The organism is Nocardia terrae, from assembly GCF_009760405.1.
GTDB classification, from domain to species: Bacteria; Actinomycetota; Actinomycetes; order Mycobacteriales; family Mycobacteriaceae; genus Nocardia; species Nocardia terrae.
In genome coordinates this window covers 56,647-114,317 of the sequence record NZ_WRPP01000017.1, presented here as the reverse complement: position 1 = coordinate 114,317, position 57,671 = coordinate 56,647, and the positions used below count along the sequence as shown (strand labels likewise).

Sequence of the window (57,671 nt, the reverse complement as noted above, 5' to 3'; positions counted from 1 at the left end):
AACACCACCGCCGTCGCCGACAACAAGACCGTCATCACCGCGTTCATCGACGCGCTGAACCACGGCCTCGAAGGCGGTACGGAGTGGGTGCGGTACCTGTCCCCGCAGGTGATCGACCACAACAAGGTGATCTTCGGCGAGGAGGACACCCCCGGCGCGGCCATCGAGGGCTTCCGGCAGCAGCTCGCGGCCTTCAGCGCCACCGAGGACGCGCAGAGCGGAATCCTGGTGCAGGAACTGATCGGCGAGGACGATCGCATCGTCGCCCGCCTCCGGGTGATCGGCCGGCACACCGGCGCGCACGCCCGCATGCCGGAGCCGACCGGCCGGACCTGCGACGTCGAGCAGATCTGGATCTTCACCCTGACCGACTCGCGCATCACCGAGATCCGCGCCGTCAGCGACCGCCTGGGCATGTTCCTCCAGCTGGGCTGGGACTGGCCGACGGTCGACTGAAACCGGCACGGGCAGTGCGTCGCTCGGGCCGCCAGGACCGGAACGCCCTGGCGGCCTTCACTTCCTGACCTCAGTTACCGAGAGGCGGGAAGGTGAAACTCGAGCCGGTGCCCAGCGTCGAAGCCAGGAATTCGAAGAAGTTGTTCACAGCACTGCCGCTGAACATCGCGTCTCCTAGGGGGTAGTGGTGGTCGTCCCGCCCGGCTGGATGACCGAGGTCGACGAACCAGCGGTCACCACATGAGCGATCGCGAGCAGCAGGTCGGTGAAGCCGCTTCCGGTGTACAGGGGCATTGCGAATCCTTTCGGGGAAGATCTGGTCTTTGCGCGCGAATTACTTCGCGGAGTCGTTCTTCAGCTTCGGGCCCTTGGGGGTGTAGCTGGTCGTGGAGCCACTGCCCAGGAACTTCAGCACCTGGGAGACGATCGCGCCGATGTCGACGGTGGTGCCGGTTCCGGCGGGAGGAGTGGTGGTCATGGTGTTTCCCTTTCTTTCACGACGCGGACAAACCCCTCGATTTCTGGTTTTCTCGGGACCGCCGCACGAGGCCGGTATGGCCTCGGGTCTTGGATTGCGGAACAGCTTGTGCCGCAGGACTAGTCGGGCTCGACGGACATGGCCTGAACCAGGGAGGCGGGCCGCATATCGGTCCAGTGCGCCTCGACATAGTCGAGGCAGCTCTGCCGGACCGATGGGCCGAACGCGGCGGTCCAGCCGCCGGGAATGGCGGCGAACACCGGCCACAGCGAATGCTGGGCCTCCTCATTGACGAGTACGTAGAACTGCGCGTTTTCGTCGTCGAAGGGATTACTCATCTGGATCTACCCTTTCAGAATTCGCGCGATCTGCGCGAGCGCCTCAGGCGAGGTCATGTGCCAGTGGAGGGCCTGCACCGGGTGATCGCGGATGTCGCCGTCGATCACCGCCGACCAGCCGGTCGCGCCGGTGGCCTGCCGTTGTTCCAGTGCCGCGGTGAAATACGTGAGATCGCCGTGGAATACGCGCGGCCGGTACTCCTGCGCCAACGCCATCGACCGCGTGCCGGACTCCAGCACCCGGGTGATCGCCTCCACGCCGAACGACGCGAGGCTGAATCCGCCCGCCTCACCCAGCGCGACCAGCCGTGCCGCCAGTTCGGAGGGTTCGGTGACATCGCCGAGGTCGAGCTCCGCGGCCCGGTCGCCGAGCAGCCCGCCCAGCATTTCGGCCACCGCGGCACGGGAGTCGTCCGCGGCTTCGACGTCGGGCACGGCCAGATGGCTGTCCATCATGGCCAGCAACGCGACCTGCTCGCCGTCCCGCTGCAGCCGCACCGCCACCGCGTGGGCCAGTACACCGCCGAGCGACCAGCCCAGCAGGTGGTACGGCCCGGCCGGCTGCACCGACCGGATCGCGGCCACGTACACGTCCGCCCATTCCTCGATCGAATCCGGCAGCGCACCACCGGCTTTCAGAGCCGGTGACTGCAGGCCGTAGATCGGCCGGTCCTGGTCCAGATGGGCGCTCAGCCCCGCGAACGACCATGAGATGCCGCCCACCGGGTGGATGCAGAACAGCGGTTCGAGGCTGCCTTCCCGCCGCAGCGGCAGCAGTACGTCCAGGGCCGCGTCCGCACCGGCGAACCGGGTGCCGTCCGCCCGCAGTTCCCGCGCCAGCTCGCCGGGCGTGAACGCGGTGAACAGCAACAGCAGCGGAACCGGTTCGCCCAGCAGCTCACCGAGCCGCGCCACCAACCGGGTGGCCAGTAGCGAGGTGCCGCCGAGCTCGAAGAAGCCGTCGTCCAGGCCGACCCGCTCGACCCCGAGCACCTCGGCGTAGGCGGCGCATACGGTGGCCTCCAATTCCGTGGTGGGAGCGCGGAATTCGCGCACCGCGAAGGACGGTGCGGGCAGTGCGCGGCGGTCCAGCTTGCCCGACGGGTTGAGCGGCAGTTCCGCCAGCGCGACGTAGGCCGAGGGCACCATGTACGCGGGCAGCCGCCGCGCCAGGGCCCGGCGGACCGCGTCGATGTCCGGCTCGCCGAATCCCTTGGCGGGCAACAGGTACGCGACCAGGTGCTCGCTCGCGCTGTCGGAGCCCGGCCACACCGTAACCACGGCCTGGGCGATCTCCTCCAGCGCGGTCAGCGCGGTCTCGATCTCTCCCAGTTCGATCCGCAGGCCGCGCAGCTTGACCTGGAAGTCGGTGCGGCCCAGGTATTCCAGTTCGCCCTCGCGGTTCCACCGCACCAGGTCGCCGGTGCGGTACATGCGTTCCGCGACGCCGAACGGGTTGGCGACGAAGCGATCCGAGGTCAGGTCGGGCCGGGCGACGTAGCCCTGCGCCAGCTGGTCGCCGGCCAGGTACAGCTCGCCCGCGACGCCCGCGGGCACCGGCCGCAGCCGCGAATCCAGCACGTACACCCGGGTGTTGAACACCGGCCGCCCGATCGGCACCGTCTCGAGGTCGGCGTCGATGACCTCGTGATAGGTCACGTCGACCGCGGCCTCGGTGGGTCCGTACAGGTTGTGCAGTCGTGCACCGGTCAGTTCGCGGAGTCGCTGCGCGGTGCCGCCGGGCAGCGCCTCGCCGGAGGCGAAGACCTGACGCAGCGAAACACACTCGCGGGCCGCGGGTTCGGCCACGAAGGCCGCCAGCATGGACGGTACGAAATGAAGCGTAGTCACATTTTGGGCAAAAATAATCCGCGCGATATAGGCCGGATCGCGGTGGCTCTCGGGAGCCGCCACGACCAGGCGCGCGCCGACCTGCAAGGGCCAGAAGAACTCCCACACCGACACGTCGAACGTGGCGGGTGTCTTCTGCAGCACGACATCGTCGCCCCGGAGCCGGTACTCGGACTGCATCCACACCAGGCGGTTGACGATGGCCCGGTGCGAGACCGCCACACCCTTGGGACGGCCGGTCGATCCGGAGGTGAAGATGACATACGCGGTATTGCCCGCGACCAGCTTGTCCCGGCGTTCCCGCGCGGTGATCGGGTCCGCCGCGTAGCCCTCGAGCGCGAGCCCGTCGAACCGAATCGCCGGAATCCACGCGGGCACAGCGAGATCCGACGCGGTCAGCACCAGAGCCGGGCGGGCAGTGTCCAGGATGTAGGCGACGCGCTCCTCCGGCTGCGCGGGATCGATCGGCACATAGGCCGCACCGGCCTTGAGCACCGCGTAGATCGCCACCACCAGCTCGACCGAACGCGGCAGGGCCAGCGCCACGGTGTTCTGCGCACCGATGCCGCGCTCGATCAGCATGCGCGCCAGGCGATTCACGCGGGCATCGAGCTCGGCGTAGGTGAGCGTCTGCGGCTCGGCGCCGTCCATCACCAGCGCCACGCTGTGCGCGTGCCTGCCGACCGCCGCGTCGAACAGCGAGACCAGTGTCGGTTCCGGTTCGACACCGAAAACGGCGGTGGTGTCGTTCCATTCGTCGAGCACCAGGGTGCGCTCGTCGGCGTCGAGGATGTCGATCTCGCCGGTCCGGACCGAGGCATCGGCCACCACCGCGTCGACGACCCGCCGGAAGCGGCGGACGAAGCCCGCCACCGTGTCGGCGTCGAACAGGGCGGTCGCGTAGGTCATGGTGGCGGTCAGCCCGGCGGGCGCACCGTCGGCGTCGTAGCTGTCGGCGACCACCAGGTGCAGGTCGAACTGGGTGACGTCGGTGTCGAATTCGATGGCGGACACGGCCAGCCCGTCCAGCTCGAAGGCGGCCTGCTGCTGATTGTTGAACGAGAAGCCGACCTGGACCAGCGGATTGCGATCGGTGGACCGCTCGGGGTCCAGGGCCCCGACCAGTCGCTCGAACGGCATATCCGCGTTCTCGAAGGCCGCCAGGTCCGCGGTCCGGACCCGCCGCAGCAGATCACCGAAGCCCTCGGCGGGGTCGATGCCGGTGCGCAGGACCAGCGTATTGACGAACACGCCGACCAAGTCGTCCAGCGCCGCGTCGTCACGCCCGGCGACCGGGGTGCCGACGGCGATGTCGGCCGAGCCGGTGAGCCGGGACAGCAGCGTCGCGAAGGCCGCGTGCACGGTCATGAACAGGGTCGCGCCGTGCGCGCGCCCCAATTCGGCGAGCGCCGTGTGGGTTCCGGCGTCGAGGGTGAAGTCGACGCGCCGGCCCGCGGCCTCGAACACCGCCGGACGCGGCCGATCGGCGGGCAGTTCCAGCAGCGGGGGCAGTCCGGCCAGGTTCTCGGTCCAGAAGCCCAGCTGACGGGTGATCAGCGAATCCGGATCGTCCTCCGCGCCCAGCAGTTCACGCTGCCAGAGCGCGTAGTCGGCGTACTGCACCGGCAGCGGCGTCCACGCCGGGGCCGTGCCGCCGGTGCGCGCCGAGTAGGCCAGCATCATGTCGCGGGCCAGCGGGGCCAGCGACGCGCCGTCACCGGCGATGTGGTGCATGACCACGACGAACACATAGTCCTGCGGGGCCAGTTCGAACAGCGCGGCCCGCAGCGGCACCGAGGCGGTGACGTCGAAGCCCTTGCCGATCACCTCGGCGACGGCCGTGGCGAGAGTCGACTCCTCCACCGGGATCGCCTTGAGCACCGGCAGATCCGCGACCGTGGCGGCGGGCAGCACCTGCTGGACCGGGCCCGCGACGGTCTGCGGGTAGACGGTGCGCAGCACCTCGTGGCGCACCACCACGTCGGCGATCGCGGCCTGCAGCGCCGGGACGTCCAGCGGTCCGGTCAGGCGGATGGGGAGCGGGATGTGGTAGGCGGTGGACTCCGGATCCAGGCGGTTCAGGAACCACATGCGCTGCTGCGCGGGCGAGAGCGGCAGATCCTCGCCGAGGGTCCGCGTGCGGGCCACGAGCTTGACGCGAGTTCCGTTGTGCGCCTGTGACTCGAGGCGGGCGGCGAGGGCCTCGACGGTGGTGGCCTCGAACAGGGCCCGCATGGCGACGGTGGTGTCCAGGACGGCGCCGAGTCGGGTGACCACGCGAGTGGCGATGAGCGAGTTGCCGCCCAGATCGAAGAAGTCGTCGTCCAGGCCGACCCGGTCCAGACCGAGCACCTCGGCGAAGACCGCCGCGACCGTCTCCTGGGTGGAGGTTTCGGGCGCACGGAAGGCACGTGCTTGTACGGCCGGGGCCGGGAGCGCGCGACGGTCCAGCTTGCCGTTGACGGTCAACGGGATTCGATCCACCACCACGATCGCGGACGGGACCATGTAGGACGGCACCAGCTCGGCCGCGCCGTCGCGGACGGCGTCGACGGCCGGGGCGAGTCCGTCCTGCGGCACGACGTACGCGACGATGCGGCGGTCGCCGGGCCGGTCCTCGCGCACGATGACCGCGGCCTGCGCGATACCCGGCTGGGCCAGCACCGCGGATTCGATCTCGCCGAGCTCGATGCGGAAGCCGCGCACCTTGACCTGATCGTCGGCGCGACCCATGTGCTCGAGCTCGCCGAAGCGGTTCCAGCGCCCGACGTCACCGGAGCGATAGAGCCGCTCGCCGGGGACTCCGAACGGGCTGGCCACGAACCGGGCCGAGGACAGGTCCGGGCGGCCGAGGTAGCCGCGTGCCAATTGCGTTCCGGCAATATAGATCTCGCCCGGGACGCCGACCGGCACCGGGTGCAGGCGGTCGTCGAGGACGTACACGCGCAGACCCGCGATGGCCCGGCCCACCAGCGAACCGGTGGCGGCGGCGATGGTCCCGGCATCCAGGAACCGCACCGAGACGTGCACGGTGGTCTCGGTGATGCCGTACATGTTCACCAGGCGCGGCGAGCTGTCACCGTGGCGGGCAACCCAATCCGAGAGGCGACGCAGTTCGAGGGCCTCACCGCCGAAGATGACGTAGCGCAGCGCGAGGTCACCGGGCTGCGCCAGGCGCTCGGTCTCGGCGAGCTGGTAGAACGCCGACGGTGTCTGGTTGAGGACCGTGACTTGTTCGCGGCGCAGCAGTTCCAGGAACTGCTCGGGCGAGCGCGAGACGTAGTAGTCGACCACGACGAGCTTGCCGCCGTAGAGCAGCGGACCCCACAGCTCCCAGACGGTGAAGTCGAAGGCGTAGGAGTGGAACAGGGTCCACACATCGTCGGGGCCGAAGCCGAACTCGCGATCGGTATTGGCCATGAGCCGCACGACGTTTCGGTGCGCCACGGCCACGCCCTTGGGGCGGCCGGTCGAGCCGGAGGTGTAGATGACGTAGGCGACGTGATCGGGCCGCAGCGGGGCGCGGCGGTCCGCATCTGTCACCGGAGCGTCGGCAGCATCTTCGTCATACGAGATACCGTCCAGCAGAACGGTGTTCAGACCGTCCGGAAGCTCGACAGTCACCGTCGAGTCGAGCACGACGCTGGTCGGCTTCGCGTCGCCGAGCACGTAGGCGATGCGATCGGCCGGGTAGGTCGGGTCGACCGGCACGTAGCCCGCGCCCGTTTTGATGACCGCCAGCAGCGCCACCACCAGCTCCGCGGATCGCGGCAGCATGACCGCCACCAGCGACTCGGGACCGGCACCTTCGGCGATCAGCGTGCGCGCCAGCACATTCGCGCGCCGGTCCAGCTCGGCGTAGGTCAGCTCCCGCTCGCCGAAGCGCACCGCGACGCGGTCGGCATTACCCGCCACGGCCAGGTCGAACAGGCTCGACAGCGTGGCATCGGGATCGCCGATGCTGTCGTCGCCCGCGGACACCCATTCCTCGGCCACCGCACGGTGCTCGTCCGCGTCCATCAGTTCTATATCGCCGATGATCGCTGCCGGATCGGCCACGACCGCCCGCAGGACGCGTTCCAGTCGCGCGGCGATGCGGGCGGCGGTGTCCGCGTCGAAAAGGTCGGTGGCGTAGTTGAGTTCGAGGGCCAGGCGGCCGTCGGCGTCCGGTTCGTCGGAGACCGCGAACTGCAGGTCGAACCGCGCCACGGGCTGCTCGAAGTCGACCGGCTCCAGCATCAGGCCGGGTGCCGCGTAGGACTGCGGGCCGAGGTTGTCGTAGGTCAGGACCACGGTGCACAGCGGGTTGCGGGCCTGGTTGCGGGGGACGCCGAGGGCGTCGACGACCTGGTCGAACGGGACCGTGGCGTGGTCGAAGGCGGCCAGGTCCGCGGACCGGGTCCGCGAGAGCAGTTCGTCGAAGCCGAGATCCGGTGTGGGCCGGGTACGCAGCACCAGGGTGTTGACGAACATGCCGACCAAATCGTCGAGGGCGGCATTGCCGCGCCCCTCGATCGGGGTGCCGATGGCGATATCGGTCGTGCCCGACATGCGGGCCAGCAGCACCGACAGCGCGGCGTGCCAGACCATGAACGGAGTGACATTGTGCGCCTCCGCGATTCGCCGGATTCCGGCGGCCAGACCCGCGTCGAGCCGGGTGTGCACGTAAGCGCCGCGGCCCGAGGCGATCTCCGGCCGGGGCCGGTCGGTGGGCAGCGGGAGTTCCTCGGGCAGGTCGCGCAGGGTCTCGGTCCAGAACTCCAGTTCACGAGCACCGTCGAGTTCCAGCGTCGCCCGCTGCCAGAGCGCGAAGTCGGCGTACTGCACCGAAAGGTCCGACCACACCGGGGCATTGCCCGCGGCCCGGGACAGGTAGGCGGTGATGGTGTCGCGCAGCAGCGGCGTCATCGACTGGCCGTCGCCGGCGATGTGGTGCATGACCACCACCAGCACGTGGCTGTGCTCGGATTCGCGCAGCAGGGCGGCGCGCAGCGGGACGGTGGTGGTGACGTCGAATCCGGCTCCGGCGAAGGCCGCGATCCAGGAGGGATCGGCGGCGTTCGCGCCGGTTCGGATCTCCAACGGCAGCGGCGCGGTCTCGGCGGGCAGGACCAGCTGGTAGCCGACGCCGTCCGGGTCGAGCGGGTAGATGGTGCGCAGCACCTCGTGGCGGGCGACCACATCGGCGAAGGCCGCGCGCAGCACCCCGGTATCGATCTCGCCGACGACCCGGACCGCCGAGGGCAGGTTGTAGGCCGCGGATTCGGGGTCGAGGCGGTTGAGCAGCCACATCCGGGTCTGCACCGGCGACAGCGGGATTCGCTCCGGGCGCGGCATGCGGCGCAGCGGCACGCCCTGCCCGCCCCCGGTGATCCGGGTCGCCAGCTCCGCGACGGTCGGGGCCTCGAACAGCTGGCGCACGCTCAGGTCCGCGCCCAGGGCGGCATTGGCGCGCGCCACCAGACGCATGGCCAGCAGTGAATTGCCGCCGCGCGCGAAGAAGTCGTCGTCGGCGCCGATGGTGAGGCCGCCGAGCAGGTCGCCGACGAGGGCGGCCAGCGTGGACTCCGCGCCCGGGGCGGGTTCGCGGTAGGCGACGGTGGCGGCGGTGAATTCGACCGCGGGCAGGGCACTCCGGTCGAGCTTGCCGACGCTGGTGAGCGGCATCTCGTCGAGCACCGCCAGGTGGGCGGGCAGCATGTAGGAGGGCAGCTGGGTGCGGGCGTGCTCGAGCACGGTATCCGCGGCCAGTCCCGCGCCGGAGACGTAGCCGATCAGGCAGTCGGTGCCGGCGGTGTCGCGGGCGAGGAGCACGACCGCATGGGCCACGCCCGGCGCGGACAGCAGCGCGGCCTCGATCTCGCCCAGCTCGATGCGCTGGCCGCGCAGCTTCACCTGGAAGTCGTTGCGGCCCACGTACACCAGGTCGCCGGTGCGGTTCCAGCGCGCCAGGTCGCCGGTGCGGTACATGCGCGCGCCGGGCACGCCGAACGGGTCGGCCACGAACCGGTCGGCGGTGAGCGCACCGCGGCCCTGGTAGCCGCGGGCCAGCTGCGCACCGGCCAGGTACAGCTCACCGATCACCCCGGTGGGAACCGGTCGCATGCGCGCGTCGAGGACGTAGGCGCGGGTGTTCCAGTTCGGGCGGCCGATGGCGACCTCGAAATCCGGGTCGGCGTCGGAGAATTCGTGGTAGATCGTGCTGATGGCGGCCTCGGTCGGGCCGTAGGCGTTGTGCACCGAGCCGCTCACCAGTTCGCGCAGCTTGCCGAGCAGTTCGACCGGCAGCGCCTCGCCGCCGGTGTGCAGGTGGCGGAACGAGCGCAGTGCGTCGCCGTGGCCCTCGGCCACCAGGGCGGCCAGCACGGACGGCACGTGCTCGGCGATGGTGATGCCGAATTCGCGCATGAGTCCGGCCAGGTAGTCCAGGTCCTGGTGGCCGCCGGGACGCGGAATCACCAGGGGCGCACCGACCATGGCGGGCAGGAAGCATTCCCAGACCGAGACGTCGAAGGCCAGCGGGGCGCGCTGCATGACGCGATCGGCGCGGGTGACGCCGTAGCGGTCCTCGAGCCAGCGCAGCTGGTTCATGATGGCGCGGTGGCTGGTGGCCACGCCCTTGGGCAGGCCGGTGGAGCCGGAGGTGTAGAGGACGTAGGCCAGGTTGTCGGGGCGCAGGGGGGCGAGGCGGTCGGCATCCGTCAACGGACCCGCCGAAAGAGGCTCCAGCGCACCAGATTCCGTCAGCTCCGCGACGTCGAGTACGCGGACTCCGTCGAGTTCCGGCAAGGTCGCGCCGCCGACGGTGAGCACCAGGGTGGCGTCGGAGGTGCCGAGCACGTGCGCGATGCGGTCGGCCGGGTGGGCCGGATCGATCGGAACGTAGGCGGCGCCCGCGACCACGACGGCATGGAGCGCGACCACCATGTCGATGCAGCGCTCCGCGGTGACCCCGACGATGGCGTCGGGTCCGGCGCCCTCCGAGATCAGCAGGCGGGCCAGGCGATTCACGCGGCTCGCCAGCTCGGCGTAGGTGACGCGCTCGCCCTCGAAGAAGAGCGCCTCGACCTCCGGATCCAGGGCCGCGCGGGCGTCCAGCAGCTGCGCGAGCGTCTCCACCGGCAGCGGCACGGTCGTGGCGTTGCGGTCGACCAGTAGCTGTCCGCGCTCGGCGCGGGACATGATCTCCAGATCCCCGGCCGCCGTGCGCGGGTCGGCGAGCAGGGCGCGCAGCACGCGCTCGTAGGCGTCCTGGAAGCCGCCGATGGTGGCGGCGTCGAAAAGGTCGGTGGCGTAGGTGATGTAGACCTCGATGCCGCCGGGGTCGCCGTCGGCGTCGGTGGTCTCGGCCAGCGTCCAGTCCAGGTCGAACTGGGCGACGGTGGCGTCGACGGTGAGCGCCTCGATGGCCAGCCGGTTGAGCCGGACGCTGGGCCGGGAGTGGTTCTGCAGGGTCAGGGTGACCTGGCACAGCGGTGAATGCGCCTGCGAGCGCACCGGATTCACCGCCTCGACCAGCATCTCGAAGGGCACGACGGCGTGCTCGAAGGCGGTCAGGTCGGTGTCGCGGACCTGGGTGAGCAGCTCGGACAGGGACGCGTCGGAACGGACCTCGGTGCGCAGCACCAAGGTGTTGACGAACATGCCGACCAGATCGTCGAGCGCCTGGTCACCGCGCCCGGCCACCGGGGTGCCGATGACGATGTCGCCGGTGCCGGAGAGCCGGGCCAGCGTCACCGCCAGCGCGGTGTGCAGCACCATGAACGGGGTCAGGCGGCGAGCGGCGGCGAACTCCAGCACCGCCGAATGCAATTCGGCGTCGAAGCGGCCGGCGAAGCCCGCGCCGCGACCGCTGGCGACGGCGGGCCGGGGGCGGTCGGAGGGCAGGGCCAGGACATCCGGCACCCCGCGCAGGCGGCGGGTCCAGTGCGCCAGCTGGCGGGCCAGCACCGACTCCGCCTCGTCGGGACCGCCGAGGGCGGCACGCTGCCAGAGCGCGAAATCGGCGTACTGCACCGGCAGCGGCTCGAGATTGGGGGCCTCCCCCGCGCAGCGCGCCACATAGGCGGCGGCGATATCGCGGGTGAGCGGGCCGAAGGACCAGCCGTCCGCCGCGATGTGGTGGATGACCATGACCAGCAAGTGGGTGCCGGGCTCGTCGGTGAGCTGCAGCAGCCGGATGCGGAACGGGACCTCGACGGTGACGTCGAAGGCGGTGCGCGCCACCGCTTCCACCACGCCGGGCAATTCGGCCGACGAGACGGGCTCGGCCACCAGATCGATGAGCCGGGTACCGGCGGGCAGGATGAGCTGGCTCGCCTCGCCGTCGTGCTCGGGGTAGATGGTGCGCAGGGTCTCGTGGCGGTTCACCACGTCGGCGACGGCGGCCTGCAGCGCCTCGATGTTCAGCTGGCCGGTGAGCTTCAGCGCGAACGGGATGGTGTAGCCGTCGCGGATGTCGAAGCGGTTGAGGAACCAGATGCGCTGCTGCGCAATGGACAGCGGGATGCGGTCGCCGCGCTGTTGCGGCGTGACCGGCGGCAGTTCGATGACGGATTCGGCGTCGGAGGCGCGGATCCGGGCGGCGAGCCCCGCGACCGTGGCGTCCTCGAAGACGGCGCGCAGCGGAATCCGCACGCCGGTGGTCTGGGCCAGGCGCGCCACCAGTTGGGTGGCGATGAGGGAGTTGCCGCCCAGAGTGAAGAAGTCGTCGTCGGCGCCAGCGCGGGGGGCGCCGAGCAGCCCGGCGAACACCTCCGCGACCATCCGCTCCTCGGGGCCGGTCGGTGCGCGGAACGCGGTGGCGGCGGCCGCCGGGAGGGGCAGCGCGCCGCGATCGAGCTTGCCGGAGGAGTTGACCGGGAAGGTGTCCAGCAGCACGAAGACGGCGGGCACCATGTAGACCGGGAGCCGCTGGGCGAGCTCGGTTTTCATCTCGAGCGGCGACGGTGCGGCACCCGCGACGGGCACCAGGTAGGCGACCAGCTGGGCGTCTCTGACCACGACCACGGCCTGCGCGACCGAATCCATGGCGGTGAGCGCGGCCTCGATCTCGCCGAGCTCGATGCGCAGGCCGCGCAGCTTCACCTGGAAGTCGGTGCGGCCCAGGTATTCCAGCTCCCCGGCGCGGTTCCACTTGACCAGGTCGCCGGTGCGGTACATGCGCTCGCCGGCGGCGAAGGGGTTGGCCACGAAGCGATCCGCCGACAGGTCCGGTCGCGCGACGTAGCCGCGGGCCAGCTGGCGACCGGCCAGGTAGAGCTCGCCCGCGACACCGACCGGGACCGGGCGCAGGCGCGAATCCAGCACGTAGAGCTGGGTGTTGAAGACCGGGCGGCCGATCGGCACGTCGTGGACGTCGGCGTCGACCACGCGGTGGTAGGCCACCTCGACGGCGGCTTCGGTCGGACCGTACAGGTTGTGCAGCTCCGCACCGGTGAGCTCGCGCAGTTTGTGCGCCGACTTCGGGGCGAGCGCCTCGCCCGAGGCGAAGACCATGCGCAGGCCGGTGCAGTGCGCGGCGGCCTCTTCGGCCACGAACACCGCGAGCATGGAAGGCACGAAGTGGGCGACCGTAATGCCCTCGCGGGCGATCAGTTCCGCGATGTACACCGGGTCGCTGTGGCCCTCCGGCTTCGCGATCACCAGGCGTGCGCCGATCTGCAGCGGCAGGAAGAACTCCGGCACCGAGACGTCGAAGGTCATCGGCGTCTTCTGCAGCATGACGTCGGCGGCGGTCAGGTCGTAGACGGCCCGCATCCAGGTCAGGCGGTTCACGATCGAGGCGTGCGAGACGGCCACGCCCTTCGGGCGGCCGGTCGAGCCGGAGGTGAAGATGACGTAGGCGGTGTTCGAATCCCGGAGCGGGGCAATGCGGTCCGCGTCGGTCAGCGGCTCGTCGGAGTAGCCGACCAGATCGAGCAGGTCGATGCGCACCTGCGCGGTGTCGATGGGCAGGTCGGTGCCGGAGGTCAGCACGGTCACCGGGTCGGCGGTCTCGAGGATGTAGTCCATGCGATCGGCCGGGTGGTCGGGGTCCAGCGGCAGGTAGCCGGCTCCGGCCACGCTCACCGCGTACATGCCGACGACCAGGTCGATGGATCGGCGCATGCCCAGCGCCACCAGCGATTCCGGGCCGACGCCCTCGGCGATCAGCCAGCGCGCCAGTCGGCGGACGCGGGCCGCGAAGTCGGCGTAGGACAGACTCGTCCCCTCGAAGGTGAGGGCGGTCGCGTCGGGGGTGCGAGCGACACGGGCTTCGAACAAGGCGGGCAGCGTCATGACGCCGTCCTCCGTCATTCCGGCGTGCTCTCGGCCTGAATCCACGCCGGATCCGCCAGAGCGCAGTGGATCCCGGCCAAGGGTCTGCCGGGATGACGAGGGGCGGCTCGCGCTCAACGCGGCGGCTACGTCGAAGGCGGTGTCGTTCCAGGCCCGGACGACCATTTCTCGCTCGACCGCACCGAGCACGTCGAGGTCGCCGACCAGGACGTCGGCGTCTGCGGCCACCGCCGCCAGAATCCGGCCCAAACGCTCGGCGAGAGCGGCGGCGGTCTCGGCGTCGAAGAGTTCGCTCGCGTAGCGCAGGTTGCCGGTCAGCCCGGCCTGCTCCCCCAGCTCGCCGACCACCAGGTGCAGGTCGAACTTCACTGTCGGGTCATCGATTTCGACCGGAGAGACGGTCAGCTCCGGCAGCGCGAAGGTGCTCGCCCCGTCCATGCGGGCCGCGTCGGTGAACGACAGCATGACCTGGGCCAGCGGCGACGCACCGGTGGTGCGGTCCACGGCCAGGGCGTCCACGATGCGCTCGAAGGGCAGCTCGGCGTGGGCGAAGGCGGCTAGGTCGGCGGCGCGGACCCGGCCCAGCAGGTCGGCGAAGGACAGGTCGCTGTCGACCTGGGTGCGCAGCACCAGGGTGTTGACGAACATGCCGATGAGGGCGTCGAGTTCGCGCTCGCCGCGGCCGCCGATCGGCGAGGCCACGGCCACGTCGGCGGTGCCGCAGCTGCGGGCCAGCAGGGTCGCGAAGGCGGCGTGCACGACCATGAACATGGTGACGCCGTGCGCCCGGGCCAGTTCGCGGAGTTTCGTGGCGACGGCTTCGTCGATCGAGAACTGCACGGAGGCACCGGCATTGGTGGGCACGGCGGGGCGCGGACGGTCGACCGGCAGCGCCAGCTGCGGAGGCAGGCCCGCGAGCGTGCTGCGCCAGAAGTCGAGCTGCTGATGGGCCAGCGAGCCGGATTCCCGCTCGTCGCCGAGCAATTCGTGCTGCCAGAGGCTGTAGTCGGCGTATTGCACCGGCAGCGGTTCCCAGGCGGGGTCGGCGGCCAGCAGCCGGGCGGTGTAGGCGCGCATGAGGTCCGCGATCAGCGGCTGCAGTGACAGGGCGTCGGCCGCGATGTGGTGCACGACCACGGCCAGGACGTATTCGGCCGTCTCCGGGGTGCGGTCGGCGTCTTCGTCGTCGAGAACGAAAAGTCCGATGCGCGAGGGCAGTTCGGCGGTCACATCGAAGCCAGCGGTGGCGAAGGCGGCGATCACGCCGCTGAGCTCCGAGGCGGTGACCGGTACGGGGTTCAGGCTCAGCCCGATGTCGGCCACGTCCAGAATCTGCTGGTACGGGCCGGATTCCGAGTCCGGGTAGAGGGTGCGCAGGGATTCGTGGCGGGCCAGCACATCCAGCGTGGCCAGTTCCAGCGCCGCGATGTCCAGCCCGCCGCGTAGTCGCAGCACGATCGGCAGGTTGTAGACGCTGCTTTCGCCGTCTTCGGCCTCGACGCGGTTGAGGAACCACAGGCGCTGCTGGGCGGGCGAGAGCGGGATGCGCTCGGGACGCGGGCGGGCGGTCAGGACCGGGCGAGCCGCATCGGGATTCGCGGCGACCAGGGCGGCGGCCAGGCTCTCGACGCCGGAAGCCTCGAACAGCAGACGCACCGGGACGCGGGCGCCGAGCTCGGCGCCCAGCCGGGCGGTCACCCGGGCGGCGTCGAGGGAGCTGCCGCCGAGGGCGAAGAAGTCATCGTCCAGGCCGACGCGGTCGGCGTGCAGCACCTCGGCGAACACGGCCGCGACCAAACGCTGGGCGGCGTCCACGGGGGCGCGGAAGTCCTTGGCGCGCAGTTCCGGAACCGGCAGGGCCTTGCGGTCGAGCTTGCCGCTGGAGTTGAGCGGGAGTTCTGGGAGCGCCATGAGCGCGGTGGGCACCATGTAGGACGGGAGGACGCGGGTCAGCCCATCGCGCAGGGTTTCCGGGTCCAGGTCGACGCCGGGCGCCGCGACCACGTATCCGGCCAGATAGTCACCGGTTTCGGCGGTGACGAGCCGGACCGCGGCCTGCGAGACCCCGGCCGCCAGCAGCAGTGCGCTCTCGATCTCGGCCAGCTCGATGCGCTGGCCGCGGAACTTGATCTGGAAGTCCAAGCGCTCCAGGTAGACCAGCTCGCCGTCCTCGGTCCACTTCACCAGGTCGCCGGTGCGGTACATGCGTTCGCCGGGGCGGCCGAACGGGTTGGCCACGAACCGGTCCGAGGTCAGATCGACCCGGCCGTGGTAGCCGCGGGCCAGCTGCGAACCCGCCAGATACAACTCGCCCGGCACCCCGATGGCCACCGGGTGCAGGCGCGAATCCAGCACGAACACCTGGGAATTCCACTCCGGCTCACCGATCGGCACGGTGAGGGAATCCGAGCGGTGGGCTTCGCGGAAGGTGATGGACACCGCGGCCTCGGTCGGGCCGTACAGGTTGTGGACCCCGGCGTCGCTGACCGCCCAGAAGGCGGCGACGGTCTCCGGCGGCAGGGCCTCGCCGATGACGAAGACATCGCGCAGCGAATCGAGTTCGCCCGGTTCGGCGTGCGCGGCGAACACCGAGAGCATGGAGGGCACGAAGTCGGTCAGCGTGACCCGGTGCCGGGCAATGGTTTCGGCGATGTAGCGGGGGTCGCGGTGGCCGTCGGGGGTGGCGACCACCAGGGTCGCGCCCGTGCGCAGCGGCAGGAAGTAGCCCCACAGCGAGACGTCGAAGGTGGTGGCGGTCTTCTGCAGGTAGACGTCCTGGCCGCGCACCCCGTATTCGGCCTGCATCCAGGCCAATTGGTTGGCGATGGCGCGGTGGGTGACCGCGACGCCCTTGGGCTTGCCGGTGGAGCCGGAGGTGAAGAGCACATAGGCGGGGTGCTCGGGGTGCAGCGCGGCCGCGCGTTCACGGTCGGAGATCTTGCCGCCGGAGTATGCGGTCAGATCCAGGTCGTCGACGTAACGCAGTGGGATATCGACGGTTTCGGGCAGGGTAAAGCCGTCGAGCCGGGTGGTGAGCACGGAGTGCGGCCCGGCGGTGGTGAGGATGTGGCCGACACGTTCGGCCGGGTGGGACGGATCGATCGGGACGTACGCGCCGCCGGCGCGCAGCACCGCGTACATGGCGATCACGAGCTCGACCGAGCGCGCCATGGCCAGCACCACGAGGGATTCCGGGCCGACACCGGTCTCGATCAGGTAGCGCGCCAGGCGATTCGCGCGCTCGGAGAACTCGGCGTAGGTCAGCTCGGTGTCGCCGAAGACCAGGGCGCGGGCGTTCGGGGTGCGCGCCGCCTGGGCGTCGAAACCCTGGTGCAGGAACTGATCGGGGACGCGGGAGCCGGTCGCGTTCCAGCTCGAGGTGACGTAGTCGTACTCGCCCGCGTCCAGCAGTTCGATATCGCCGACCGGGACCGCGGCGTCGGCGGTGGCGGCGGTCAGCAGGCGGGTGAACTTGGCGGCGAACTCGCGCACCGTGTGGTCGTCGAAAAGGTCGGTGGCGTAGTTGTATTGGACGCGGTAGCGGTCACCGTCGGAGATCACGGTGAGCTGCAGATCGAACTTGGCGATGCCCGGATCGAAGTCCAGGCCCTCGGCGCTGAGCCCCGGCAGCGCGGCGCTGATCTCACCGAGGTTCTGCATGAACAGCGCCACTTGGAACAGCGGGTGGCGGTTGCGGGCGCGCGGCGGGTTGAGCACCTCCACCAGGCGCTCGAAGGGCACGTCGCGGTGGGCGAAGGCACGCAGATCCCGGTCGCGCACATGGCCGATCAGCGCGGCGAAGGAATCCGCGCCGCGCACGTCGGTGCGCAGCACCAGGGTGTTGACGAACATGCCGACCAGGTCGTCGAGGGCCTGGTCGCCGCGCCCCGCGACCGGGGTGCCGATGGCGATGTCGGTGGTGCCCGAGAGCCGGGCCAGCACGGCGGCCAGCGCGGCGTGCAGCACCATGAACGGGGTGGCGCGGTGCTCGGCGGCCACCCGGTCGACCGCGGCGCGCAGCTCGGCGTCGAGGACGGTGTCGAAGGACGCGCCCCGGAAGGTCGAGTCCGCCGGGCGCGGGCGATCCGCGGGCAGGTCGAGCTGGGCGGGCAGCTCGGCGAGTTCGTCGGCCCAGAAGGCGATCTGGCGGGCGGACACCGAGTCCGGGTCGGCCTCATCGCCCATCCAGGCGCGCTGCCACAGCGCGTAGTCGGCGTACTGCACGGCCAGCGGCTCGTACTGCGGGCGCTGGCCCTGCTGCCGGGCCATGTAGGCCATGACCAGGTCGCGCACCAGCGGTCCGATGGACGCGCCGTCGGCGGCGATGTGGTGGGCGACCACCACCAGGGTGTGGTCGGCGGGGCCCGAACGCAGCAGCCGGGCGCGCAGCGGCACCTCGGCGGTGACGTCGAAACCCTGTGCGGCCAAGGACAGTACGGTCGCGGCCAGCTGGTCCTCGGGGACCTCGCGCGGGGTCAGGTCCACCGCGGCGGCGGGCAGCACCACTTGGGCCGGGCCCGCCTCGGCGGCCGGGTAGTAGGTGCGCAGCGACTCGTGACGCTCGATGACATCGGCGAAAGCCGCGGCCAGCGCCGCGGTGTCGAGGTCGCCGCGCAGGCGCAGCGCGAACGGCACGTTGTCGACCGCGGAGGGATCGAATTCGTCGGCGGCCGGGTCGTATTCGCTGCGCGCGAAGTGGTTGAGGAACCACATGCGCTGCTGGGCGGGCGAGAGCGGAATGTGGTCGGGACGCGGCCCGGCGGTCAGCGGCGGGCGGGCCGCCGCGCTCGCCGCCTCGCCCAGGGCCGCCAGCGCGGCCACGGTCGGGCGCTCGAAGAAGTCGCGCACGTCCACGGTGGCGCCCAGCGCCTCGCGGATGCGGGCGATCGCGCGGGTCGCGATGAGCGAATTGCCGCCCAGAGTGAAGAAGTCGTCGTCCGCGCCGACCGTCGCCGGGTCGAGTTCGAGCAGGTCGGCGAAGATGGCGGCGACGGCCTCCTCGGCCGGGGTGGCCGGGGCCCGGTAGACGGTGGCGTTCTCGGCGAAGTCCGGTTCGGGCAGGGCCCGCCGGTCGACCTTGCCGTTGACATTGAGCGGCAGCTCGGCCATCGGCACCAGCAGGGTCGGCACCATGTACTCGGGCACGAGCGTGCGCACGGTGGAAAGCACGGCGGCGCTGTCGATCTCGGTGCCCTCGGTGGCGACCACATAGCCGACCAGGGCCTGCTCGCCGCTGGGGCGGGTGTGCATCAGCACGACCGCCTGCGCGACCGCGGCGGCCTGGCGCAGCGCCGATTCCACCTCGCCGAGTTCGATGCGCAGGCCGCGCATCTTCACCTGGAAGTCGCTGCGGCCCACGTATTCCAGCTCGTCGGGGCCGCCGTCGCCGTTCACCCAGCGCACCAGGTCGCCGGTGCGGTACATGCGGTCGCCCTCGGGGCCCTCGGGGTTGGCCACGAAGCGTTCGGCGGTGAGGCCGGCGCGGCCGAGGTAGCCGCGCGCCAATTGCGGTCCTGCCACGTACAGTTCGCCCACCACGCCGACCGGCACGGGGCGCAGATCCTCGTCGAGCACCAGCAGTTCGACATCGTCGCCGGGGATGCCGATCGGGATGCTGTCGACATCGGCGCCGGTGACCTCGTGGGCGGTGGCGAGCACGGTGGATTCGGTGGGGCCGTACACGTCGAACAGGGTCGCGCCGCTGACGCTGCGGAAGTCAGCGGCGATGCTCACGGGTACGGTCTCGCCACCGGTCAGCAGGTAGCGCAGGGAATCGGGCATGTCCTCGCCGCTGCGCTGCACCTCGGCCAGCAATGCCGCCAGCATCTGGGTCACGAAAAAGGTGGTGGTGACCTCCGATTCGCGGATCAGGCGCAGCAGGTAGGCGGGATCCAGGTGGCCCTGCGGCGCGGCGACCACGGCCCGGGCCCCGGTCTGCAGGGGCCAGAAGATCTCCCACACCGAGGCGTCGAAGGTGGTGGAGGTCTTGAACAGCACCGCGTCCTGCTCGGTGAGCCGGAACTGCCGCTGCTGCCAGCGCAGGAACGCGATGACCGCGCGGTGCGGGATGGCGACGCCCTTGGGGCGGCCGGTGGAGCCGGAGGTGAAGATGACGTAGGCGAGATTGTCGGGTCCGGGCTGCGGCAGCTCCGGATCGTCGGCCGGGGAGGGAACATCGTCACCGTCGATGCCGTATTCCCGTGCGTTGCGCTCGAATTCGTCGATGCGCAGCACGGGGACGTCGACTTCGAAGTCCGGCTGGTCGGCGGTGGTGAGCACGACCGCCGGGCGCGCCACCTCGAGCACGTAGGAGGTGCGCTCGGCCGGGTGGTCCGGGTCGATCGGCACGTACGCGCCGCCCGCCTCGAGGATGGCGTACATGCCGACCAGCAGCTCGAACGAGCGTCGCACCGCGAGGCCCACCAGCACGTCCGGGCCCACGCCCAGACCGCGCAGGTGGCGGGCGAGAACCGTGACCCGGGTGGCGAATTCGGCGTAGGTGAGGGTCTCGCCCTCGAATTCCAGGGCCACCGCGTCGGGGGTGCGCCGGACCTGTTCGCGGAACTGGGTGCTCAGCGTCTCGACCGGGGCCAGCTTCGGGTCGAGGATGTCGGCGGCGGCCAGCACGGCGTCGTCCACCAGCGACTCCAGCGCCGCGGTCAGCCCGCCCTCCTCGCCGGCCATCAGGCCGGGCAGCTGGCCCGACACCACGACCTGCATGAGCGCCTCGGGCTCGAGCGCGCCGCCCATGGCCTCGCTGAGCATGGCGATCTCGGTGGCCAGGGCCCCGTAGGCGACGCTGTCTCCCCCGTACCGCAGGGCGACGCGGTCGGCGTCCAGCTCGGCCACGATGGCTATCAGACCTGGTAGGTCGCCCACGCCGTAGGCCCGGCGCAAGACCGTGACCCGTCCGCTGCGGCTGGTGGCGATCGACTCTGCGTAATGCATCAGAGGCTTCCTTCCGACGTGCTTTCCGAGCGAAGGACCAGAGCCTGCGCGTCCGCGGTGAGCGTGCTCAGGGCCTGGAGGAGTCCGGCCGCGCCGAGGGCGGCCAGAATGCCGGGGACCAATCCGGCCAGTGCCACGTTCACCAGCGCCTCCGGCTTCGCGGCGGCGCCCATGGCGCGGGCGGTGACGGCGATCTTCTCGGCGAGATCCCGATAGGTGACGGTGTGCGCGCCGTGGATGAGGGCCACGGCGGCGGGGTCGATCGCCGCGGCGGCGGCGATCAGGGCGGGCAGGTCCGTTTCCGGCTTGCTCTGTGCGGCAGGGCGTTTGCGCTCGGCCTCGGTGCGGATGTCGATGGCGCGCACCGGGGATTCCGGGTCGGCGGCCACGGCGTCGAGCACCAGCAGCAGGCGCTGCGCCAGCAGGCGGGCGCTGTCGGCGCCGTAGATGTCGGTGGCGTACACCAGCCGCATGTCCAGGCCCACCACCTGTCCGGCCGCGTCGTGGCGTTCCATGCCGGTGAGCTGGAGGTCGAACTTGGCCTCGGTGAGCTCGGGCTCGAGCGCCTCGACCGTCAGGCCCGGCAGGGCCGCCGAGACCGGCGCCATGTTCTGGAAGGCGAAGGCCACCTGGAACAGCGGGTTCACCGCGGCCGAACGGGACCGGCCGGTGGCGGCCAGCACCGCGTCCGCCACGCGCTCGAACGGCACGTCGCCGTGGTCGAAGGCGGCCAGATCGCGGTCGCGCACCTGCCGCAGCAGATCGGTGAAGGCCAGCTTGCCGTCGATCTCGGCGCGCAGCACCACGGTGTTGACGAACATGCCGATCAGGTCGTCCAGCGCCCGCTCACCGCGACCGGCGACGGGGACGCCGATCGAGATGTCGCGCTCGCCGGACAGTTTCGACAGCAGCACCGCGAACGCGGCGTGCACCACGCCGAACAGGGTCGCGCCGTGCTCGCGGGCCAGGGCCGAGAGCCGGGCGACGGTGGCGGGCTCGACCTCGAAAGCGAGGGTCTCGCCGAGCATTTCGCGCCGGGCCGGGCGGGGCCGGTCGGTGGGCAATGCCAATTGCTCCGGAGCGGAACGCAATTCGTCCACCCAGAAGCGCAGCTGCCGCGACTGCAGGCTGTCGGGATCGGTGTCGGAGCCCAGGACCGCGCGCTGCCAGGTGGCGAAGTCGCCGTACTGGATCTCGAGGGGAGCCCAGGCGGGGGCGTCGCCGGAGCGGCGGGCGGTGTAGGCCACCACCAGGTCCCGGGTCATGGGCAGGACCGAGAAGCCGTCGGCGCTGATGTGGTGCAGCACCACGAGCAGCACGTGGTCGGTGGGGGTGATCTCGAAGAGGGTCACCCGCACCGGCGGGGCGGCGGTGACATCGAAACCGGCCGTGGCCACCTCGATCATGCGAGCGTGGATCTCGTTCTCGGACACCGCGACCGGGGTGAGCTCGCCGTCGAGTTCACCGAGCTCCAGCACCACCTGTACGGGTTCGCCGTCGATCTCGGGGTAGCGGGTGCGCAGAATCTCGTGGCGCTCCAGCACATCCCGCAGGGCCGCGGTCAGCGCGACCCGGTCGAGGTCGCCGGTGAGGCGGACCGCGGCGGGCACGTTGTAGGCGCCCGACGCCGGGTGCAGGCGGTTGAGCACCCACATGCGCTGCTGGGCCAGCGACAGCGGGGCCGGGGTGGTGTCCGCGCGGCGGGTCAGCGGGGGCAGCAGCTCCGAGCGGTCGGCGGTGGCGATCCAGTCCGCCAGACCGGCCACGGTCGGGGCGTCGAACAGCACCGAAACCGGCACTCGCACACCGAGATCCGAACCCAGCCGGGCGGCCAGGCGGGTCGCCATGAGCGAATTGCCGCCCAGGGCGAAGAAATCGGTGTCCAAGCCGATGAGGGTCTGCTCGCCGCTGCCGATGACCTCGGCGAAGCCCGCGGCGACGGCCTGTTCGAGGGCCGTCACCGGCTCGCGGTAGGCCGCTACGGCGAAGACCGGTTCGGGCAGCCGGGCCCGGTCGACCTTGCCATTGGCGTTGAGCGGCAGGGCATCCAGCACGACCAGCGCGGCGGGGATCATGTACTTCGGCAGCTCGGCGGCGAGCGCGGCGCGCAGGGTGGCCGACACGTCGTCGCGGCGGTCCTCGGCGGTGCCGGGCACCGCGACGTAGGCGACCAGCTGCGCCCCGGCGTCGGTGGTCCGGGCCACGGCCACCGCGGCGGTAACGCCCGCCTGCCGGCGCAGTGCGGTCTCGACCTCGCCGAGCTCGATGCGGAAACCGCCGATCTTGACCTGGAAGTCGGCGCGGTCGACGTATTCGAGTTCGCCGTCTGCGCGCCAGCGGACGATGTCGCCGGTCCGGTACATGCGGCCACCCGCGAACGGGTCGGCGACGAAGCGGTCGGCGGTCAGCGCCGGGCGACCGTGGTAGCCGCGGGCCAGCTGCGCGCCGGACAGGTAGAGCTCACCGGGCACGCCGATCGGGACCGGCGAGAGACGGGCGTCGAGCACGTAGACCTGGCTGTTCCACGCGGGCGAGCCGATCGGCACCGCCTGGCGGTGGTGCTCGCGCACCTCGTGGGCGGTGATGGACACCGTCGCCTCGGTGGGGCCGTAGAGGTTGAACAGCCGTGCGCCACCGGCGTTCTCGTCGAGGAACTCGGCGGCCGTGGCGGCGGGCAGCGCCTCGCCGATGGCCAGCACCGCGCGCACCGAGGCGGGCAGCGGGCCGCCGGCCAGCAGCATGCCCAGCAGCGAGGGCACCGGGTGCAGGACCGTGACGCCGTGGGTGTCGATCAGGGCGCGCAGGCGATCCGGGTCGCGCTCATCGCCCGCGGCGGAGACCAGCAGGCTGCCGCCGGTGGTGAGCGCGGACCAGAACTCCCACACCGACAGGTCGAAGGTGGCGGGGGTCTTGAGCAGGGCGCGGTCGGCCGCGCCCAGCTCGAAGGTGGCGCGCAGCCAGCTCAATTGGTTGACGATGGCCGCGTGCGGCACCGCCACGCCCTTGGGCAGGCCGGTCGAGCCGGAGGTGAAGATGACGTAGGCCGGGTGCTGCTCGCGCAGCGGGCGGACGCGCTCGGCGTCGGTGACGGGGGCGGCGGACAGGGTGGAGAGGTCCAGCGTGTCGACCTCGAGGACCGGAACCTCGGTCTCGAACGGCACACCGTCGGCGGCCGTCGTGAGAACCGCTGCCGCAGCCGCGGTTTCGACGATGTAGGCGATGCGGTCGGCCGGGTGGTCGGGATCGATCGGGACGTACGCGCCGCCCGCCTTGACCACCGCGTACATGGCGACCACCAGGTCGACGCCGCGCCGCATGGCCAGCACCACGCCGGTCTCGGGGCCGACGCCCGCCGCGATCAGGCGACGCGCCAGGCGGTTGACGCGGGCGTCGAATTCCGCATAGGTGAGCACGGTTTCGCCGTCCACGAGCGCGATCGCCTTCGGCGTCGCCGTCGCCTGGGCGTCGACCAGATCGGCCAGGGTGACCGATTCGACGGGATGCGCGGTGGCGTTCCAGTCGTGCAGGATGCGCTGCCGCAGGCCCGCGCCCAGCAGATCGATATCGCCGACGGCGGTCTCGGGCTGCGCGGCAACGGTTTCCAGTACCCGAGCCAGCGCGGCGGTGAAGCGTTGCGCGGTGGCCTCGGTGAACAGGTCGTGGGCGTAGCCCAGGGTCAGTTCCAGTCCGGCGGGCGCGCCGGTCTCGCCGTAGTGGTCGACCGCGAACAGGTGCAGATCGAATTGCGCCACGTGGGCGTCGAATTCGACCTCGCTGACGGTCAGCTCCGGCAGTCGCAGCTCGGCGCGCTCGATGTTCTGGAAGGACAGGCCCACCTGAACCAGCGGGTGCCGGGCGGTGGAGCGTGCCGGGTTGAGCACCTCCACCAGCCGCTCGAACGGGACGTCGGCATTGCCGAAGGCGGCGATGTCACCGCCGCGGACCCGGGCCAGCAACGCGGTGAACGGCTCACCTGCGCGCACCTGGGTGCGCAGCACCAGCGTGTTGACGAACATGCCGATCACGTCGTCCAGGGCGGCCTCGCCGCGGCCCGCGATCGGGGTGCCGACCGCGATGTCGGTGGTAGCGGACAGCCGCGAGAGCAGGGCCGCGAAGGCGGCGTGCACCACCATGAACAGGGTCGCGCCGTGGCGGCGGCCCAGTTCGGTGAGGCCGGCGTGCAGTTCGGCGTCGAGCGGGAGGCGAAGGTAGCTGCCGCGCAGGCTCTGTCGCGCCGGGCGCGGGTGGTCGGCGGGCAGGTCCAGCTGGTCGGGCAGGCCGGCCAGGGTCTCGCGCCAGAAGGCGAGCTGGGCGGTGGCCGTCGACTCCGGGTCGTCCTCGGAGCCGAGCAGGGCGCGCTGCCACAGCGCGTAGTCGGCGTACTGCACCGCGAGCGGCGACCACGCCGGAGCGCGGCCCGCGCGGCGGGCGTCGTAGGCCACCATGAGGTCGCGCACCAGCGGCACGATCGAGGAGCCGTCGGCCGAAATATGGTGCAGCACACCGGCGAGCACGTGCTGACCGGTGGGCGTGCCGTCGGAGGTCACCAGTCGCAGCAACTCCACCCGGATCGGCACCTCGGTGGTGACGTCGAAGGTGGTGGTGAGGATCTCGCGGATCCGCACCGGCAGCTCGTCCTCGCTGACCGGCAGCACCTTCAGCTCCGAGAAGGCTTGCGCGGCGGGCAGAATCACCTGCGCGGCGCCCTCGGGGGTCTCCGGGTAGACGGTGCGCAGTGATTCGTGGCGTTCCAGCACATCGGTGAAGGCCGCGCCCAGGGCCGCGGCGTCCAGCTCACCGGACAGCCGCAGCGCGATGGGCACGTTGTAGGCCGTGGAGGTCTGGTCGAAGCGGTTGATGAACCACATGCGCTGCTGGGCCGGGGACAGCGGGAGCCGTTCCGGGCGCTCGCCCGCGATCAGGGCGGGGCGGGCGCGGCCGGTGCTCGCGGACAGCACGGCCGCCAGCGCGGACACCGTCGGCGCTTCGAACAGGGCGCGCACACCGACCGTGGTCTCGAAGACCGCGCCGAGCCGCGCGACCGCCTTGGCGGCGACCAGCGAGCTGCCGCCGAGGGCGAAGAAGTCGTCGTCCGCGCCGACCTGCTCGACCCCGAGCAGCTCGGCGAACACGCCGGCCACCAATTCCTCTGCGGCGGTGGCCGGGCGGCGGTAGGCGGTGGCCTCGAAGACCGGGGCGGGCAGGGCGCGGTAATCGAGCTTGCCGTTGACCGTCATGGGTAGGGCGTCGAGCACCACGAAGGCGGCCGGAACCATGTAGGACGCGAGGCGGCCCGAGACGGCAGTCCGGACCTCGGCGACATCCAGGTCGGTGCCCGCGGGAACCAGGTAGGCGACCAGCTGGTCACCGCGCGCGGCGTCCCGGTCCAGCACCACGACGGCGCGACGGACCTGCGGCAGTTCGGTGATCGCGGCCTCGATCTCGCCGAGCTCGATGCGGTAGCCGCGCACCTTGACCTGAGAATCGTTGCGGCCCAGGTAGTCCACGGAACCGTCGGCGGTCCAGCGCACCAGGTCGCCGGTGCGGTACATGCGCTCGCCGGGAGCCCACGGGCAGGCCACGAAGCGATCGGCGGTCAGTGCCGCGCGCCCGCGGTAACCGCGGGCCAGCTGCGCACTCGCCACATACAGCTCGCCGACGACGCCGACCGGCACCGGCCGCAGCCGGGCATCGAGCACCCATTCCCGGACACCGGCGAACGGCGGGCCGATCACGACATGATCCGAAACGCCCAGCGGAACACTGGCGTTCACGATGACGCTGGCCTCGGTCGGGCCGTAGGCGTCCACCAGGGTGCGGCCCGCTCCGGCCCAGCGCCGGACCAGTTCGGCCGGAACGGCCTCGCCACCGACGGCGGCGACACGCAGCTGCGGCGCGTCGTGCGGATCGACGGTGCTGAGCGCCGACGGGGTCATCAGGGTGTGGGTGACACCGTGCACGCGAAGGATTTCCGCCAGTTCCGCGCCCGCCGCCGCCGAGGCCGGAGCGATGACCAGCGTCGCGGCCGAGTCGATCGCCATCAGCAGTTCACCGACGGAGATGTCGAAGGACGGGGACGACACGTGCAGCACGCGCGCCGAGGGCTCACCGAAGTAGCGCGCGGTCTGCGCGGCCGCCAGGCCCGGCAGGCCCAGGTGGGTGACCATGACGCCCTTGGGCACGCCGGTCGAGCCGGAGGTGTAGATGGCGTAGGCGACGTGCCCGGCGTGCAGCGGGCGCACCCGGGTCGCGTCGGTGATGGCGCGATCGCTGAATCCGGCGACGGCGCCGCGGAATTCGAGGTCGTCGAGCACCAGCCAGGAGATCGACTCCGGCAGCGAGGTCCGGGCGGAGGTCACCGTCAGGCCGAGCGTGGCGCCGGAGTCCGACACCATGAACGCGATGCGGTCGGCGGGGTGGGCCGGGTCGATCGGCACCCAGCCCGCGCCGGTCTTGGCGATCGCCCAGACCGCCAGCACCGAGTCCAGGCATCGGGGCATGGCGACCGCGACCAGGGTCTCGGGTCCCATGCCGCGCTGGATCAGCAGGTGCGCCAGGCGGTTCGAGATGGCGTCGAGCTCGCGGTAGGTGAGCTCACGCGCGCCGTCGACCAGCGCGATCGCGTCCGGGCGGGCCGCCACGGCGGCCGCGAACAGGTCGGGGAGGCGACGGCCGGTCTCGACCGCGCCGCCCGAGCGGGTGGTCAGCTCGGCGTACTGGGCGGGCGACAGCAGCGGCAGATCGGCCACGGCCACCGCCGGGTCGGCCACCACGGCCGCCAGCATCCGGCCGAAGCGCGCGGCCAGCTGCCGGATGCTCGCGGCGTCGAAAAGGTCGGTGGCGTAGGTGATGTCGACGGTCAGGCCCGAGGGCAGGCCCAGCTCGTCGAAGGTCTCGGTCACGGTGAACTGCAGGTCGAACTTGGCCAGTGCCAGGTCGATGGGCTCCTGCGCGACCCGCAGGCCCGGCAGTTCCAACGCGGGCAGGTCGTAGTTCTGGAAGGCCAGCGCGACCTGGTACAGCGGGTGGCGGTTCTGCAGGCGCGCGGGGGCGAGCATCTCCACCAGCCGCTCGAACGGGATGTCCGGGTGCGAGAGGGCCTCGATGTCGGTCTCGCGAGCCAGCTTCAACAGGCTGTCGAAACCGGCCTCGGGATCGATCTCGGTGCGCAGCACCAGCGTGTTGACGAACATGCCGACCAGGCCGTCGAGGGCCTGCTCGCCGCGACCGGCGACCGGGGTGCCGATGGCGATGTCGGTGGAGCCCGACAGCCGGGACAGCAGGGCGGCCAGGGCCGCGTGCACCGTGCTGAACAGCGTGGTGTCGTTGGTGCGGGCCAGGTCTCGCAGTCCCGCGTGCACCTCGGTGCAGACCGTGACGCTGACCTCGCCGCCGCGCAGCGAGGACACCGCCGGGCGCGGCCGATCGGTGGGTAGTTCCAGCAGTTCGGGCAGCCCGTCCAGGCGCTGCCGCCAGTAGCCGAGCTGGCGGTGGGCCTGCGAGCGCGGGTCGGCCTCGTCGCCCAGGCGCGCCGCCTGCCACAGCGTGTAGTCGGCGTAGTGCACCGGCAGCGGTTCCCAGCCGGGGGCGTCGCCGGAGCGCCGGGCGAGGTAGGCGGTCATGACATCGGTGGCCAGCGGGCCCAGCGAGAAGCCGTCCGCGCTGATGTGGTGGACGACGAGCACCAGCACGTGCTCGGTGTCGGAGACGCTGAACACCGCTGCGCGCACGGGGGTTTCGCGGGTCAGGTCGAAGGCGTGGCCGATCACCTCGGCCACGCGGGCCGGGATCTCGTCCTCGGTGACCCGGTCGGTGCGGAGCGCGGTGTCGGCCGAGGACAGCACGAACTGTTCGGGGCCGTCCGGGCCGTCGGGGTAGATGGTGCGCAGGGTCTCGTGACGCGAGATCACGTCCCGCAGCGCGGCATTCATGGCCTCGGTGTCCAGCGCGCCGGAGACCCGCAGCACCAGCGGGATATTGTCCGACGCCGCCGCGGCGGCCACGCCGTTCTCGTCGGCGTGGTAGCGGTTGAGGAACCACATGCGGCGCTGGGCGTCCGAGAGCGGCAGCCGCTCGGGGCGCGGGCCCGCGATCAGCGGGAGCTGGTTTCCGGCACCGGATTTGGCCTCGGCGCGGGCGGCGAGCTCGGCGACGGTCGGCGCGTCGAACAGGTCGCGCACCGACAGTTCGGCCTCCAGGGCCGCACCCACCCGGGCCACCGCCCGCGCCGCCAGCAGCGAGCTGCCGCCGCGGGCGAAGAAATCGTCGTGCGCGCCGACGCGTTCGACGCCGAGCAGGTCGGCGAAGACGCCCGCCACGACCTCCTCGGCCACGGTCTGCGGGGCGCGGTAGACGGCCGTCTCGAAGACCGGGGCGGGCAGCGCGGCGCGGTCCAGCTTGCCGGAGGCGTTGAGCGGGAAGGCATCCAGCACCACGAAGGCGGCCGGGATCATGTAACCCGGCAGGGTGCCGCCGAGCGCCGCCTTGATCGCGTTCAGGTCCAGCGCGATGCCGGGCTCGGGCAGCAGGTATCCGGCCAGCTGATCACCGGCGTGCGGGTCGTTGCGCACCACGACGACGGCCTGATGCACACCCGGCTGGCCCAGCAGCGCGGCCTCGATCTCGCCCAGTTCGATGCGCAGGCCGCGCAGCTTCACCTGGAAATCGGTGCGGCCCAGGTAGATCAGTTCACCGTCGGCGGTCCAGGTGACCAGATCACCGGTGCGGTACATGCGCTCGCCCGCGGCGAAGGGGTTGGCCACGAAGCGATCCGCCGACAGGTCCGGACGGAACAGGTAGCCGCGGGCCAGCTGATCACCGGCCAGGTAGAGCTCGCCCGCGACACCGGGCGCGACCGGGTTCAGGCGCGAGTCGAGCACGAAGGTGCGGGTGTTCCACACCGGGCGGCCCATGGGCACGAACGCGGTGTCGGTGTCGGTGACCTCGTGGGCGGTGACCTCCACGGCCGCCTCGGTCGGGCCGTACAGGTTGTGCAGGCGCGCGCCGGTCAGCTCGCGCAGCTTGGCGGCGGTGCCGACGGGCAGGCCCTCACCGGAGCAGAACACCTGACGCAGGCCGGTGCAGTGCGCGGCCGCCGGTTCGGTCACGAAGACCGCCAGCATGGACGGCACGAAGTGGGCGAGGGTGACGCCGGTGCGAACGATCAACTCGGCCAGGTACTTCGGGTCGCGGTGGCCGTCGGGCGCGGCCACCACCAGGCGGGCGCCGATCTGCAAGGGCCAGAAGAACTCCCACACCGAGACGTCGAAGGTGAAGGGCGTCTTCTGCAGGACCACGTCGGCGGGGGTCAGGCCGTAGCGGGCCTGACCCCACACCAAGCGGTTCACCACCGCGGCATGCGAGACCGCCACGCCCTTGGGGCGGCCCGTGGAGCCGGAGGTGAAGATCACGTAGCAGGCGTTCGACTCGCGCAGCGGCGCACGGCGATCCGCGTCGGTGAGCGGGGTCGCCGCGTAGCCGTCGAGGTCGACGGTGTCGATGGCCAGCACGGGGATGTCGCGGCTCGTGGTGAAACCGTCACGGGCCGTGGTGAGGATGATGACCGGGCCCGCCGCGTCGAGGACGTAGTCGGTGCGCTGCTCGGGCTGGTCGGGGTCCACCGGGACGTACGCGCCGCCGGCGGCGAGGATCGCGTACATGCCGACGAGCAGTTCGGTGGAGCGGCGGATCGCCAGTGCCACACGGGATTCCGGGCCGACGCCGGACTCGGCGAGCTTGCGGGCCAGGCGGTGCACGCGGTCGGCGAACTCGCCGTAGGACAGAGTTGTCCCGTCGAATTCGATCGCGGGGGCGTCGGGGCTGGTCAGCGCGCGGGCGTCGAACAGAGCGACCAGGGTCGCGGGGGTGGTCTCGCCCGACGCGTCTACCGGCAGCAGGGCGCGGATGTCGTGGGCGGTGTCGTTCCAGCCCGACAGCACCCGGGACCGTTCGTCGGCGGTCAGCAGGTCGATGTCGCCGACCGGGCGGTCCGGGGCGGCGGTGACCGCGTCCAGCACCAGGTCCAGCCGCCGGGCGAACGCGGCGACGGTGGCCTCGTCGAAAAGGTCGGTGGCATAGGTGAACACCGCGTCCAGCCCGCCCGCGGCCAGGTCCTCCGACAGCGACAGCTGCAGGTCGAACTTGGCGATGCCGGGATCCAGCTCGAGCCGCGTCGCCGAGAGACCGTCCAGTTCGAGGGTGGCCCGCGTGGTGTTCCGCAGGTCCAGGGCGACCTGGAACAGCGGGTGCCGGGCCTGCGAGCGCATCGGGCTGAGCACCTCGACCAGGCGCTCGAACGGCACGTCCGCGTGTGCGAAGGCACGCAGGTCGGCCTCGCGGACCTGGGCCAGCAGCTCCCGGAACGAGCGGTGCGGAGCGACCTCGGCGCGCAGCACGAGGGTGTTGACGAACATGCCGACCAGCTCGTCGAGCACCTGCTCACCGCGCCCGGCGACCACCGAGCCGATCGAGATGTCCTCGGTACCCGACAGTTTCGCCAGCAGCGTGGCGAACGCCGCGTGCAGCGCCATGAACAGGGTGGCGCGCTCGCCGTCGGCGAGATCGCGCAGGCGGGCGTGGCGCTCGGCCGAGATCGCGAAGCGGTACTCCGCACCCCGGCGGGTCGCCACGGCCGGGCGGGGGCGGTCGCCGGGCAGGTCCAGAGTCTCGGGCTGACCGGACAGCTCGGCGCGCCAGAAGCGGATCTGGTCGGCCAGCAACGACTCCGGATCATCCTCGGAGCCCAGCACCGCGCGCTGCCACAGCGTGTAGTCGGCGTACTGCACCGGCAGCGGCGTCCACCGCGGCGCCTCGCCGCCGCGCCGGGAAGCGTAGGCCAGCATGAGGTCCCGGGTCAGCGGGGCGATGGACCAGCCGTCGGCGGCGATGTGATGCACGGCCAGCACCAGCACGTGGGCGTCGGGCGCGACGCTGAGCAGGGTCAGTCGGGCGGGGACCCGCTGGTCCACCTCGAAGGGCTGCACCGCGAGCTCGAAGATCCTGGACTGCAGGTCGTTCGGGCTCACTTGTTCCGTCACCAGCGCGACACCGGCCTCCGAGACAGGCAGGACCAGCTGGTGGCCCACGCCGTCCACGGCCGGGTACACGGTGCGCAGGGTCTCGTGCCGGGACACCACGTCGGTGACCGCCGCCGCCAGCGCGTCCGCGTCCAGCGGGCCGTCGAGCCGGAGGGCCGCGACCAGGTTGTCGGCGATCGAGGCATTGTCGAAGCGGTTGAGGAACCACATGCGCTGCTGGGCGTAGGACAGCGGCACCGTGTCGGGCCGCTCCCCCGCCACCAGCGGTGTGCGCGAACCGGATCCGGCCAGCTCGGTCAGCCGCGCCGCCAGTCCGGACACATCCGACGCCTCGAAGATCAGGCGCACCGGCACCTGGGTGTCGAGGGCCGCGCCCAGGCGGGCCGCCACCTGGGTGGCGATCAGCGAGTTGCCGCCCAGCTCGAAGAAGTCGTCGTCCGCGCCCACGGCGGGCGGCGCGGCCTCGGCGACCGGGCTCGGCGGCACGGTCTCGACCGCGGCCGAGACCAGGCCCAGCACCTCGGCGAAGACCTCCGCGACGAGCGCCTCGACGGGAGTGCCGGGCGCGCGGAACTCCCGCTTGGGGAAGACCGGCGCGGGCAGGGCGCGGTAGTCCAGCTTGCCGTTGATGGTCATCGGCACGGCGTCGATCGCCATGAAGGCGGCCGGAATCATGTAGGAGGACAGGCGATTCGCGAGTGTGGCCTTCAGTTCGGCCGGTTCGAGACCCTCGCCTTCGGGCACCACGTAGGCGACGAGCTGGTCGCCGCGCGCCGCGTCGGCGTGCACGACCACCACGGCCTGGCGCACCCGCGGCAGCGCCGCCAGCGCGGCCTCGATCTCGCCGAGCTCGATGCGGTAGCCGCGCACCTTGACCTGGGAATCGTTGCGGCCCAGGTAGTCGATGGATCCCTCGACGGTCCAGCGCACCAGGTCGCCCGTGCGGTACATGCGCTCGCCCGGAGCCCACGGGCAGGCCACGAACCGGTCGGCGGTGAGGGCGGCGCGACCACGGTAACCGCGGGCCAGCTGCGCACCCGCCACATACAACTCGCCGATCATGCCCACCGCGACCGGCCGCAGCCGGGCATCGAGCACCCATTCCCGGACACCGGCGAACGGCGTGCCGATGGTCACCTGGTCCGAAGCGGACAGCGGCGCACTGGAATTCACGACCACGGTCGTCTCGGTGGGCCCATAAGCGTCGACCAGGGGGCGGCCCGCCTCGGCCCAGCGCCGCACCAGTTCGGCCGGGAGCGCCTCGCCGCCGAGGGCGATGTGCCGCAGGCCCGGCACCTCGGCGGGATCGAGGGTGCCGAAGGCGGAGGGGGTCATGATGACGTGCGTAACCCGCTGCGCGCGCACGACTTCGGCGAGCTCGGGGCCGGAGCTGACGCCCGCCGGCGCGATCACCAGCGTCGCCGGGCACTCGAGCGCCAGCACCAGCTCGGCCACCCAGATATCGAAGTTCGGGGTGGTGACCTGCAGGACCCGCGCCGACTCGGCGCCGCTGTAGCGTTCCCGCTGCGAGGCGGCCAGGGCGGACAGACCGGTGTGGCTCACCAGCACGCCCTTGGGCAGACCGGTCGAACCGGACGTGTAGATGGAGTAGGCGACATTGTCGGCGCGCAGCGGTCGTACCCGGTCCGCGTCACCGATCGGGTCGGCGGCGAATCCCGGCCAGGCACCGGCGAATCCGGGCTCGTCGAGCGCGAGCCAGGGCAGCTCGGCGGGCAGGCCGGGGCGCAGCGCCTCGGCGGTCAGGCCCAGCACCGCGCCCGAGTCCCGCAGCAGGTACGCGATGCGCTCGGCCGGGAGCGCGGGGTCCACCGGCAGCCAGCCCGCGCCGGCCTTCGCGATCGCCCAGACGGCAATGACGGTTTCGGCCGACCGCGGCAAGCCGACGGCCACCAGGTCCTCCGGTCCGATGCCACGCGCGATCAGCAGCCGCGCCAGCCGGTTGGTGGTGGCGTCGAGTTCGCCGTAGGTGAGGGTGATCTCCCCGGCGACCAGCGCGAGGCGCTCCGGGTCGGCCGCGACCGCGGCGGCCAGCAGCTCCGGCAGCAAGCGTCCGCTCGGCGCGACGCCGCCCGAACGAGTTGTCAGATCGGTGTATTCGCCGTCGGCCAGCAACGGCAGCGCGTCCACGAGGGCGCTGGGATCGGTGGTGACGGCGTCGAGCAGGCGCACGTAACGGTGCGCGAACGCCTCGACGGTGGCGGGATCGAAAAGATCCACCGCGAACTCGAACTCCGCGTGGATCCCCGCCGGTGCCGGACCTTCCCCGGGACCGGCACCGGCGAAGCTTTCGGTGACCGCGACCGACAGGTCGAACTTGGTCACCTCGGTGTCCAGAGTACCCGTCGTGGCAAGCAACCCGGGCAGTTCGAGGCTGATGTCTCCGGTGGCGGTGAAGGACAGGGCCACCTGGAACAGCGGGTGGCGGGATTGCGAGCGGGCCGGATTCAGCGCCTCGACAAGCTGTTCGAAGGGCACATCGGCGTGTGCGAAGGCGGCCAGATCCGTCTCGCGGACCCGGCGGGCGAGTTCGCGGAAACTCTGCGCGCCGTCGATCACGGTGCGCAGCGGCAGCGTGTTGACGAACATGCCGACCAGATCGTCGAGTTCGCGCGCACCGCGGCCGCCGACCGGCGTGCCGATCACGATGTCGGATTCGCCCGACAATCGCGACAGCAGCACCGCGAGCGCGGCGTGCATGAACATGAAGGTCGAAACACCCTCGGCCCGAGCCGTTTCCAAAATGCGCTCGTGCAACTCCGCGGGGAGTTCGATGCCGAGCTTGGCGCCGCGGCCGGTGGCGACCACGGGACGCGGGCGATCGGCGGGCAGGGCCAGCAGGTCGGGCGCGCCCGCCAGGGTCTGCCGCCAGTAGTCGAGCTGGGTCGACAGCAGCGAGCCCGGATCCTCGGCCGTGCCGAGGCGATCGCGCTGCCACAGCGCGTAATCGGCGTACTGCACGGCCAGCGGCTGCCAGGCCGGAGCCTGTCCCTCGCTGCGCGCGAGGTAGGCGGTGATCAGGTCGCGCGCCAGGATCGGCAGGGACAGACCGTCGGCGGCGATGTGGTGCAGCACGATCGCGATGGCGTACTCGGGGACGTCCAGGTCCTCCGCATCCACCACGACCGGACCGCCCAGTCCGCAATCCGTGGCGACACCGCCGGTGACGGTGAACAGGCGTGCGCGGAACGGGATCTCGCGCTCCAGGTCGAAGCCGCGGGCCGCGAACTCGGCCAGCCGGGCGTCCAGGTCGTCGGCGTCGCAGTCCTCCCGCGTCACCGGCTCGGCCACCGCCGCGACCGGCAGCACCTCCTGGCGCGCGAAACCGGTCGTGGTCGAGGGGAATACGGTGCGCAGCACCTCGTGCCGGTCCAGCACGTCGGCCAGCGCGGCGCGCATGGCGTCCTCGTCGGCCTCGCCGCGCAGGCGCACCACGAACGGCATGTTGTAGCCGGCGCTGCCGGTGTCGAAGCGGTTCAGGAACCAGATGCGCTGCTGCGCCGGGGACAGCGGCAGCGACTCCGGGCGCTCGCGGCGCACCAGGGCGGGGGCGTGCTGTGCCTGCGCGTCGGCGTCGAGGAACCGGTTGTCGATGACCGCGGCCAGCTCGGACACGCTGGTGGCGCTGAACATCTCGCGCACGGTCAGCGTGCTGCCCAGTTCGGCGTTCAGGCGCGAGGCCACCTGGGTGGCGATCAGGCTGTTGCCGCCCAGGGCGAAGAAGTCGTCGAGACGGCCGATCTCCGGCACGTCCAGCACTTCGCCGAACACGCGGGCCACGGTCTGCTCGGTCACGGTGACCGGAGCCTCGTGGCGGGTGGCCACCCGGACCGGTTCGGGCAGCGCCGCCCGATCCAGCTTGCCGGAGGCGTTGATCGGCAGGGCGTCGAGCACGACGTAGGCGCTCGGCACCATGTAGGCGGGCAGCGCGCGGGCGGCGGCGGCCTTGAGCCGGGTGTGGTCGAGATCGGCGGGGGCGACCACGTAGGCCACCAGCTGCTCGTCGCGCACGATCACCACCGCGCGGGTGACACCGTCCACGGCCGCCAGCACCGTCTCGATCTCGCCGAGTTCGATGCGCAGGCCGCGCACCTTGACCTGGAAATCGGTGCGGCCCAGGTACTCCACCGCGCCGTTCTCGTTCCACTCGACCAGATCGCCGGTGCGGTACATGAGTTCGCCGGGCGCGGCGAAGGGGTCGGCCACGAAGCGCTCGGCCGTCAGGCCCGGGCGCGCCATGTAACCCCGGGCGAGCTGTACCCCCGACAGATACAGCTCACCCGGGATTCCCATGGGGACCGGCCGTAGACGCGCGTCGAGCACGTACAGCCGGGTGTTGAACACCGGCGCGCCGATCGGCACGGCGGCGGTGTCCGCGGCGGTCACCTCGTGACAGGTGACCTCCACCGCGGCTTCGGTGGGCCCGTACAGGTTGTGCAGGGCCGCGCCGCCGGTCAGCTCGCGCAGACGCTGCGACACCGGGCCGAGCAGCGCCTCGCCGGAGGCGAAGAGCTGGCGGACCGTGTTGCCGGGCAGGGGTTCGCGCTCCAGCTCCGCCACGAAGGGGTCCATCATGGAGGGCACGAAATGCACTGTGGTGATGCCGTATTCGGCGATCACGGACCGCAGGTAGGCGGGGTCGCGGTGGCCGTCGGGCTGGGCCAGCACCAGCGTCGCGCCGATCTGCAGCGGGAAGTAGAGCTCCGGCACCGACACGTCGAAGGTGACCGGGGTCTTCTGCAGGAACACGTCGTCGGCGGTCAGGTCGAAGCTCTGCCGCATCCAGACCAGGCGGTTCATGATCGACGCGTGACTGACCACGACGCCCTTCGGGAGTCCGGTGGAGCCCGAGGTGAACATGACATAGGCCGGGTTCGCGGGATGCAGCGGGGCGATGCGCTCGGCGTCGGTCAGCGGCGCGGCGGAGAAATCGGCGAGCGCGTCACCGGTAAGGCCGGCCAGATCGATGACGGCACCGTCGGTTTCGGGCCGCTCCGCCTCCGCGGTGATCACCAGGGCGGGCGCGGCGGTGCGCAGAATGTGCGCGAGGCGGTCGGCCGGATGATCGGGATCCAGCGGCACGTAGGCCGCGCCCGCGGCCTGCGCGGCGTACATGGCGATCACCAGTTCCGGCGACCGGCGCAGGTGCAGGGCCACCAGCTTCTCGGGGCCGATGCCCCGCGAAATCAGGTAGCGGGCAAGGCGATTCACCCGGGCCGCGAAGGCCGCGTAGGTCAGATCGCGGGCCGGCTCCCCGGCGAAGCGCAGGGCGATGGCGTGCGGGGTGCGGGCCGCCTGCGCCTCGAACATCGACACCAGCGTGGCGGTCGGATCCACCGGGTGGCGGGTGTCGTTCCAGGTGCGCAGCACCGTCTCGCGCTCGGCCTCGGTGCAGACGTCGACCGCGTCGAAGGTGTCGGCCGGGTCCAGCTCCAGCAGGCGACCCAGGAAGTTCACGAAACGCTCGTGATGCCGGGCGGTCTCGGCCTCGCTGTACAGATTCGGGTTCACCTCGAAATCGAGGAACACCCGCTCGTTCTCGCCGTAGAAGAGGTTCAGGCTCATGTCCTCGACCGGGCTGGTCGACAACACGTGCAGGTTGGCCTGCACATCCCCGAACTCCAGGCGGGGATGGAAGAGCATGACATTGACCATCGGGCCGAACAGCGCCCGCGAGGCCGGGCTGCCCTGCAACTCGGCGTGATCGCGGCGGATGTCCTCGTGGCGGTAGCGCTGGTGGCGCAGCGCGCCGGAGATCTCCACCCGCGCCGAGGTCAGCAGCTCGCCCCAGGTGGTGTTCTCGCGCACCGGAATCCGCAGCGGCACGATATTGGACAGCATGCCGGTCGAGCGCCGCATGACCGCGGTGGTGCGGGCGGTCACCGGCAGGCTGATGACCGCCTCGTCCTTGCCGGTGAGCCGGGCCATGTAGGCCGCGAAGGCCGCGATGATCACGCCGGGAAGACCCGAATCATGCCGCGCGCCAACCGCTTCCACGCGCTCGAGCAGCTCGTCGGAGAGCATCCCGCCGACGCGGGTGTTGTCCGCGCGCACGGGAGCGGTGCGGCCCTTGAGGGTGGTGCCGCCGTCCAGTCCGGCCGTGCGCTCGAGCCAGTGCGCGCGATCGGTCCGGAAGCGGCTGCTCTCGCGGTAGTCCAGCTCGGATTCGGTGAGTTCCTGCAGCGTGCCGACTTTGGGGGCCTCGGGCTCGAGACCGCGCGCCAGATCGGTGTAGCGCCGGGCCGACCACTGCATGGTGTTCATGGCGGCGTAGCCGTCGCCGACGATGTGGTGGCCGAGGACGAACCAGAACCAGCGATGGTCGGCGACCCGGATCAGGGTCGGGGCGAAAAGCTTGCCGGTGATCATGTCCATCGGCCGGACGATCTCGGCGCGCATCCATTCATGCGCCGCCGCAATGGGATCCGGCTCCGAGCGCAGGTCCATCAGCTCGGTGTTGTGGCCGCCGGCCGGGTCCAGGTACTGGACGGGCTGCCCATCGACCTCGGCGAAGCGCAGCTGCGAGGTGCGCCAGATCGGCACGCCGTCTTCTGAGACACGCAATAGCAGATCGACATCGAAATCACCCTGGATGTCGACGTACTGGGCCATATTGAGGGGCACGTCGGGGTTGAGCAGCTGGGCGTACCAGACACCGAGCTGCGCGGGCCCGAGGGGAAACGGCGCCGAGAAATCCGATGTCGGAACTTCCTGCGGCCCGAGACCATTCGCGTCCGTACCCTGCACCAGAGCCTCCCTTGTCATGGCGAATTGCTATGTCGACCAACGGTTTCGGGCATCGCGAAATAGACCTGAAGTGCCACGGGCCGAGCCGGGCACGCCAGGCCGCGAAAGATCGCACCGCCCTGGGTGATTCGACGAATGCGCGGTGAACTCCGCGCGTGATCCAACTAGTGCTCGAAGCGGCCGGGCCCTACGGACTCACCGGCCGGGGGATGCGATCGCCTCCGGGTCATCGCATCCGGGTTGTGCTGCTGCCGATCTCCTCCAAATGTCACCTGCATCACAGGGATGCCGTTCATGGATGTGGACACTAGGCGTTTACACAATAAAAAGGAACTTTTTCCCGAAAAAAAGTTGGACGAGCGTCTAGTTGGGCGACAAGCTCGCGCGAAGATCGCGAAGAATGTGGGTACGACCACATAGCGAGGCGGCGGTGTGACCGACCGCACTTTCGGATGTGGAGACTATGAGTCGAAACGTTGCAACTGCGTTGCATCGGCGCCCAGGCGCCGATCGAGCACGCGAATCTTGGCTTCGATCTGCGCATACAGCGGAGACTCGCGATCGACGGTGGCCCGATAGGCCGCCCACGCGGCCGCATCGTCACGCCCCTCGGCGCCGGCGGTCCACCGGCTCAGGACCGACGCGTCACCGGAACGTAAGACGGCGGTGCGCAGTCGGACTCGCAATTCATCGCGAATGTCTATAACTCCCGGCGCGGTCGAGCGCGGCAACACCGGGCCCGCGTACAAACGCACGGCGGTATCGACATCCCCGGAATCCAGTGCGGCGCGCAGCGCTTCCACATCGGTGGCGATCGGAACGCGCAAACGGTAGGGGCGCGAACCGAACACATTCGAACCGACCACCGACCGCAGCCGCGACATGGCCGCGCGGATGGTGGCGTTGTCCAGATCGGCGTCGTCGAGCAGCAGGGCCAGGTGATCGGCCGACAGGCCCTCGGTGTGCTCGGCCAGCAGCAGCAGGATCTCGGCGTGCCGCTGGGACAGCGGAACTCGCTCGCCGGCCACCGTGAGCTGCGGCTGCCCCAGCCCGAGCACCTCCAGCCCGAGCCGTTCCGGCTGCGGGGCGTCGGCATTCGTGCGGCGGTCCTGGCCCGAACGCACCGCGGCCAGGAGCAGATCCATCTCCGCGGCCGTAGCCGCCGCCTTCACCAGCGCCAGGATCTCCGGGCGCGCCACCCGCACCCCGCCCGCGATCATGAGCACGCCCACCAGGCGGCCGTCCGGATCGTGCACCGGCGCAGCGGCTCCGGTGATCTGGTGCATGCGGTGCAGGAAATGCTCGGGGCCGTGGATCCAGGCCGCGCGGCCGGTGCGCACCACCAGGCCCACCGCATTGGTGCCGACCCGGCGCTCGCTCAGGTCGTTGCCCTCGCGCAGGCCCGCCTCCGCGGCGGCCTGCACCCGGTCGGCATTGCCGTGCACCGAGAGCACGCGGCCGAACTGGTCGGCCACCACCACGATCAATCCGGTGCTGGTGGCATCGCGAAGTAATAGCTTGTCCACCAACGGCATGACCGCGGCGATCCCGTGCGCGTCGCGATAGCGCTCCAGATCCGTGCCGCGCAGGCCACGACCGTCACCGTCGTCCATGGGATCCACGCCACCGCGCACACTGCGCAGCCATGATTCGAGGACCATCGGCCGCAGCAGGCCAGGCAACTGCCCCAGCTGATCGCCGCCCACGCTGAGATATCCATGCGCCTGGGCGGCATACGTTTCGAGCGCCCCGAGTTGACTGCCCGGTTCGACGCCAGGGTGGGGCTGCCCTCCACCTGCGAGATTGCTGACCATTTGCCTTTCTTTCCGACCCAAAGAGTACCGGCGGACCTGAGACCTGAAGGCGGAAGCCGGACGTTTGTCCGACAGGTCACATGCCGACACGTGCTCCGGGAAATGTGAGCTACGCAGCATTTTGTTAAATGGGAGCTGTTCAATTAGACCGCGGCTCCTGGCCCTGCGAGCCGAATCCCTTGCGGCGACCAGGATTTGGTTTACACGGTTTACTGAATGTACCTCCGCGGACCGACACACTGTGCTTGGCTGGGCCCGTGGAGGACATCGACCTGACCGATCTCGATCGGTTCGCGCGCGGGTTCCCGCACGCGGATTTCGATCGGCTCCGCGAGCACGAACCGGTGTGGTGGCATCCGCCCACCGCGCACACCCCGGACGGGGAAGGGTTCTGGGTCCTGTCCCGATACGCCGACATCGTTGCCGTGGCCGGGGATTCGCGGACCTACTCCTCCGAGACCGGCGGGGAACGCCGCGGCGGCGGGACGCTCATCGAGGATCTGCCCGTGGACTGGGCCGTCGGCGTGCTGCTCAACATGATGGACGACCCCCGGCACGCGGACGTACGACGGCTGCTCATGCCCAGCGTCGCGCCGCGCACCCTGAAGCTGATCGAGGACGACCTGCGGCAACGCGCAGCGACCATCGTCGACGCGGCACTGGACAAGGGCGACTGCGATTTTCTGATCGACCTGGCCGCGGAACTGCCGCTGCAGGCGGTCGCGCAGCTGCTCGGCGTGCCGCAGGAGGATCGGCATCAGCTGTTCGGGTGGGCGAATGTGGCGCTGGACTACGACGATCGGGATCTCGGCGAGGCCACCGCGCGAACCCAGGCGGCCGTCGCGGAGACCCGGGCCTACGGCGCGCGGCTGTTCGCGGCCAAGACCGCCGACCCCGCCGAGGATCTGATGTCGCTGGCCGCGCACGCCACCATCGACGGCCGGCCGCTGACCGACATGGAGAAGGCGATGCTGTTCAGCCTGCTGATCGCGGCGGGCAGCGAGACCACCCGCAACTCCATCGCGGTCGGGATGCTGGCGCTCATCGAACGGCCGGAGCTGTGGCGGTCGCTGCACGAGGATCGATCCGCATTGGACGGCGCCGTCGAGGAAATGCTGCGCTGGGCCTCCTCCACCTCCTACAACCGCCGCACCGCCACCCGCGACACCACGCTCGGCGACCGGCGAATTCGCGCCGGGGACAAGGTGACCCTGTGGTGGACCTCCGCGAATCGCGACGCGAGCGTCTTCCCCGACCCGCACCGCTTCGACATCGGCCGACGGCCCAATCCGCATCTGGCCTTCGGCCGCGGCGGCCACTTCTGCCTGGGCTCCAACCTGGCTCGCATGGAAATGCGCGTCCTCTTCGACACGCTGCTGGATCGGGTCGGCACCGCGGAGCTCACGGCTCCTGTCGAGTACACCCGCAGTAACAAGCACACCGGAGTCAGGCACATGCCGGTCCGGCTGACACCACGCTGATCGGTTCCTCGTCACGCCCCACTCGTCATCCCGGCGTGTCTTTGGCCGGGATCCATTGCGGACAGGGTGGATTTCGGCCAAAAGCGTGCCGGAATGACGGGGGGAAGCTGCCGATCAGGCCACTAGTTCGGCGGCAGCGTCGGTTTCAGCGCCGCGGCGCTGCGCTCGCGGGCCGCGCCCCACCACAGGCCCGCTCCATAAGCCACGTCGTCGAGCCGGCGGCAGGCCACATAGCGGATCGGGTCCAGGCTGCCCGGCTCCCGATGGGTGAACCAGTCGGCCAGCCCCTCGGCCATGGCCAGCGTGATCGCGATGTGGCGGACCCGCCGCGAGCACAACATGCCCAGCAGGGTGATCGGCCAATAGTGCCGGCACATGGCCGAGGCCAGCCGCCAGACGCCGCCGGTGAATCCGCGCGTCATATATATGGCGGCCACCCGGGTCGGATTGTCGAGCCCGGCGAAGACCCGGCGTAATCGAATCAGGGTCGCGCCCATGGTCAGCAGACCGCCGAACACTCCCCACTTGGAGAGCGTGCCCAGCAACAGCGCCGACACCGCGGTCCAGATCGGCATCGAGAGCGGGGCGGCCAGGCCCGGATGTCGCTGGGCCAGCGGGGCCACGCCGGTGCCGTGGGTGACCTTGTGAGCGAACCACTTTCGCAGCGACACCGGATTGCTGTGCGCCACCCGGGCGGCCGGCTCGTAGCGCAACCGCCAGCCGGCGCGATCCAGCCGCCAGCACAGGTCGACATCGCCGCCCGCCGGCATGGACTCGTCGAAGCCGCCCTCGGCCAGCAGGGCCAGCCGGCGCACCAGCACCGCGGAACTCGGGACGTAGGGCACCGGGCCGTGCGCGTGCACCGCCGACTCGCGGCGGCCGCGATGCACCGAGCCGCGGGTGTGCTCGTAGCGGGCCAGCAGGGTCGAATCCGGATCCATGGCCAGGATGCGCGGGGCCACCAGCGCCACCTTCGGATCGCTGAAATGCCCCAGCATGACCTCCAGCCAGCCGGTGCGCGGCACCACATCGGGGTCCAGGAAGGCCACGAATTCGGTTGCCGCCGCCCGCAATCCGAAATTGCGCGCGGCGGCCGCACCGTGGCGGCGATCGCGGCGCAACACCGTGATCCGGCAGCGGCCGCGCGAATCCGGAATCCGCACCGGCTGATCCGACCCGTCGTCCACCACGATCACCGTGTGACCGCGCAGCGCCGACAGCAACCGCGACAGCTCGGGCGCGTTGTTGTGCACCGGCACGATCACGGTGACGTCCTCCAGCGACGGCAGCAGCCGCGGGCGCGGATTGGCCACGCCGGAATCCAGAAGACGTCTGGCAACCCGAGCCGACGTGGGGTCGGTCACCTCGAGGTAGCCGTCACCGATCAAGGCCGCAGCTTCCGGCGCGAGCCGCAGCAACCTCGTCGGCGTGCCGCCGACCAGGAGCCGTCCACCGGAATAAGTGCGCACCTTGGGATCGATTCGCACCCCGAAACCATCGGGAAGGCGATCATGGCGCATTCCCGAATGCTAAGTCAGCACACGACTAGCAATGATGATTGCCACGCCCGAGACCTGAACCCAAAAGTTCGCGGCGCGTCTCGATTCTGGACTGAGCGGAGCGGAGGAGCGAAGCGGGGGAGCGGAGGGAGGGAAGAATCGAGACCTTCAGCGCCGCGAACCGCCCGGAGCGGAGCGGAGGGCAAATTAAACACAGCACGACCGGTCATCCGGCTCGCCCTCTACACTGCGTGAGGAAAAATTGGTGGTTGAACTGGTCGGGGACGGTATCGCGTCCTCATAGTGGTCGAGGCGGTATGGGAGTCGGGCGCATGCAGACAGGCGGGGGCGGTAACACCCTCTCGGAATCCGAGATCGTCGAGGCCGCCCTGCGGGTGGTACGGCAGGACGGTGTGGAGAAGCTGTCCATGCGACGGCTCTCCCGCGAACTCGGAGTTTCACCGATGGCCCCGTATTACTACGTCGCCGACAAGCGCGAGCTACTCGATCTGGTCGCCACCGCCGCCCTGACCGGAGTGCGCAAGCCCCCACCCGAATTCGGTACGTGGCAAATGCGGCTGCGCGATCTGATCGACCAGATCGACGAGAAATTGCGCAAGCATCCCGGCCTCGGCGATGTGCTCATCGAGCAGATGCTTGGCAAACAGCTGGATCTCATCGCGGCGGTGATGGAAATCCTCTTCGACGCCGGATTCGACGAGCGCAATGTGCTCTCGGCCTACGCCACCATCCACACCTACCTGTTCGGCCGTTCCAAGGTGAACCCGCGCGATCGCAGCGCACTGGTGGATCGCGCCCTTCCCGAGGCGGTGGAACGGGCCATCAAACACCTGGCGGATCTGCGCGGCAAGTACTCCTACGACTTCTCGATGGACGTGCTGATCGCGGGCCTCGAGGCTCAGCTTGTCCGGCAGCGCGACAGCACCGTATAGTCAAACTAGAACACGTTCTAGTTTCGGTTCGAGAGGACACTATGACCACCGTCGACGTACCGCACAGCTCGCGATCGGCCGTGCTGCGGGTCTCCGCGGTCATCAACGAGACGGCCGACTCCTGCTCGCTGGTATTCGACGTGCCCGAGGACCTGCGTGAGCGCTTCACCTATCAGCCGGGCCAGTTCCTGACCCTGCGCATCCCCAGCGAGCTCACCGGGTCCGTCGCCCGCTGCTACTCGCTGGCCAGCTCACCCCACACCGACGACAAGCCCAAGGTGACCGTCAAGCGCACCGTCGACGGCTACGCGTCGAACTGGGTGTGCGACAACGTGAAAGCCGGCGACAGCCTCGAAGTGCTGCCGCCCTCGGGCGTTTTCACGCCCAAGAACCTCGACGCGGACCTGCTGCTGTTCGCCGCGGGCAGCGGCGTCACCCCGGTGATGTCCATCCTCAAGTCGGCGCTCTCGCGCGGCAACGGGCGCATCGTGGTGGTCTACGCCAACCGCGACCACGACTCGGTCATCTTCGCGGGCGAACTGCGCGAGCTCGCCGACAAGCACCCGCAGCGGCTGGTCGTCATCCACTGGCTCGAGCACCTGCAGGGCCTGCCGACCGCCGACGCCTTGGCCACCCTGGTCGCGCCCTACACCGGCTACGAGGCTTTCATGTGCGGCCCCAAGCCGTTCATGGACCGCGTCCACGACGCCCTCGGCCAGATCGGCATGCCGCGCAACCGGACCCACGCCGAGGTCTTCAACTCGCTCTCGGGCGACCCGTTCGCCGAGGTCGCCCCGACCGAGATCACCGACGAGGAAGCCGCCGACGCCGCCAGCGTCGAGGTCGAATTGGACGGCGAGACCCACGAATTGACCTGGCCGCGCAGCCAGACCCTGGTCGACATCATGCTCTCCAAGGGCATCGACGTGCCCTACTCCTGCCTCGAGGGCGAATGCGGGTCGTGCGCCTGCACGGTGCTCGAGGGCGAGGTCGAAATGGAGAACGCCGAAATCCTCGACCCCGAGGACATCGCCAACGGCTACATCCTCGGCTGCCAGGCGCGGCCGGTCACGGATCGGCTGAAGATCCAGTTCTGAGCTGAGAATTCGGCCGCCGCGTGAATCACGCGGCGGCCGAATTTCTTTGTGGCCCTTCGGCTAGTAGGCCGAGAAGACGTTGTCGATCGAGCCGTAGCGGTGCGACGCGTAGTTGCAGGCCGCCGCGATGTTCGCGACCGGATCGTAGATGTCCCAGGACGTGCCGTCGACGTGGTACGCCTGGAAGGTCGGGTCGATCACCTGGAGCAGGCCCTTGGACGGGATCCCGGCCGCGGCGTTCGAGTCGTAGAGGTTGATGGCCTGGGGGTTGCCGCCGGACTCGCGCTGGATATTGCGGAAGATGCCGTCGTAGCTGCCCGGGATGCCGTGCTGGTTCATCACGTACAGGGCGTTCTTGATCCAGCCGTCGAGGTCGTTGGCGAAGACCGGGGGCAGCAGCTGGTTGAAGGGGGCGGGCAGGGTCTGCACCCAGTCGCGGACCTGGTCCTGCTGCGGGGCGGGCAGACCGTTGTCGATCTGGACGGCCTGCTGCTGGACCTGCTGGGCGGTGGCCTGGAACTCCGGCGGGACGCCGTTGACGACGTCGGCGGAGGCGGTACCGGAGGCGGTGACCACGGCGGTGGCGGCCAATGCGACAACGACGGCGGCCTTGGGCTGGGAGATCAGTTTTTTCAAATGCATAGCGAAACGGGCGCAGCGCTGACCACGGCGGGCATCCCCGAGGGGACCCACCGACGCACTGCATGGGTTGTGTGGGGGCTGCTGATCAGCCTTGTGGAAGAACGGGATTCGGGAATCTCCCAGCTATCACCGTTCGTTCGCGCTCTCACCGATAACGGCGGTCTCCGCGCGAGGGGTACTTGCTCGTTTCGAGCAGGTATCGGCCGTCGCCGACTGATCACAGAATGATTGCGCTAGGTTAACGTAAACTGAACACAGGGTGAACAGTCAGTGTTTACCGCTCGAGCTGTATCTCACAGCAACCCGGCAGCGCCCCGCTCAGCGCAGTGCGCGGTAATGAACCCGCTGCTCAGGGGTCAGATGCTCGGTCGCGTAACTCAGCGCGGTCCGGCCCATATCCGCCGCGTGCGCGTCCAGAAATCCCGTCAGAATCGCGGGATCGACACGTTTGCCCATCTCCCGCAGCATCCAGCCGACCGCCTTCTGAATCAGATCGCGACGATCGGCGAGCAGCCGCTCGCACAAGTCGACGGTGGTCGAGGTATCGCCCTGCTTGATGAAGGCGAAAGTGGTGAGCAGTGCCACCCGCCGCTCCCACAGCGAATCCGAGGCCGCGAATTCGTAGAGCAGATCCCGCGGGCGTTCGGACAACCACGGACCCAGAATGAACTCGGCCGACGCGTCGACCAGATCCCAGTTGTTGACCCGCCCGCGCCTTACGGCGGCCAGATAGAACTCGGCGATTTCCCGCTGCCGCGCTTCATCTCCCCCGCGTTTGCGCGACGCCCTCGCCATCTCCCCATTGAGAATCACCAACCCGGCCAGCCGGTGCTCGTGCACCGGACTGTCGAGCAACAGATCGATCTCCGAAAGCGGCAGCCCCGCGAAAGGTTTCACGGCCTTCCGGGTCTGCGGAACCCGGACGCCGATGAATACATCCCCTTCCCCGTACTCCCCCGGGCCCGTCTTGAAAAAGCGCTGCAGATGCACCGCATCGGCCGGATCGGCGAACACCGCCAATTCCGCCCGCACCGCGGCAGCCGTCAAGCCCTTCGTCGTCGCGCCGGTTCCGGTCATTCCGCAAAAGGTATCAAGCTGTTTCAGCCGCGGCCTGTAACAGCACCTCGCCAAAATTTCGCATGTGGTCCGCCCCTCCGTACCAGGCGGCCACCAATTCCACGGCTGCCGAACGGGTTCGATGGGCGGCCTGGGCCAGCTTCGCGATATCGGCCTCGCCGGATTCGGCGGCCGTCGCGGCCTGCTCCAGCTCGTGGCTGGCGACCAGCAGGCGCATGATGTGGTGCAGGTCGATGGTGGCGTCGCTGGTCCGGAATTCCGTGGCCTTGGATGCGCTCGGGGCCGGGTCCTGGACTGCGACTTCGGGTTCCGGAGCGGCGCGGCGACGGGACGGGGCGGGCGCCGGACGCACCGGGGCCGCCGGCGCCTCCTCCTCGATGCTCTCGCGCAGCGACACGGCGACGGCCTCCATGCGCTCCAGCCGGGCCGGAGCCTCCGGCTGGGCGGGCGGCTCGGGGTCCGGCGCGTAGCGGCGGCCCACCGGGGCCTGGATCTCGACCGCGGGGCTCGCCCCGAACATCTCCTCGTCGGCCTCGATGCGCGCGCCGAACGGCGAGCCGTTGACCGCGGGACGCACGGGCGTCTCGACCTCCACGGCGGGAGCGGTGGCGAACGGCCGGGGGTCGGACTCGGGCTGGGTGAACCCGCCACCATTGGGCCTGGTTCGGGCGTACAGGGAATCGTTCGCGGCGAACGGCTCGCTGTCGGCGGCGAGCCGGGCGGCCACCGCCTCGGGGTCCGAGGTGCGCTGCGGCAGGTCCGGGGCCAGGCGCCGGGGCAGCGGGTCGGGTTCCGGTGTGGCGCGCAGGGTTACGGGCGCGGAGGACCACTGCGCGGCCTGCTCGTGGCCGTTGCGGCCCAGCCCGTTGTGGCCGCCGGTGTCGATGCCGGTCAGCACCGGGTTCGGCGAAGTCCCCGGTGACGAGGGGTCCGGGTGGGTGAGGCGGTAACCCGGCTGGCGCCCGGGGCGCGAATCTCCCGGACCGGCAGTGAAATCGGCATCCATGGCCGACATTCTTACTGGGCGGCGGGATCGGGTGCGAGTCGGGCCGCGATGACGGCACGAATCCGCATATCGCGAATCCGGCCCACACCAACGGTATTGGGGGATTGACGCGGGTCAGCAGTTGGAGGGGGCCGGTTCTCCGCGCAGCCGGGCGTCGATCCAGGCGAAGGCATCCGGCAAGCCCAGCACGGCCGCCGACAAATGCTCCGGCGACGGATTCATATCCATGTCCAGGCGCACCCCGGCCGCGCAATAGCGGCGATCGGTATTCACGATGGCGTCCACCGGGATCAGCGGATCGCTGGGCGAATGCCATTCGAACACCGGGATGTTCGGCACCCCGTCGTACAGTTCCAGGCTGTTCTCGTCCAGCACCGACCGCACCGTCGGATCATCGATCAGCGAAGTGCTGGCGGCGAATTCACGCGCGCTGTGCCCCGCGCCGATCGCCATGATCTCATTGGTGCAGCCATTGGCCATGGCATTGCGCGCGGCCAGGCCCGCCGCGTTCAGCTGCGAACTGATGGGCAGCCGATCCGGATACTCGCGCTCCAGGCCGATCGCCGCCGCCATGGCCAGTCCGAACGCCGGATGCGGTTGCAGGCCCAGCGCGTTCACCATCTTCATCAGATTCATCGGCACGCCACCGGTGGCGGCGCCCGCGAGTTTCAACTCCGGGGCGTAGCGCGGCGCGAGGGCCGCCGCCCACGCGGTCGCCATCCCACCGCCGGAATATCCGGCCATGGCCACCGGGCTGTTGCCCAAACCCAATTCGGGCAGCCGCTGCGCCGCGCGAATACCGTCCAAGGTGATCTGCCCGCCCAATTTGGCCGCGCCGTAAGCGAAATTCGGGCCCAGATGATCGGGCAGCGCCACCGACCAGCCGCGACGCAGCGCGGCGTTCAACGCGACCGCTTCCTTCACATACAGATTCGGGTCGCTGGTGTAGAGCACGCGCGACACCGCGCAATCGGCGCCGAGCCCATTGATGATGTGCTGGTAGGAGAGCAACGGTCCGCCGGGTTGATGCTCACGCGGCGTGAGCACCGTGGTGACCGCCGCGATCGGGCCGCCCTCCGAGCTCGTGGAACGGAATTTCACCAGCGTGACAGCGGTATCCGGAAAAATGAGCAGCGGCGGCATGGGCCGCGTCGCGAGCACGTCGCCGGGCGCGTGGTCGGCGATGTCGGCCGGTTGCGCGTAGAACGGATCGGGATCGGGCATCGGATAGACCGGATCCGCCTGCGCCGCAGGCATCGTGCCCGCCAGCGCCAGACCTGCCGCCAAGATTCCGTATACACGCAGCAACCATTTGGCCTTCACCAGGTTCCTCCACGAACTTCGCTGTGAGAATCGCATGCTTGCCCCACAACGAGTGTCGTTCGGGAGCCGTGAAGAAGAAATAGCGACACGCCAGCAAACCTGCTGGGCGGCGTGACATCACACCGGGGCTCAGCCCATGTGGCTCATGCCCGCCGCGACCACCTGGGCCACGTTCATGATCTCGTCGGCCGTCGGCAACGGGACCCCGTCCAAGGCGTGCAACCGATCCGAGCTCGCGATGGCCAGCATGGCCGACACCCACGCCGCCGCGCACGCCCGCAGCGTCCCCGGCTGCACCGGACCGGGCGCGCTCGCCGCCAGTACCCGCGCCGTCGCCTCCAGTAACTGATCACGCATGCGGCGCAACTGTTTCCGCACATCCGGATGGGTATCGGCCTCGCGCCACATGATGACCCGCAACACCGAGGAGTTGTTCTCGCGCAGATTCAGCGCGGCATCCATGTTCACCAGGCTCTTGGCCGGATCACCCGGCACCACCACGGACTCGATGTCGTCCAGCGGCTGCGGCGGCACCCGCTCGTCCATGAGCGCCGAGAGAATCGCGCCCTTGGTCGGGAAGTAATAGAAGATCAGCCCCTTGGGCACCCCGGCCGCCTCGGCGATCGACGCCGTGGGCGTCGCGTCGAATCCATTGGCCGCGAACAGCCTTTCGGCGGCATCCAGAATGAGCTGGCGAGCATCCCCGTCGACCTTCTTGCTCCGACGACGCCGTGGTGTTGGCACTGCTCGCTTCCTCCTCACGCTTCGAAGCGGAGGCTTCCGCCACCGATCGGGCGGACGTAGACGACAAGCATAACGCGCAGACACGCCGACCTCGCTGGCTCTCCCGCAGTCACGGGGGCCCGAGGCCGGCGTGCCCGGTGTCGGTCAGTGCGCCGCCGCGCCGAAACGACCCGCAACCTCGGGCATCTCGGCCAAAGCGACCACCACCGTCAACGCACCCACGATCCACGCAACCCAGGAGGCGTTGCTGTAGGAGTGGAAGTTCATCACCCAGGGGGAGATGAACATCAGGACGCCCAGCACCCCGAGCGCGCGGCCGGTCCAGCCGCTGGCCCGGTCGGTGAGCTGGGACAGGCCCGCGAGTGCGATCAGCACGCCGAGCACCACGAGGGTCCACAGTGCGCGGCTGCTGTGCGCCACCCAGATCGGGGACAGCGCGGCGACTGCGCCGAGCACGACCGTCACGGCCTGCTCCGCGCGACTCACGGTGAACATGGAATGCCTCCTTTGAAAGGCGAGGGAATATGTTCTGCTTTCGTTGTATTCCTGATTGACCGCCCGATCAATCAATGCATGGATACGCTTAGGCCGCAGTTCGGGTGTGACCGGCGACACAGATCCGCGCGACCTCGGGAACCGATATGGTTGGCGCATGTCGCAGTCGGTAGAACACGTTCTAATTGTTGGCGCGGGGCTGGCGGGGCTCCGCACCGCCGAAGAGCTGCGACGTGCGGGTTACACCGGCCAGATCACCCTGCTCGGCGATGAGAACCGGGCGCCCTACGACCGGCCGCCGCTGTCGAAGCAGTACATGCGCGCCGAAACCGACGACACCGCCCTGCGGCCCGCCGAGTTCTACTCCGAACAGCGCATCCGGCTGCGGCTCGGCGTCGCGGCCACCGGTGTCGATACCGCCGCCCGCCGCGTGCACCTCTCCGACGGCACCGACGCGCACTACGACGCGTTGGTGATCGCGACCGGGCTGCGGCCGCGGCGCATTCCGGGACTGCCCGAGGTCTCCGGCGTCCACGTGCTGCGCTCGCATGCCGACGCCGCGGCCCTGCGCGAGCACCTGGGCAGCGCGCGCAAGGCCGTCATCGTGGGCGCGGGCTTCATCGGCTGCGAACTCGCGGCGAGCTTCCTCTCCCGCGATCTCGACGTGACCCTCGTCGAACCCCAGCCCACTCCCCTGTTCGCCGCGCTCGGCGAGCAGGTCGGCGCGCTGGTGACCCGGCTGCACGAGGCCGAGGGCGTCGCGGTGCGGTGCGGCGCCGGGGTGGAATCGCTTGTCGCCGAGGGCGACTCGGTCAGCGGCGTGCGGCTCGCCGACGGCACCGTCCTCGACGCCGACCTGGTGGTCATCGGCATCGGCTCGGTGCCCGTCACCTCCTGGCTCGAAGGCTCCGGCATCCCGCTCGCCACCCCGAGCGAAGGCGGCGGGGTCCTGACCGACGCCACCGGGCGCACCTCGATCCCCGGCGTCTGGGCCGTCGGCGACGTGGCCGCCTGGCCGCACGCCAGCGGCCGCCACAAGCGCGTCGAGCACTGGACCAATGCGGGCGAGCAGGCCCAGACCCTGGCCGCCGCCCTGCTCGGCACCGAGACGACCGCCGAGGTCCAGGTGCCGTACGTCTGGAGCGACCAGTACGACATGAAGATCCAGGTGCTCGGCATCCCCGCGCTGGCCGACGAGATCCGCATCGTCGAGGACAAGGGCCGCAAGTTCCTCGCCCACTACCTGCGCGCGGGCGAACTGGTCGCCGTCGTCGGCGCGAGCATGGTCGGCAAGGTGATGAAGGCCCGCGCCGAACTCGCCGCCAACCTGCGACCACAGGCCGCCGTCGGGTAGTCACGGGCGGATTTCCGACCCGCGGTTCGCTATGTGGCGGGGCCTTTCACTACCGTGCAAGGTGTGATCGTCGCGCTCATCGACTCCGGATTTGGGCTGCTGCCCACTGCCGCCTGGTTGCGGAAGCTGCGGCCCGATCTCGACCTGCTGCTGCTCAATGATCCCGACGGCGCACCGTGGGGACCGAAGCCGGAGCAATGGGTCGTCGACCGGGTACTGGATACCGCCCGCCTCGCCCTCGGCGAAGGCGCGGAAGTCATTGTGCTGCCCTGTAACACCGCCAGTGTCACCGCGCTCGAGCACGTCCGCGCCATGGTCGGCCCCGGAGTGCCCGTGATCGGCACCGTCCCCGCCATCAAACCCGCGGCCGCCGCTTGCCAGAAGGTTGCGGTCTGGGCCACGGCGGCCACCACCGCCAGCGCCTACCAGGCCGACCTCATCGCCCGCTTCGGCGGCGACGCCGATATCACCGGCATCGCCTGCCACGGCCTGGCCGACGCCATCGACCGCGGCGATCTTCCGGTCATCGCCGAGGCCATCGCCGACGCCGCCGCCCGCACCCCCGCCGACACCGAGGGCATCGTGCTGGGCTGCACTCATTACCCCTTGGTCCTCGACGACATCCTCACCGCCCTCCCGACCGGCGTGCGAGTCTTCGACAGCGCCGAAGCGGTCGCGGGCCAGACCCTGCGCCGCATGGACGCTCTCGGCCGCCCGACCGCCGGTTCCGGGGCCGTCCGCGTCCTCTCGTCCGGCCGCCCCGCCCAACTCCCCACCGCCGCAGCCGCTTTCGAGTCCGGTCGAATTCTCGGCGCGACCGCCGCCGTCGGCGAGATCGCCGCCGCGCCACGCCGCTGACGTTTACTCCCGGCGAAGCTGGGCAGGGCTAGCTCATGAGCACGGGAGAACGAACGCACGGGGAACCGGCGCACCCGGACGACGGAGAGACGATCCCCGAACCGGAGATCGAGCCGGAACACCGTGAGCGCGCGCATCGCATGGCCGAGACCTACCGCGACGACCGGCCCCTGACCGTCCTGCCCGGTTCCGACGGCATGGTCTCCGGCACCGCCGTCACCGACTGGGTGGACGAGAACGGCGAACCCGTCTTCGAGGACACCGACCGGGAACCGGATTGACGCGGGCGGACTCTCAGAAACCGTTGGCCAGCAAGGCGTACTGCGCGGCGGTGCGTTGCAGGGCGTTGGTCTTGTCCGCATCGTTGATGACCGCCAGATAGCGGCCGTAGGCGAGATAGCACTTGTAGACGTAGACGCTGTCGGCGGGGACGCCCGGCTTCGGGGTCAGACAGCGCACGTCGGGCACGTGGGCGGGCGGATCGGCGTCGATGTAGTCGCCCTGCCGGAACGAGACGAACGCATCCCGCAGGGCGCGAGCCGATTTCGCGTCACGCGCCCGGGTCAGGCTGTCCTGATCGAGGAAGGCCACCAGGTCGGCCCCGGTGTCCCGGTAGGCGTGCCACCATTCGGTCTTGTCGCCGGGATTGGCGTTCTCGAGCAGATACCTGACGCTGTAGACGGCGAACGACACGCTGTCGGGGGCGCGGTCGTCGCGATAGCGGGTCATCACGCGAGCCAGCATGTCCTCCGAATCCACCCGCAGATTCGGCAGATCCTTCTCCGGGGTGGCGTGGAACGCGTCGAGAGCCACGGTCTGCACGTCGAAAACCTTGTGCAGCCAACCCAGTAGATCGCTCTGATCGGCCTGCGGTCGCTGGATGAACACCCACAGCACGAAATCGCCGTGCGCCAGAAAGGCCCCGACCGTGGGCACGCCCGGACGCCAATGAACGTGCGCCGCACCGTAATCCGGGAGCTCCAGGCGATGGTTCAGGTCCGGGGCCGCATCGAAGTCGGCGGCCTCGAGCTCGGTGGCGGCCCGTGTGGCGGTGGCGGCATCGGGAAACCGCAAGGCGGCCGTGGTGATCGAGGTAGCCGTGTCGATGACTCCGGCCTGCGGCGGCGGCCGGTCGGACCCGGTCGCCACCCAGCCCGCAAGCATGCGATCGCGGTCCAGCACGGGCCCTGTCACCTCGGCCATCCCGGCGAGGCGGACCGCGTCCGAGCTGTTGACCAGGGCATCGCCGCGGCGGCCGTACGCGAGCAGTGGATCGATCTCCTGACCCGACGCTATGGCCCCCGACATCCGTATGCCTTCCACCAGACCACCATTCGTCCCCGCGGGGCGGGTGTAGGTCACGCGGTTCAGCGGGTAGGTGCCGACATCCAGTGTCCCGGTGTCGATCTGGGCCGGTTTCGGTGCGCCCTGCACGCCGGCGCAACCGGCGATCATCCCGGCGGCCACGAAAATCGCTGCTGCCCAGGAGATTCGAAATCGACCGGCCATATTCGCCCCCTCGTCCGACGAGTCCGGTCAGACGAGACTACTCCCGGAAACGCAAACGGCGCCGCTCCTTTCGGAGCGACGCCGTCTGTCAGCGATTCAAGGAATCACCAAGCGGTTCAGCGAATCACTTGATGATCTTGGTGACGCGACCGGCACCGACGGTGCGGCCACCCTCACGGATCGCGAAACGCAGGCCCTCGTCCATGGCGACCGGCTGGATCAGCTTGACGCTCATCTCGGTGTTGTCGCCCGGCATGACCATCTCGGTGCCCTCGGGGAGGGTCACGACGCCGGTCACGTCGGTGGTACGGAAGTAGAACTGCGGGCGGTAGTTGTTGAAGAACGGGGTGTGGCGGCCGCCCTCGTCCTTCGACAGGATGTACGCCTGGCCCTCGAACTCGGTGTGCGGGGTGGTGGTGCCCGGCTTCACGACGACCTGACCACGCTCGACGTCGTCACGCTTCAGACCACGAACCAGCAGACCGACGTTGTCGCCCGCCTGGCCCTGGTCCAGCAGCTTGCGGAACATCTCGACACCGGTGATGGTGGTCTTCTGCGACTTCTCGCGGATGCCGACGATCTCGACTTCCTCGTTCACGTTGATCACACCGCGCTCGATGCGACCGGTGACGACGGTGCCACGACCGGTGATCGTGAAGACGTCCTCGATCGGCATCAGGAACGGCTTGTCGGTCTCACGGACCGGGTCCGGGATCGACTCGTCGACGGCGTTCATCAGCTCGAGCACCGAAGCGGTCCACTTCGGGTCGCCCTCGAGCGCCTTCAGGCCGGAGACGCGCACGACGGGGGCATCCTCGTCGAACTCCTGCGAAGCCAGCAGCTCGCGGACCTCCATCTCGACGAGCTCGAGGATTTCCTCGTCGTCGACCATGTCGGACTTGTTCAGCGCGACAAGGATGTAGGGCACGCCGACCTGGCGGGCGAGCAGCACGTGCTCACGGGTCTGCGGCATCGGGCCGTCGGTGGCGGCCACGACCAGGATCGCGCCGTCCATCTGGGCGGCACCGGTGATCATGTTCTTGATGTAGTCCGCGTGACCGGGGGCGTCGACGTGCGCGTAGTGGCGCTTCTCGGTCTGGTACTCGACGTGGGAGATGTTGATCGTGATACCACGAGCCTTCTCCTCCGGCGCCTTGTCGATCTGGTCGAACGCGAACGCGGCGTTCACGTCCGGGTAGGTGTCAGCCAGCACCTTGGTGATCGCGGCAGTCAGCGTGGTCTTGCCGTGGTCGACGTGACCAATGGTGCCGATGTTGACGTGGGGCTTCGTCCGCTCGAACTTCGCCTTCGCCACTGTGGTCCTCCTGGACTAGTTAGTGCGTGCTTTTTGCAGCAGTGCGGTTTGTATTACTTGGGTCGATCGACGACCACTCGGGGCGAATTCTCGCAAATCCGCCCCGACAGCGAATTACTCGCCGGTCGCCTTGGCGATGATCTCCTTCGACACGTTGGCCGGAACCTCCGCGTACGAATTGAACACCATGGAGAAGTTCGCCCGGCCCTGGGTCTTCGACCGCAGGTCACCGATGTAGCCGAACATCTCCGAGAGCGGAACCAGCGCCTTGACGACACGGGCACCACTGCGTTCCTCCATGGCCTGGATCTGGCCACGGCGGGAGTTCAGGTCGCCGATCACTTCGCCCATGTAGTCCTCGGGCGTGGTGACCTCGACCGCCATCAGCGGCTCGAGGATCACCGGACCGGCCTTGCGGGCCGCTTCCTTGAGGGCCATCGCGCCGGCGATCTTGAACGCCATTTCCGAGGAGTCGACCTCGTGGTAGGCGCCGTCGAGCAGCGAAGCCTTCACGTTCACCAGCGGGAAGCCGGCGAGCACGCCGTACTGCATGGCGTCCTGGATACCCGCGTCGACCGAGGGGATGTACTCACGCGGAACGCGGCCACCGGTGACCTTGTTCTCGAACTCGTAAGTAGCGCCGTCCTCGGCGTCGACCAGCGGCGCGAGAGCGATGATGACACGGGCGAACTGGCCCGAACCACCGGTCTGCTTCTTGTGGGTGTACTCGTACTTGTCCACCGTCTTGGTGAGGGTCTCACGGTAGGCCACCTGCGGCTTACCGATGTTGGCCTCGACCTTGAACTCGCGCTTCATGCGGTCGACGTAGATGTCGAGCTGGAGCTCGCCCATACCGCCGATGACGGTCTGGCCGGTCTCCTGGTCCAGCTTCACGTTGAAGGTGGGGTCCTCTTCCGCGAACTTCTGGATCGCGGTGCCCAGCTTCTCCTGGTCGGCCTTGGTCTTCGGCTCGATGGCCACCTCGATGACCGGATCCGGGAAGGTCATGGACTCCAGCACGATCTGGTTCTGCGGATCGCACAGGGTGTCACCCGTGGTGGTGTCCTTCAGACCGATGACCGCGTAGATGTGGCCGGCCACGGCCTCGGGAACCGGGTTCTCCTTGTTGGAGTGCATCTGGAACAGCTTGCCCAGACGCTCCTTCTTGCCCTTGGTCGCGTTGATGACCTGGGCGCCGGAGTCGACCTTGCCGGAGTACACACGGACGTAGGTCAGCTTGCCGAAGAACGGGTGGGTCGCGATCTTGAACGCCAGCGCCGCGAAGGGCTCGTCCGAAGACGGCTTGCGGGTGAGGATCTCGTCTTCCTTGCCGGGCACGTGGCCCTGCACCGACTCCACGTTCAGCGGCGACGGCAGGTAGTCGACGACGGCGTCGAGCATGGGCTGAACGCCCTTGTTCTTGAACGCCGAACCGCACAGCACCGGGTAGAGCTCGGAGTTGACGGTCATCTTGCGGATGGCGCCCTTGATCTCCTCGACCGTGAGCTCCTCGCCGCCGAAGAACTTCTCCAGCAGCGCCTCATCGGACTCGGCGACGGTCTCGAGCAGCTCCTGGCGGTACTGCTCGGCGCGCTCCTTCAGATCGGCCGGGATCTCGGTGACCTCGTACTGCTCACCGAGCTTGGTCTCGCCCCGCCAGACCTTGGCATTGTTCTCGACCAGGTCGACGATGCCCTCGAAGGTGTCCTCGGCGCCGATCGGCAGCTGGATGACCAGCGGCTTCGCGCCCAGACGGTCCTTGATGGTCTGAACGGTGAAGTAGAAGTCGGCGCCCAGCTTGTCCATCTTGTTGACGAAGCAGATGCGCGGGACGTCGTACTTGTCGGCCTGACGCCACACCTGCTCGGACTGCGGCTCGACGCCTTCCTTGCCGTCGAACACGGCGACGGCGCCATCGAGCACGCGCAGCGAACGCTCCACCTCGACGGTGAAGTCGACGTGGCCGGGGGTGTCGATGATGTTGATCTGGTTGTCGTTCCAGTAACAGGTCGTCGCGGCGGACGTGATGGTGATGCCGCGTTCCTGCTCCTGCGCCATCCAGTCCATGGTGGCGGCGCCATCGTGAACTTCACCGATCTTGTACGTGATACCGGTGTAGAACAGGATGCGTTCGGTGGTGGTCGTCTTGCCCGCATCGATGTGGGCCATGATGCCGATGTTGCGGACCTTGTTCAGGTCGGTGAGCACTTCCTGTGCCACGGAAATCTTCCCCGCTCGTAGCTAGTTGGGATTCAACGGGATGGGCCCGGGGTTTCCTGGGCCATCGGTGTCAACGTCGGGCGCGACGCGAAAGTGCCTCGCTTGCAGCAGCTCGGCGGCTGTCGCGCCCG

General features: G+C 70.0%; 22 protein-coding genes (1 of these 22 running past the window's edge). 7 read left to right on the top strand and 15 right to left on the bottom strand.

From position 1 onward, the window contains the following. Positions 1–456 carry the 3' portion of an ester cyclase gene (locus GPX89_RS43355; protein ID WP_157393613.1) on the top strand. 3 nt of this gene lie to the left of the window's left edge, so the window shows 456 of its 459 coding nt (coding positions 4–459); the start codon falls outside the window, past its left edge; its stop codon occupies positions 454–456. Between the two features lie 334 nt (positions 457–790). Here the strand turns inward: GPX89_RS43355 and GPX89_RS43350 are convergent, their stop codons facing one another. The 5 genes from GPX89_RS43350 to GPX89_RS43330 all read right to left on the bottom strand — a co-directional run bounded on the left by GPX89_RS43350 (position 791) and on the right by GPX89_RS43330 (position 39,967). Next, positions 791–934, bottom strand: a complete 144-nt coding sequence (locus GPX89_RS43350; RefSeq protein WP_157393612.1) for a hypothetical protein — start codon at positions 932–934, stop codon at positions 791–793. A gap of 119 nt (positions 935–1,053) precedes the next feature. Next, positions 1,054–1,272: an MbtH family protein gene (locus GPX89_RS43345; protein ID WP_157393611.1), complete on the bottom strand. Its 219-nt coding sequence runs from the start codon at positions 1,270–1,272 to the stop codon at positions 1,054–1,056. A gap of 6 nt (positions 1,273–1,278) precedes the next feature. After that, a complete protein-coding gene (locus GPX89_RS43340) occupies positions 1,279–20,352 on the bottom strand; it encodes a non-ribosomal peptide synthase/polyketide synthase (protein WP_157393610.1) in 19,074 nt (6,357 codons plus the stop codon). Beyond that, a complete protein-coding gene (locus GPX89_RS43335; protein WP_157393609.1) occupies positions 20,352–38,171 on the bottom strand; it encodes a non-ribosomal peptide synthase/polyketide synthase in 17,820 nt (5,939 codons plus the stop codon). The genes GPX89_RS43340 and GPX89_RS43335 overlap by 1 nt, the downstream gene beginning before the upstream one ends. Before the next feature lie 443 nt (positions 38,172–38,614). Then, the gene (locus tag GPX89_RS43330) at positions 38,615–39,967 is read right to left on the bottom strand and encodes a GAF domain-containing protein (RefSeq protein WP_157393608.1); all 1,353 of its coding nucleotides are present in this window, start codon (positions 39,965–39,967) and stop codon (positions 38,615–38,617) included. Positions 39,968–40,206: 239 nt separating this feature from the next. Here GPX89_RS43330 and GPX89_RS43325 point away from each other — a divergent pair, with 239 nt between their 5' ends. Further along, positions 40,207–41,448 (top strand): cytochrome P450, encoded by a 1,242-nt coding sequence (locus GPX89_RS43325; RefSeq protein ID WP_198347863.1) that lies wholly within the window; start codon positions 40,207–40,209, stop codon positions 41,446–41,448. 122 nt (positions 41,449–41,570) lie between these two features. Here the strand turns inward: GPX89_RS43325 and mftF are convergent, their stop codons facing one another. Continuing rightward, positions 41,571–42,968, bottom strand: a complete 1,398-nt coding sequence (mftF, locus tag GPX89_RS43320) for a mycofactocin biosynthesis glycosyltransferase MftF (RefSeq protein ID WP_157393606.1) — start codon at positions 42,966–42,968, stop codon at positions 41,571–41,573. A 311-nt stretch (positions 42,969–43,279) separates the two neighbouring features. Here mftF and mftR2 point away from each other — a divergent pair, with 311 nt between their 5' ends. Beyond that, positions 43,280–43,900: a mycofactocin system transcriptional regulator MftR2 gene (mftR2, locus tag GPX89_RS43315; protein ID WP_157393605.1), complete on the top strand. Its 621-nt coding sequence runs from the start codon at positions 43,280–43,282 to the stop codon at positions 43,898–43,900. A 41-nt stretch (positions 43,901–43,941) separates the two neighbouring features. Further along, positions 43,942–44,997, top strand: coding sequence for a ferredoxin--NADP reductase (locus GPX89_RS43310; RefSeq protein ID WP_157393604.1), 1,056 nt, complete (start codon positions 43,942–43,944; stop codon positions 44,995–44,997). Between the two features lie 60 nt (positions 44,998–45,057). On the opposite strand, the gene GPX89_RS44150 is transcribed toward GPX89_RS43310, so the two are convergent. The 6 genes from GPX89_RS44150 to GPX89_RS43280 all read right to left on the bottom strand — a co-directional run bounded on the left by GPX89_RS44150 (position 45,058) and on the right by GPX89_RS43280 (position 50,284). Beyond that, positions 45,058–45,639, bottom strand: coding sequence for a transglycosylase SLT domain-containing protein (locus tag GPX89_RS44150; protein ID WP_198347860.1), 582 nt, complete (start codon positions 45,637–45,639; stop codon positions 45,058–45,060). Between the two features lie 318 nt (positions 45,640–45,957). Then, on the bottom strand, positions 45,958–46,716 hold the full coding sequence (locus GPX89_RS43300; RefSeq protein ID WP_157393603.1) for a DNA alkylation repair protein: 759 nt from the start codon (positions 46,714–46,716) through the stop codon (positions 45,958–45,960). 13 nt (positions 46,717–46,729) lie between these two features. After that, positions 46,730–47,722 (bottom strand): hypothetical protein, encoded by a 993-nt coding sequence (locus GPX89_RS43295; RefSeq protein ID WP_157393602.1) that lies wholly within the window; start codon positions 47,720–47,722, stop codon positions 46,730–46,732. Between the two features lie 114 nt (positions 47,723–47,836). Then, a complete protein-coding gene (locus tag GPX89_RS43290; RefSeq protein ID WP_235949417.1) occupies positions 47,837–48,979 on the bottom strand; it encodes a lipase family protein in 1,143 nt (380 codons plus the stop codon). 195 nt (positions 48,980–49,174) lie between these two features. Further along, entirely contained in the window at positions 49,175–49,789 is a 615-nt protein-coding gene (locus GPX89_RS43285; RefSeq protein WP_328602997.1) for a TetR/AcrR family transcriptional regulator, read from the bottom strand. Positions 49,790–49,933: 144 nt separating this feature from the next. After that, positions 49,934–50,284, bottom strand: coding sequence for an SPW repeat protein (locus tag GPX89_RS43280; RefSeq protein ID WP_157393600.1), 351 nt, complete (start codon positions 50,282–50,284; stop codon positions 49,934–49,936). Between the two features lie 157 nt (positions 50,285–50,441). Here GPX89_RS43280 and GPX89_RS43275 point away from each other — a divergent pair, with 157 nt between their 5' ends. From GPX89_RS43275 to GPX89_RS43265, 3 genes are all read left to right on the top strand, one after another. Next, complete coding sequence (locus GPX89_RS43275; RefSeq protein WP_157393599.1) at positions 50,442–51,638, top strand: NAD(P)/FAD-dependent oxidoreductase; 1,197 nt, start codon at positions 50,442–50,444, stop codon at positions 51,636–51,638. A 63-nt stretch (positions 51,639–51,701) separates the two neighbouring features. Beyond that, a complete protein-coding gene (locus tag GPX89_RS43270; RefSeq protein ID WP_328602996.1) occupies positions 51,702–52,496 on the top strand; it encodes a glutamate racemase in 795 nt (264 codons plus the stop codon). A gap of 35 nt (positions 52,497–52,531) precedes the next feature. Continuing rightward, positions 52,532–52,777: a hypothetical protein gene (locus tag GPX89_RS43265; protein ID WP_157393598.1), complete on the top strand. Its 246-nt coding sequence runs from the start codon at positions 52,532–52,534 to the stop codon at positions 52,775–52,777. Between the two features lie 13 nt (positions 52,778–52,790). On the opposite strand, the gene GPX89_RS43260 is transcribed toward GPX89_RS43265, so the two are convergent. The 3 genes from GPX89_RS43260 to fusA form a co-directional block, all read right to left on the bottom strand. Further along, a complete protein-coding gene (locus GPX89_RS43260) occupies positions 52,791–54,005 on the bottom strand; it encodes a DUF7373 family lipoprotein (RefSeq protein WP_157393597.1) in 1,215 nt (404 codons plus the stop codon). Positions 54,006–54,129: 124 nt separating this feature from the next. Further along, entirely contained in the window at positions 54,130–55,320 is a 1,191-nt protein-coding gene (tuf, locus tag GPX89_RS43255; RefSeq protein ID WP_328602995.1) for an elongation factor Tu, read from the bottom strand. A 114-nt stretch (positions 55,321–55,434) separates the two neighbouring features. Further along, entirely contained in the window at positions 55,435–57,540 is a 2,106-nt protein-coding gene (gene fusA, locus GPX89_RS43250; RefSeq protein WP_328602994.1) for an elongation factor G, read from the bottom strand. Between the last annotated feature and the right edge of the window lie 131 nt (positions 57,541–57,671).

What these genes read in the sequence shown, in the direction of transcription:
- GPX89_RS43350 (WP_157393612.1), bottom strand. Translation starts at nt 934, where the DNA reads ATGACCACCACTCCTCCCGCCGGAACCGGCACCACCGTCGACATCGGC.
- GPX89_RS44150 (WP_198347860.1), bottom strand. Translation starts at nt 45,639, where the DNA reads ATGCATTTGAAAAAACTGATCTCCCAGCCCAAGGCCGCCGTCGTTGTC.
- mftR2 (WP_157393605.1), top strand. Translation starts at nt 43,280, where the DNA reads ATGCAGACAGGCGGGGGCGGTAACACCCTCTCGGAATCCGAGATCGTC.
- GPX89_RS43345 (WP_157393611.1), bottom strand. Translation starts at nt 1,272, where the DNA reads ATGAGTAATCCCTTCGACGACGAAAACGCGCAGTTCTACGTACTCGTC.
- GPX89_RS43300 (WP_157393603.1), bottom strand. Translation starts at nt 46,716, where the DNA reads ATGACCGGAACCGGCGCGACGACGAAGGGCTTGACGGCTGCCGCGGTG.
- GPX89_RS43280 (WP_157393600.1), bottom strand. Translation starts at nt 50,284, where the DNA reads ATGTTCACCGTGAGTCGCGCGGAGCAGGCCGTGACGGTCGTGCTCGGC.
- GPX89_RS43290 (WP_235949417.1), bottom strand. Translation starts at nt 48,979, where the DNA reads ATGCCTGCGGCGCAGGCGGATCCGGTCTATCCGATGCCCGATCCCGAT.
- GPX89_RS43275 (WP_157393599.1), top strand. Translation starts at nt 50,442, where the DNA reads ATGTCGCAGTCGGTAGAACACGTTCTAATTGTTGGCGCGGGGCTGGCG.
- GPX89_RS43330 (WP_157393608.1), bottom strand. Translation starts at nt 39,967, where the DNA reads ATGGTCAGCAATCTCGCAGGTGGAGGGCAGCCCCACCCTGGCGTCGAA.
- GPX89_RS43310 (WP_157393604.1), top strand. Translation starts at nt 43,942, where the DNA reads ATGACCACCGTCGACGTACCGCACAGCTCGCGATCGGCCGTGCTGCGG.
- GPX89_RS43265 (WP_157393598.1), top strand. Translation starts at nt 52,532, where the DNA reads ATGAGCACGGGAGAACGAACGCACGGGGAACCGGCGCACCCGGACGAC.
- mftF (WP_157393606.1), bottom strand. Translation starts at nt 42,968, where the DNA reads ATGCGCCATGATCGCCTTCCCGATGGTTTCGGGGTGCGAATCGATCCC.
- GPX89_RS43295 (WP_157393602.1), bottom strand. Translation starts at nt 47,722, where the DNA reads ATGGATGCCGATTTCACTGCCGGTCCGGGAGATTCGCGCCCCGGGCGC.
- GPX89_RS43340 (WP_157393610.1), bottom strand. Translation starts at nt 20,352, where the DNA reads ATGCATTACGCAGAGTCGATCGCCACCAGCCGCAGCGGACGGGTCACG.
- GPX89_RS43260 (WP_157393597.1), bottom strand. Translation starts at nt 54,005, where the DNA reads ATGGCCGGTCGATTTCGAATCTCCTGGGCAGCAGCGATTTTCGTGGCC.
- GPX89_RS43335 (WP_157393609.1), bottom strand. Translation starts at nt 38,171, where the DNA reads ATGACAAGGGAGGCTCTGGTGCAGGGTACGGACGCGAATGGTCTCGGG.